This is a genomic window from Lysinibacillus sphaericus, assembly GCF_001629735.1.
In the GTDB taxonomy this organism is placed as follows: domain Bacteria; phylum Bacillota; class Bacilli; order Bacillales_A; family Planococcaceae; genus Lysinibacillus; species Lysinibacillus pinottii.
In genome coordinates this window covers 2,534,268-2,591,938 of sequence record NZ_CP015224.1, presented here as the reverse complement: position 1 = coordinate 2,591,938, position 57,671 = coordinate 2,534,268, and the positions used below count along the sequence as shown (strand labels likewise).

57 protein-coding genes, 1 tRNA gene, 3 pseudogenes, 1 riboswitch and 1 other annotated feature (2 of these 63 cut by a window edge) are annotated in these 57,671 nt (G+C 35.3%); of the genes and pseudogenes, 51 read left to right on the top strand and 10 right to left on the bottom strand.

Annotated elements, in window-relative coordinates:
• The 9 genes from A2J09_RS12675 to A2J09_RS12635 form a co-directional block, all read left to right on the top strand.
• Positions 1–692, top strand: the final stretch of a protein-coding gene (locus tag A2J09_RS12675) for an AMP-binding protein (protein ID WP_031419385.1). Its footprint begins 1,003 nt before the window's first position; only the last 692 of its 1,695 coding nucleotides appear in the window; its start codon lies beyond the left edge, outside the window; it ends in the stop codon at positions 690–692.
• Positions 693–840: 148 nt separating this feature from the next.
• On the top strand, positions 841–1,422 hold the full coding sequence (locus A2J09_RS12670) for a fatty acid metabolism transcriptional regulator FadR (protein WP_025114529.1): 582 nt from the start codon (positions 841–843) through the stop codon (positions 1,420–1,422).
• A 14-nt stretch (positions 1,423–1,436) separates the two neighbouring features.
• Complete coding sequence (locus A2J09_RS12665; protein WP_036162289.1) at positions 1,437–2,210, top strand: enoyl-CoA hydratase; 774 nt, start codon at positions 1,437–1,439, stop codon at positions 2,208–2,210.
• Positions 2,211–2,326: 116 nt separating this feature from the next.
• Positions 2,327–3,100 carry an electron transfer flavoprotein subunit beta/FixA family protein gene (locus A2J09_RS12660; protein WP_012295569.1) on the top strand — a complete coding sequence of 258 codons (774 nt, stop codon included), beginning with the start codon at positions 2,327–2,329 and terminating at the stop codon, positions 3,098–3,100.
• A gap of 37 nt (positions 3,101–3,137) precedes the next feature.
• Entirely contained in the window at positions 3,138–4,115 is a 978-nt protein-coding gene (locus A2J09_RS12655) for an electron transfer flavoprotein subunit alpha/FixB family protein (protein ID WP_012295568.1), read from the top strand.
• A gap of 149 nt (positions 4,116–4,264) precedes the next feature.
• Positions 4,265–4,497: a binding site (T-box leader), on the top strand.
• Positions 4,498–4,592: 95 nt separating this feature from the next.
• Complete coding sequence (locus tag A2J09_RS12650; RefSeq protein WP_036162896.1) at positions 4,593–5,909, top strand: amino acid permease; 1,317 nt, start codon at positions 4,593–4,595, stop codon at positions 5,907–5,909.
• A gap of 119 nt (positions 5,910–6,028) precedes the next feature.
• Positions 6,029–6,340, top strand: a complete 312-nt coding sequence (trxA, locus tag A2J09_RS12645) for a thioredoxin (protein ID WP_008179170.1) — start codon at positions 6,029–6,031, stop codon at positions 6,338–6,340.
• Positions 6,341–6,458: 118 nt separating this feature from the next.
• Positions 6,459–8,249, top strand: a complete 1,791-nt coding sequence (gene uvrC, locus A2J09_RS12640) for an excinuclease ABC subunit UvrC (RefSeq protein WP_012295566.1) — start codon at positions 6,459–6,461, stop codon at positions 8,247–8,249.
• Positions 8,250–8,344: 95 nt separating this feature from the next.
• Positions 8,345–8,523, top strand: a riboswitch (Lysine riboswitch).
• Between the two features lie 131 nt (positions 8,524–8,654).
• Positions 8,655–9,881, top strand: coding sequence for an aspartate kinase (locus A2J09_RS12635; protein WP_036162287.1), 1,227 nt, complete (start codon positions 8,655–8,657; stop codon positions 9,879–9,881).
• A 90-nt stretch (positions 9,882–9,971) separates the two neighbouring features.
• Here the strand turns inward: A2J09_RS12635 and A2J09_RS12630 are convergent, their stop codons facing one another.
• The gene (locus tag A2J09_RS12630) at positions 9,972–10,406 is read right to left on the bottom strand and encodes a YslB family protein (protein WP_012295564.1); all 435 of its coding nucleotides are present in this window, start codon (positions 10,404–10,406) and stop codon (positions 9,972–9,974) included.
• A gap of 272 nt (positions 10,407–10,678) precedes the next feature.
• Here A2J09_RS12630 and A2J09_RS12625 point away from each other — a divergent pair, with 272 nt between their 5' ends.
• The 13 genes from A2J09_RS12625 to A2J09_RS12570 all read left to right on the top strand — a co-directional run bounded on the left by A2J09_RS12625 (position 10,679) and on the right by A2J09_RS12570 (position 20,926).
• On the top strand, positions 10,679–11,287 hold the full coding sequence (locus tag A2J09_RS12625; protein ID WP_031419376.1) for a succinate dehydrogenase cytochrome b558 subunit: 609 nt from the start codon (positions 10,679–10,681) through the stop codon (positions 11,285–11,287).
• A 67-nt stretch (positions 11,288–11,354) separates the two neighbouring features.
• The gene (gene sdhA / locus A2J09_RS12620) at positions 11,355–13,109 is read left to right on the top strand and encodes a succinate dehydrogenase flavoprotein subunit (protein WP_012295562.1); all 1,755 of its coding nucleotides are present in this window, start codon (positions 11,355–11,357) and stop codon (positions 13,107–13,109) included.
• A gap of 5 nt (positions 13,110–13,114) precedes the next feature.
• On the top strand, positions 13,115–13,894 hold the full coding sequence (gene sdhB / locus A2J09_RS12615; RefSeq protein WP_012295561.1) for a succinate dehydrogenase iron-sulfur subunit: 780 nt from the start codon (positions 13,115–13,117) through the stop codon (positions 13,892–13,894).
• 253 nt (positions 13,895–14,147) lie between these two features.
• A complete protein-coding gene (locus A2J09_RS12610) occupies positions 14,148–14,612 on the top strand; it encodes an acyl-CoA thioesterase (RefSeq protein WP_031419375.1) in 465 nt (154 codons plus the stop codon).
• A 187-nt stretch (positions 14,613–14,799) separates the two neighbouring features.
• The gene (locus tag A2J09_RS12605; protein WP_004226437.1) at positions 14,800–15,021 is read left to right on the top strand and encodes a helix-turn-helix domain-containing protein; all 222 of its coding nucleotides are present in this window, start codon (positions 14,800–14,802) and stop codon (positions 15,019–15,021) included.
• A 74-nt stretch (positions 15,022–15,095) separates the two neighbouring features.
• A complete protein-coding gene (locus tag A2J09_RS12600; protein WP_025114538.1) occupies positions 15,096–15,548 on the top strand; it encodes a MarR family winged helix-turn-helix transcriptional regulator in 453 nt (150 codons plus the stop codon).
• Between the two features lie 10 nt (positions 15,549–15,558).
• Positions 15,559–16,356, top strand: a complete 798-nt coding sequence (gene racE, locus A2J09_RS12595) for a glutamate racemase (RefSeq protein ID WP_012295558.1) — start codon at positions 15,559–15,561, stop codon at positions 16,354–16,356.
• A gap of 131 nt (positions 16,357–16,487) precedes the next feature.
• The gene (gene rph, locus A2J09_RS12590; protein WP_031419371.1) at positions 16,488–17,234 is read left to right on the top strand and encodes a ribonuclease PH; all 747 of its coding nucleotides are present in this window, start codon (positions 16,488–16,490) and stop codon (positions 17,232–17,234) included.
• 1 nt (position 17,235) lies between these two features.
• Positions 17,236–17,829, top strand: coding sequence for an XTP/dITP diphosphatase (locus A2J09_RS12585; RefSeq protein WP_012295556.1), 594 nt, complete (start codon positions 17,236–17,238; stop codon positions 17,827–17,829).
• Between the two features lie 12 nt (positions 17,830–17,841).
• Positions 17,842–18,345 carry a metallophosphoesterase gene (locus A2J09_RS12580; RefSeq protein WP_012295555.1) on the top strand — a complete coding sequence of 168 codons (504 nt, stop codon included), beginning with the start codon at positions 17,842–17,844 and terminating at the stop codon, positions 18,343–18,345.
• Positions 18,346–18,469: 124 nt separating this feature from the next.
• Positions 18,470–19,930: a protein adenylyltransferase SelO gene (locus A2J09_RS12575; protein ID WP_036162893.1), complete on the top strand. Its 1,461-nt coding sequence runs from the start codon at positions 18,470–18,472 to the stop codon at positions 19,928–19,930.
• A 109-nt stretch (positions 19,931–20,039) separates the two neighbouring features.
• On the top strand, positions 20,040–20,204 hold the full coding sequence (locus A2J09_RS23095) for a DUF2639 domain-containing protein (RefSeq protein ID WP_080695228.1): 165 nt from the start codon (positions 20,040–20,042) through the stop codon (positions 20,202–20,204).
• A gap of 59 nt (positions 20,205–20,263) precedes the next feature.
• Positions 20,264–20,926, top strand: coding sequence for a YqjF family protein (locus tag A2J09_RS12570; protein WP_036162285.1), 663 nt, complete (start codon positions 20,264–20,266; stop codon positions 20,924–20,926).
• A gap of 24 nt (positions 20,927–20,950) precedes the next feature.
• Here A2J09_RS12570 and A2J09_RS12565 read toward each other — a convergent pair whose 3' ends face one another.
• Together A2J09_RS12565 and A2J09_RS12560 are read right to left on the bottom strand one after the other, a co-directional pair.
• Positions 20,951–21,619: a hypothetical protein gene (locus A2J09_RS12565; protein ID WP_227256901.1), complete on the bottom strand. Its 669-nt coding sequence runs from the start codon at positions 21,617–21,619 to the stop codon at positions 20,951–20,953.
• Positions 21,620–21,693: 74 nt separating this feature from the next.
• Positions 21,694–22,440, bottom strand: coding sequence for an SDR family NAD(P)-dependent oxidoreductase (locus tag A2J09_RS12560; RefSeq protein WP_012295550.1), 747 nt, complete (start codon positions 22,438–22,440; stop codon positions 21,694–21,696).
• Positions 22,441–22,663: 223 nt separating this feature from the next.
• Between A2J09_RS12560 and A2J09_RS12555 the strand changes: the two genes are divergently transcribed.
• Positions 22,664–22,737: transfer RNA gene (locus tag A2J09_RS12555), tRNA-Arg, on the top strand.
• A 1,277-nt stretch (positions 22,738–24,014) separates the two neighbouring features.
• Positions 24,015–25,820, top strand: coding sequence for a group II intron reverse transcriptase/maturase (gene ltrA / locus A2J09_RS12550; RefSeq protein WP_012291752.1), 1,806 nt, complete (start codon positions 24,015–24,017; stop codon positions 25,818–25,820).
• Positions 25,821–25,971: 151 nt separating this feature from the next.
• Here the strand turns inward: ltrA and A2J09_RS23470 are convergent.
• A pseudogene (locus A2J09_RS23470) lies at positions 25,972–26,073 on the bottom strand (IS3 family transposase); the annotation flags it as partial.
• 212 nt (positions 26,074–26,285) lie between these two features.
• On the opposite strand from A2J09_RS23470, the pseudogene A2J09_RS12545 reads away from it, so the two are divergent.
• Positions 26,286–26,732: pseudogene (locus tag A2J09_RS12545) on the top strand (N-acetylmuramoyl-L-alanine amidase); the annotation flags it as partial.
• Positions 26,733–27,122: 390 nt separating this feature from the next.
• Positions 27,123–27,803, top strand: coding sequence for a hypothetical protein (locus tag A2J09_RS12540; protein ID WP_031419361.1), 681 nt, complete (start codon positions 27,123–27,125; stop codon positions 27,801–27,803).
• A 473-nt stretch (positions 27,804–28,276) separates the two neighbouring features.
• Here A2J09_RS12540 and A2J09_RS12530 read toward each other — a convergent pair.
• Positions 28,277–28,552 (bottom strand): annotated as a pseudogene (locus A2J09_RS12530) (transposase); the annotation flags it as partial.
• Between the two features lie 1,031 nt (positions 28,553–29,583).
• Complete coding sequence (locus A2J09_RS12525) at positions 29,584–29,874, bottom strand: hypothetical protein (RefSeq protein WP_031419357.1); 291 nt, start codon at positions 29,872–29,874, stop codon at positions 29,584–29,586.
• A 1,808-nt stretch (positions 29,875–31,682) separates the two neighbouring features.
• Here A2J09_RS12525 and A2J09_RS12515 point away from each other — a divergent pair.
• The 4 genes from A2J09_RS12515 to A2J09_RS12500 all read left to right on the top strand — a co-directional run bounded on the left by A2J09_RS12515 (position 31,683) and on the right by A2J09_RS12500 (position 34,644).
• Positions 31,683–32,081: a hypothetical protein gene (locus A2J09_RS12515; protein WP_012295541.1), complete on the top strand. Its 399-nt coding sequence runs from the start codon at positions 31,683–31,685 to the stop codon at positions 32,079–32,081.
• Positions 32,082–32,387: 306 nt separating this feature from the next.
• Positions 32,388–33,074, top strand: a complete 687-nt coding sequence (locus A2J09_RS12510; RefSeq protein WP_012295540.1) for a DUF421 domain-containing protein — start codon at positions 32,388–32,390, stop codon at positions 33,072–33,074.
• Between the two features lie 315 nt (positions 33,075–33,389).
• Positions 33,390–34,004 carry a hypothetical protein gene (locus A2J09_RS12505; protein WP_031419351.1) on the top strand — a complete coding sequence of 205 codons (615 nt, stop codon included), beginning with the start codon at positions 33,390–33,392 and terminating at the stop codon, positions 34,002–34,004.
• Positions 34,005–34,038: 34 nt separating this feature from the next.
• Positions 34,039–34,644 (top strand): hypothetical protein, encoded by a 606-nt coding sequence (locus tag A2J09_RS12500; protein ID WP_012295536.1) that lies wholly within the window; start codon positions 34,039–34,041, stop codon positions 34,642–34,644.
• Positions 34,645–34,786: 142 nt separating this feature from the next.
• On the opposite strand, the gene A2J09_RS12495 is transcribed toward A2J09_RS12500, so the two are convergent.
• The 3 genes from A2J09_RS12495 to A2J09_RS12485 form a co-directional block, all read right to left on the bottom strand.
• The gene (locus A2J09_RS12495) at positions 34,787–35,320 is read right to left on the bottom strand and encodes a hypothetical protein (RefSeq protein ID WP_036162279.1); all 534 of its coding nucleotides are present in this window, start codon (positions 35,318–35,320) and stop codon (positions 34,787–34,789) included.
• A 120-nt stretch (positions 35,321–35,440) separates the two neighbouring features.
• Positions 35,441–35,806 carry a hypothetical protein gene (locus tag A2J09_RS12490; protein ID WP_063389788.1) on the bottom strand — a complete coding sequence of 122 codons (366 nt, stop codon included), beginning with the start codon at positions 35,804–35,806 and terminating at the stop codon, positions 35,441–35,443.
• A gap of 17 nt (positions 35,807–35,823) precedes the next feature.
• Entirely contained in the window at positions 35,824–36,330 is a 507-nt protein-coding gene (locus A2J09_RS12485) for a hypothetical protein (protein WP_230591289.1), read from the bottom strand.
• Positions 36,331–37,521: 1,191 nt separating this feature from the next.
• Here A2J09_RS12485 and A2J09_RS23080 point away from each other — a divergent pair.
• The 19 genes from A2J09_RS23080 to A2J09_RS12405 all read left to right on the top strand — a co-directional run bounded on the left by A2J09_RS23080 (position 37,522) and on the right by A2J09_RS12405 (position 56,209).
• Positions 37,522–37,680: a thiazolylpeptide-type bacteriocin gene (locus A2J09_RS23080; RefSeq protein ID WP_080695225.1), complete on the top strand. Its 159-nt coding sequence runs from the start codon at positions 37,522–37,524 to the stop codon at positions 37,678–37,680.
• Between the two features lie 72 nt (positions 37,681–37,752).
• Entirely contained in the window at positions 37,753–37,926 is a 174-nt protein-coding gene (locus tag A2J09_RS23075) for a thiazolylpeptide-type bacteriocin (RefSeq protein WP_012295531.1), read from the top strand.
• 77 nt (positions 37,927–38,003) lie between these two features.
• Complete coding sequence (locus A2J09_RS23070) at positions 38,004–38,177, top strand: thiazolylpeptide-type bacteriocin (protein ID WP_012295530.1); 174 nt, start codon at positions 38,004–38,006, stop codon at positions 38,175–38,177.
• Positions 38,178–38,300: 123 nt separating this feature from the next.
• On the top strand, positions 38,301–39,338 hold the full coding sequence (locus A2J09_RS12475; RefSeq protein WP_012295529.1) for a hypothetical protein: 1,038 nt from the start codon (positions 38,301–38,303) through the stop codon (positions 39,336–39,338).
• Positions 39,307–41,784: a lanthionine biosynthesis protein gene (locus tag A2J09_RS12470; RefSeq protein ID WP_036162274.1), complete on the top strand. Its 2,478-nt coding sequence runs from the start codon at positions 39,307–39,309 to the stop codon at positions 41,782–41,784. Before A2J09_RS12475 ends, A2J09_RS12470 begins: the two co-directional genes overlap by 32 nt.
• 11 nt (positions 41,785–41,795) lie before the next feature.
• The gene (locus A2J09_RS12465; protein WP_012295527.1) at positions 41,796–42,521 is read left to right on the top strand and encodes an ABC transporter ATP-binding protein; all 726 of its coding nucleotides are present in this window, start codon (positions 41,796–41,798) and stop codon (positions 42,519–42,521) included.
• A 12-nt stretch (positions 42,522–42,533) separates the two neighbouring features.
• Positions 42,534–43,274 (top strand): ABC transporter permease, encoded by a 741-nt coding sequence (locus A2J09_RS12460; protein ID WP_012295526.1) that lies wholly within the window; start codon positions 42,534–42,536, stop codon positions 43,272–43,274.
• Positions 43,275–43,279: 5 nt separating this feature from the next.
• Positions 43,280–44,704, top strand: coding sequence for a hypothetical protein (locus A2J09_RS12455; protein WP_012295525.1), 1,425 nt, complete (start codon positions 43,280–43,282; stop codon positions 44,702–44,704).
• Complete coding sequence (locus tag A2J09_RS12450) at positions 44,704–46,377, top strand: YcaO-like family protein (protein ID WP_012295524.1); 1,674 nt, start codon at positions 44,704–44,706, stop codon at positions 46,375–46,377. Before A2J09_RS12455 ends, A2J09_RS12450 begins: the two co-directional genes overlap by 1 nt.
• A gap of 20 nt (positions 46,378–46,397) precedes the next feature.
• Positions 46,398–47,564 (top strand): hypothetical protein, encoded by a 1,167-nt coding sequence (locus tag A2J09_RS12445; protein WP_012295523.1) that lies wholly within the window; start codon positions 46,398–46,400, stop codon positions 47,562–47,564.
• Between the two features lie 11 nt (positions 47,565–47,575).
• Positions 47,576–48,409 carry a thiopeptide-type bacteriocin biosynthesis protein gene (locus A2J09_RS12440; RefSeq protein ID WP_012295522.1) on the top strand — a complete coding sequence of 278 codons (834 nt, stop codon included), beginning with the start codon at positions 47,576–47,578 and terminating at the stop codon, positions 48,407–48,409.
• A 24-nt stretch (positions 48,410–48,433) separates the two neighbouring features.
• A complete protein-coding gene (locus tag A2J09_RS12435; RefSeq protein ID WP_227256817.1) occupies positions 48,434–49,165 on the top strand; it encodes a SagB/ThcOx family dehydrogenase in 732 nt (243 codons plus the stop codon).
• 19 nt (positions 49,166–49,184) lie between these two features.
• On the top strand, positions 49,185–50,027 hold the full coding sequence (locus A2J09_RS12430; protein ID WP_012295520.1) for a hypothetical protein: 843 nt from the start codon (positions 49,185–49,187) through the stop codon (positions 50,025–50,027).
• Between the two features lie 157 nt (positions 50,028–50,184).
• Entirely contained in the window at positions 50,185–50,775 is a 591-nt protein-coding gene (locus A2J09_RS12425; RefSeq protein ID WP_012295519.1) for an accessory gene regulator AgrB, read from the top strand.
• Positions 50,776–50,790: 15 nt separating this feature from the next.
• A complete protein-coding gene (locus tag A2J09_RS23065; RefSeq protein WP_012295518.1) occupies positions 50,791–50,922 on the top strand; it encodes a cyclic lactone autoinducer peptide in 132 nt (43 codons plus the stop codon).
• A gap of 109 nt (positions 50,923–51,031) precedes the next feature.
• On the top strand, positions 51,032–52,333 hold the full coding sequence (locus tag A2J09_RS12420; RefSeq protein ID WP_036162271.1) for a sensor histidine kinase: 1,302 nt from the start codon (positions 51,032–51,034) through the stop codon (positions 52,331–52,333).
• Between the two features lie 9 nt (positions 52,334–52,342).
• A complete protein-coding gene (locus tag A2J09_RS12415; RefSeq protein ID WP_031419338.1) occupies positions 52,343–53,086 on the top strand; it encodes a LytR/AlgR family response regulator transcription factor in 744 nt (247 codons plus the stop codon).
• A gap of 336 nt (positions 53,087–53,422) precedes the next feature.
• Complete coding sequence (locus A2J09_RS12410; RefSeq protein ID WP_036162269.1) at positions 53,423–55,375, top strand: lipoteichoic acid synthase; 1,953 nt, start codon at positions 53,423–53,425, stop codon at positions 55,373–55,375.
• A 318-nt stretch (positions 55,376–55,693) separates the two neighbouring features.
• The gene (locus tag A2J09_RS12405) at positions 55,694–56,209 is read left to right on the top strand and encodes a DinB family protein (protein ID WP_036162267.1); all 516 of its coding nucleotides are present in this window, start codon (positions 55,694–55,696) and stop codon (positions 56,207–56,209) included.
• A 156-nt stretch (positions 56,210–56,365) separates the two neighbouring features.
• Here the strand turns inward: A2J09_RS12405 and A2J09_RS12400 are convergent, their stop codons facing one another.
• Positions 56,366–56,830, bottom strand: a complete 465-nt coding sequence (locus A2J09_RS12400; protein ID WP_012295513.1) for a DinB family protein — start codon at positions 56,828–56,830, stop codon at positions 56,366–56,368.
• Between the two features lie 190 nt (positions 56,831–57,020).
• Between A2J09_RS12400 and A2J09_RS12395 the strand changes: the two genes are divergently transcribed.
• Positions 57,021–57,449: an NUDIX hydrolase gene (locus A2J09_RS12395; protein ID WP_012295512.1), complete on the top strand. Its 429-nt coding sequence runs from the start codon at positions 57,021–57,023 to the stop codon at positions 57,447–57,449.
• Between the two features lie 68 nt (positions 57,450–57,517).
• Positions 57,518–57,671: the start of a hypothetical protein gene (locus A2J09_RS12390; RefSeq protein WP_012295511.1), read on the top strand. The gene runs 164 nt beyond the window's last position; the window shows 154 of its 318 coding nt (coding positions 1–154); the start codon lies at positions 57,518–57,520; its stop codon lies beyond the right edge, outside the window.

Below are 57,671 nucleotides of genomic sequence, written 5' to 3'. Positions count from 1 at the left end.
CTTTGCCAATTGAAGTGCAAGAGAAATTTGAAGAGGTAACAGGTGGAAAATTAGTAGAAGGTTATGGATTAACTGAAACATCGCCAGTGACACATGCTACTCCCATTTGGGGCAAGCGGGTGATTGGCTCGATTGGATTACCTTGGCCTAATACAGAAGCAGTTATTTTGCGGACAGGGGATACTGAAGAATTGCCAGTTGGAGAAGTTGGTGAAATTGCAGTAAAAGGGCCACAAGTGATGAAGGGCTATTGGAATCGTCCAGAGGATACTGCCGCTACATTTGCAGATGACTGGTTTTTAACAGGAGATCTTGGCTATATGGATGAGCAAGGCTTTTTCTATGTAGTGGATCGTAAAAAAGATTTGATCATTGCTGGAGGCTTTAACATCTATCCTCGAGAGGTTGAGGAAGTGCTATACGAACGAGAGGAAATCCAAGAATGCGTTGTAGCAGGTATACCTGACCCTTATCGAGGAGAAACGGTAAAAGCTTATATTGTTTTAAAAGAAGGGTATTCGATTACAGAAGACGAATTAAATAAATATTGCCGTCAGCATCTAGCGGCATTTAAAGTTCCACGGTATTATGAATTTAAACAGGAGTTGCCAAAAACAGCCGTAGGTAAAATTTTGCGTCGTACATTAGTGGAAGAAGAAAAAACGAAAATGGCGAATAAAGAAGCGAAATAAATACGTGTTAAAGTATTGACAAGCAATGGTGTAAAATATAATATGAAAATATGAATGAATGACCATTCATATTTTCATATTTTTTTAGGTTCTCACGTCATACGTGATTATGTTGACGTGCGCATGTTTTTTAGGTGGTGATATAAAAGTGAAACGAGATAAGCCAAAATATAAGCAAATTATTGATGCAGCTGTCATCGTTATTGCGGAGAATGGGTATCACCAAGCGCAAGTATCGAAAATCGCCAAACAGGCTGGGGTGGCCGATGGAACTATCTATTTATATTTTAAAAATAAAGAAGATATATTAATTTCTGTCTTTAATGAAAAAATGGCTGTTTTTGTAGAGTCATTACAAGATATAATAGAAAATGGGAATACGTCTAAAGACAAACTTTCCCGAATGATTGAAAATCATTTTAATGTTCTAGCGACAGATCGATACCTAGCAACCGTCACGCAATTAGAGCTTCGCCAATCAAACAAAGACTTACGACTAAAAATTAATTCGGTATTACGTGAGTATTTACATTTACTTGATCAAATTTTAATCGAAGGTATGCTTTCAGGTGAGTTCAATCAAACGATGGATGTACGCTTGGCACGTCAAATGGTTTTTGGAACAATCGATGAAACTATTACGTCGTGGGTTATGAATGACTATCGATATGATTTGATGGAACAGGTTCCGAAGGTTCAGGCATTAATCCTGAACGCCATAAAAGGTTAAAAGGATGTGGAGAAATGGAATTTCTAAGTTGGAAAGTGGAAGATGGGGTAGCAAATATTACAATTGCACGTCCGCCAGCAAATGCGTTATCACGCGGTATTATTGCAGAAGTAAATTCTGTGCTAGATGCTGTAGAACATGATGATGCTGTAAGAGTCCTTGTACTTCATGGTGAAGGCCGTTTCTTCTCTGCAGGTGCAGATATTAAAGAATTTAATGGGGTAGAATCTGGAGAAGAGTTCACGAAGCTAGCTAGCAATGGACAGCAAGTATTTGAGCGTGTGGAATCGTTCCCTAAGCCAGTTATCGCAGCTATTCATGGTGCAGCATTAGGCGGTGGGCTTGAGCTAGCAATGAGCTGTCATATGCGCTTTGTTACGGAATCAGCGAAACTAGGTTTACCAGAGTTACAATTAGGTCTTATTCCTGGCTTTGGCGGTACACAGCGATTACCACGTTATGTTGGTGTAGCAAAGGCTGCTGAAATGATGTTTACGAGCGAACCGATTTCTGGTACAGAAGCTGTGCAATGGGGCTTAGCAAACCGTGCATTCTCAGAAGAGACACTTTTAGAGGAAACGCTAAAAATTGCAAAGAATATTGCAAAGAAGAGTCCAATTGCTTTGAAGGCAGCTATTCAAACATTGCAATATGCAAAGCATGCTTCATTTTATGAAGGTATTGATGCGGAAGCAAAATCCTTTGGTACAGTGTTCGTCACAGAAGATGCAAAAGAAGGAATTCAAGCATTCATTGAAAAGCGTGAGCCTATGTTTACTGGCAAATAATTTTCCCATATGTCGATAGCAACAAACAAGTATGTTATCGATGTTATTGAAACTAAATATATATAATATTTATAAGTTTACTTAGAATTATAAAACGTTCCAGGAGGTATGGATATATGAATATTTTTGCATTAATTAAACGTACGTTTGATACAGAAGAAAAAATCGTTGTGTCGGGTGGTAAAATCCAAGAGGACGGCGCAGAATTCATCATTAACCCTTACGATGAATATGCCATCGAAGAAGCAATCCAAGTGCGTGACGCTGCAGGTGGAAAAGTGACAGTAGTGACAATTGGCGGCGAGGATGCTGAGAAGCAATTACGTACAGCTTTAGCAATGGGCGCAGATGAGGCAGTGCTCATCAATACGGAAGATGATTTAGACGAATTAGACCAAAATGCTGCTGCTTATTTATTAGCAGAATACTTAAAAGATAAAGATGCTGATTTAATTTTAACAGGAAATGTTGCGATTGATGGTGGTTCAGGTCAAGTGGGTCCACGTGTTGCAGACTTACTAGATATTAATTATGTAACAACGATTACAAAACTTGAAATTGATGGAACTTCTGCGAAAATTGTTCGTGATATAGAAGGGGATTCAGAAGTAATTGAAACTTCTTTACCACTGTTAGTAACAGCTCAACAAGGTTTAAATGAGCCACGTTATCCATCCCTACCAGGTATTATGAAAGCGAAGAAGAAACCGCTTGCAGAACTTGAGTTAGATGATTTAGATATCGATGAAGACGATGTAGAAGTGAAGATTGAAACGATTGATATCTTCTTACCAGCTCAAAAAGCAGCAGGCCGTGTGCTTGAAGGCGACCTTTCTGTACAAGTAAAAGAACTGGTAAATCTACTTCATACGGAAGCAAAAGTAGTTTAAAAAATCGAATCTTAAAGGGTAACGGAGGGAATATGCTATGTCAAAAAAAGTATTAGTATTAAGTGAAGTTCGTGAAGGAAGCTTACGTAATGTTTCTTTCGAAGCAATTGCAGCTGCAAAACAAATTGCTGATGGTGGCGAGGTTGTAGGGGTACTTTTAGGGGATGCTGTAGCAAATTTAACAGGTCCATTATTTGAATATGGTGCTGATCGTGTTGTAACGGTGGAACACCCACATTTAAAACAATATACATCTGATGGCTATAGTCAAGCACTACTAGCTATTATTGAGCAAGAAAAGCCAGCTGGCATTGTCTTTGGCCATACGGCAAATGGAAAAGATTTATCGCCAAAAATCGCAAGTAAATTACAGGCAGGTCTTGTATCTGATGTTACTACAATTGAAGGCGCAGGCGATGATGTTGTATTCATTCGACCAATCTACTCTGGTAAAGCTTTTGAAAAGGTGAAGGTAAAAGACGGTATTGTATTAGTATCTATTCGTCCAAATAACATTGCACCTTTAGAAAAAGTTGATGGTAAAACAGGAGATGTTTCGGCAGTTACTGTAGATATTACAAACCTTCGCACAATTATTAAAGAGGTTGTTCGTAAATCTTCAGAAGGTGTTGACTTATCAGAGGCAAAAGTTGTTGTTGCTGGTGGTCGCGGTGTGAAATCTGAAGAAGGATTTGAGCCACTGAAAGAGCTTGCTGACTTATTAGGCGGTGCGGTTGGAGCATCTCGTGGTGCATGTGATGCTGAGTATTGTGACTATTCACTTCAAATTGGTCAAACTGGTAAGGTTGTAACTCCAGACCTTTATATTGCAGCTGGTATTTCAGGGGCAATTCAGCATTTAGCAGGAATGTCAAATTCTAAAGTAATTGTTGCTATTAATAAAGATCCTGAAGCAAATATTTTCAAAGTAGCAGACTATGGAATTGTTGGAGATTTATTTGAAGTAGTTCCGTTATTAATTGAGGAATTTAAGGCTCTAAAAGTGAATGCATAAACGTTATTGCAGGGAGGGATGATCCTTCCTGCTTTTTTAATTTTCTAAGAAAGTAGCTGCTATTTGAAAATTATTGCAAAATAAAATATTGACATAATTAACAGATACGATTATAGTGTTGAATATCATTAAATATTCAAATAATGTTTTTAAACGCAAAGATTAGGAGTAGTAAAAGCTCATTATTCGGTAAAGAGAGCTGCGGGTTGGTGCAACGCAGACCAATAAGACTTTGAACTTGCCTAGGAGTGGTAAGATAAATAGAATTGTCTGATTATTCTATTTGTTTGACGATTGACCTTCGTTACAAGGTTTTAAGTTGGGTTCATAAAGAACCAATTAGAGTGGTACCGCGGTTTGCTTATGGCATATCGTCTCTTCTTTCATTTGATGATGAAGGAACAGACGGTATGCCTTTTTTGATTTTTAGGAGGTAAGAAAGTGGAAAAGAACAATCAACAACAATTAAAAAGAACAATGACCTCGCGTCACATTACGATGATGGCATTAGGTGGTGCCATTGGCGCAGGATTATTTAAAGGAAGTAGTGCAGCCATTGATATGGCAGGTCCATCGGTGCTTATAGCCTATTTATTAGGGGGCATTATTTTATTATTTGTTATGCAAGGTCTCGCAGAAATGGCAGTCCGCAATAAGGAAGCAAGAACGTTTAGAGATTTAGTCGAATCCGTTTTAGGCAAATATCCTGCTTATTTTTTAGACTGGATTTATTGGAAGATGTGGGTATTAAATATTGCAGCAGAATCTGTTGTCGCCGCTATTTTTATACAATATTGGTTGCCTGAATACCCAATTTGGATATTGGCGTTATCTGTTTCGGTGCTAGTGTCAGCTATTAATCTGTTATCCGTGAAGATTTTTGCTGAAACGGAATACTGGCTAGCATTGATTAAAATTACGGTTATTATTGTATTTATTATTGCAGGACTCATTTTATTGCTTGTCTCATTTGGTCAACATAGTGCTGTAGGTTTTTCTAACTTAACCTCGCACGGCGGTTTTTTCCCAAATGGATCAATGGGATTAATTGCAGCTATGCTTGTGGTGATCTATTCCTATGGTGGAACTGAAATCATTGGGATTACATTAGCTGAAACAAAAAATCCTGAAAAGGTAGTACCAAAAGCTGTGCGCAGTACATTAGTACGGATTGTTACTTTCTATTTACTGCCATTCTTTATTATCGTTAGTTTGATTCCTTGGAATGAAGTGAATGGAGTACCAGAAAGTCCATTTGTAATGGTATTTAAAATGATCGGAATTCCTGGTGCGGATCATATAATGAATGCTGTAGTGTTACTTGCTATTATTTCTTCTATGAATTCGGGCCTTTATGGTTCGTCACGTGTACTTTATACACAAGCAGTAGACGGGCGTGTTCCTAAAATTTTTGCTCAATTATCCAAAAGAAATGTTCCCGTATATGCGATTTTGATGTGTACATTAGCGTTATATTTAGGTGTCATCGTTTCGTTATATGCTGGAAGCAAGACATTTGATTTTCTGATGGGATCACTTGGATATACTGTGCTATTTATTTGGTTAATTATTGCCATAGCTCATCTGAAATCAAGAAAAAAACAATCAGCAAACTCAAGTGTGTATGAAGTGAAATGGTACCCTTATACTACATGGATTGCGATTATTGCACTGAGTACGATCTTAATTGGTATTATTTTTACCACTTCAATAATCGTGACGGGTATTACATTAGCCATCTACATTTTTATTACGTTAACTTATTTATGGAAAGGCCGTTATCAACAAAATTAATCGGTACGTTTAATTTTCGACAAGGATTTTCATAAAAAATACATTACAGGCAGATTGTTCGCTCAAGTGAATTTATCCATGCTATACTACAATCATAGTAAGTTTAAGGAGGATTTCAAATGGCAATTGTACATGCAACAGATGCTACGTTCCAAAGTGATATTAAAGAAGGGTTAGTATTAGTGGACTTTTGGGCTGCTTGGTGCGGACCTTGTAAAATGATCGGGCCAGTTCTTGAGGAAATGGATGCTGCAGGTAGCGCGGCTAAAATTGTAAAAGTTGACGTAGATAATAACCAAGGTACTGCAGCTGAGTATCAAATCATGTCAATCCCATCATTATTATTATTTAAAGATGGAGAATTAGTTGACAAAACTGTAGGCTTCCAACCAAAAGAAGCTTTAGAAGCATTTATCGCAAAACATGCGTAATGAATGAAGTTCACAAAAGCCGGACCATCAATTGATGTGTTCGGCTTTTTTTCGTTATATACTATAGAAAGATAAAATGATTTATTGAGGGGAATTTTAAGTAGGAGGCAGGTAGGTAATGAACGATTTAATTAAGCGTAAACTGGATATTCTACCAGATCAGCCTGGCTGCTATTTGATGAAGGATCGACAGGGGACCATTATATATGTCGGGAAAGCGAAGGTACTGAAAAATCGTGTCCGTTCATACTTTACAGGAACACATGAAGGTAAAACGCAAAGACTTGTAAGCGAAATAGAAGATTTTGAGTATATCGTGACATCATCAAATATAGAAGCACTTATTTTAGAGCTGAATCTCATTAAACTGCATGACCCAAAATACAATGTCATGTTGACCGATGATAAGACGTATCCGTATTTAAAAATTACGAATGAAAAACATCCTCGTCTAATTACGACACGTAAAGTAAAAAAGGACAAAGCTAAATATTTTGGACCGTATCCTAATGCCTATGCGGCAAGTGAAACAAAGAAGCTGTTGGATCGCTTATATCCACTACGAAAATGTGTGCAACTACCTTCAAAAGTTTGTTTGTATTATCATATGGGCCAATGTATAGCACCATGTGTGAAAGAAATTGAAGGTCACGTTTATCAGGAAATGATTGAGGATATGACGAAGTTTCTTAACGGTGGAGTTGAGGCAGTCAAAAAGGAGCTTGAAGTAAAAATGCTTGCGGCTGCTGAAAACTTGGAGTTTGAACGAGCTAAGGAGTTTCGTGATCAAATTGCTCATATAGATACGGTTATGCAAAAGCAAAAAATAGTATCAAGTGATACGACCAACCGCGATGTCTTTGGCTATGCTGTGGAAAAAGGATGGATGTGTGTACAGGTTTTCTTCGTTCGCCAAGGGAAGCTGATCGAACGGGATGTTTCTATTTTCCCCATCTATCAAGATCCAGAGGAAGAGTTCCTAACCTTTGTAGGACGGTTTTATGAAAAACCAGAACATATTAAGCCAAAAGAAGTCTTTATTCCACAAGCAATTGATGGTGCGATTTTAACGGAATTATTAGGCATTAAAGTTCTTACACCAAAAAGAGGTCAAAAGAAGGAGTTGGTGGATTTAGCGACGAAAAATGCTGAAATTGCAGTTGCCGCTAAATTCCAGCTTATCGAACGGCAGGAAGAACGTACTATTGGTGCATGTGAGGCACTAGGCGATGCAATGGGTATAACGACACCATTACGAATTGAAGCTTTTGATAATAGTCATATGCATGGAACGGACGCAGTATCTGCAATGGTTGTTTTCATTGATGGCAAGCCTGCCAAAAAGGAATATCGCAAATATAAAACTCGGACAGCAGCTAAGCATGATGATTATGGTGCTATGCAAGAGGTCATTCGCCGGCGCTATATTCGTGTTTTGAAGGAAGGTCTTCCACTACCAGACTTAGTGCTAATAGATGGTGGTAAAGGTCAAATGGAAGTAGCACGAGAAGTATTAGAGGATGAGCTAGGACTTGTTATACCTATTGCTGGTTTAGCAAAGGATGACAAGCATAATACATCGCAACTATTGTTTGGTGATCCGCCCGAGGTCATTGCCTTAAAACGTACAAGTGACGGTTTTTATTTATTACAACGAATTCAAGATGAAGTCCACCGTTTTGCGATTACCTTTTTACGTCAACAGCATGAAAAGCATGCTATCCAATCTGTGCTGGATCAAATTGAGGGTGTCGGTCCAAAACGAAAACAGCAGCTACTTAAACACTTTGGGTCCGTTAAGAAAATACGTGAGGCTAGTGAGCTGGCTTTACAGGAAGCCGGGATGCCAGCTAATTTAGCAAGTCATATTTATGCCTATTTTCAGCAGGAGTCATTGTCAAAGGAATAGACATATGCTAAGGTTATAAATAACATTGTTGTCCAATGTTAACAGCCCACTTGTTTTAATGAGGGCGAACATAAATTTAATACATTCACTTTTAAGGTGATGATAGAGGTGCAAGATTCAAAAGTAGCGCAATAGAGGATGAACAAATCCTAAGACATTGCGTGAAAGGGGAGCTTGCCGAAGTACAGTAATGTTGTTTCCACTGTTGTACTGGTTTTGCATTTAAGAAATGTAAGACTGTCGATTCTACAAGTTTCGGAGAGCTATCACACATGCGCAAGTTTCATTTATTGTACATGTTAGAGGCAGCTTTCACGTTTTGTGAAGGCTGCCTTTTAGTTTTCTAGAGGCTGTTTTACACCTTATATTAGGTGAATTACCAGACTGGAAAGGAGAACAAAAGAAATGTCTAGAATAGTGATGAAATTTGGAGGGGCTGCATTAGCATCACCCGAACAAATTCAAGAGGCTGTACGAAAAGCGATTGCTGAAAAAGATAGAGGTTTCGATGTGGTAGTAGTAGTAGCTGCAATGAGACAAACGATACAAGACGTGAAAATGAGCGTACTTCATTTCACAGATGATGTGTCAAAACGTGAATTAGATGCAGTTGTGTCTTCATGCTCTCAGCTATCAAGCTCAGTCTTTGCCATTGCGTTACAAGGAGCTGGCTATAATGCGGTGTCATTAACAGGCTGGCAGGCTGGTATTTACACGGATCATATGTATAGTCATGCACGGATAGATCATATCGATGTTAGTCGTATCGAAGAACATTTAATGCAAGAACAAATCGTCGTTATTGCTGGAGATCAAGGCATTGACAATGACCACAATATAACAACGCTTGGGAAAGGTGGGACCGAAACGACAGCCGTCGCACTTGCTGTTGCATTAGATGCCGAGCGGACAGACATATACACGAATGTTGACGGTGTGTATACAGCAGATCCACGCTTTGTTGTACAGGCACAAAAACTACAGGAAATTTCCTATGATGAAATGTTAGAGATAGCTCATTTAGGATCACAGGTCATACATCCACGTGCAGTTGAGTTAGCTAAAAAGTTTCAAATACCAGTTATCATACGCTCTAGTTTAGTGGAGTCAGTAGGTACTTTATTGAAGGAGGAAGTAGAGATGGAGAAAAATTTAATAGTTCGTGGTGTTGCCTTTGAATCAGATGTTATTCGTTTAACAATTGGCTATGATGCATATTCGGGTGCTTCATTAGCGGATATATTTTCAACTCTTGCTGAAAATCGCATCAACGTGGATATTATTGTTCAAGCCATTATTGATGGATTAAAACCAACTGTGTCCTTTTCAATTTTGAAAGAAGAATTTGCGGAAGCATTACGTGTTTTAGAGGACAGTAAAGTATCGCTTGGCTTTAGCTTTGCTGATTTCGAAATTGGATTAGCAAAAGTTTCTATTGTTGGCTCTGGTATGGTTTCTAATCCCGGTGTCGCTGCCCGTATGTTCGACCGGTTACGTCGTGAAAATATCCCTGTGAAGATGGTCAGCACCTCGGAAATTAAAGTGTCTGTTGTAGTTCCGCAGGATGAAATGATTCGTGCGGCAAATGCATTACATGATGAATTTAATTTAGAGCAGGCTCTTTACATATAATAATAGAAGAAACAGCATTTTCTGTCATTGTCCGAAATAAAAGGAAGGATTGTCATCCCGTTTATTGATTGGGGAGACAATCCTTTTTTGTTACTCTGTTGGGATCGTATGCATGATCCGTTCCTTTACGTCCCATTTGACTGTAAACATAACGTAATGTTGCTTTTCACGTTTTTCATCATAGCATTCTGTTAAATAGCCTTTAGCTAGCTGAATTTGTTCAGCTATAAATCCTGCCTCAAGTCTAAAGCTACGTTGTTTGATTTGTAATATTTCAGGGTCGTTTGTCAACTGGAAAATGCGTCCGTCTTTCGATTCTTTCATGAGCTCTAATGTACCCCAACAGGCATCTGCGAAAAATGCGATAAGTTCGTCTTGACTTTTACATGGAAACTTACGCGCAAGCTCTTTGCCTGCCCAATAAAGGACATCATTCTCATGTTTACCGAGTATAGAAGATAGAATATGATCGCGAATGATCTCATAACCAAAGGAAGAGATTGTAGGAGATGGAGTGTTTAACATTGTTATCCTTCTTTCTTAGAATTTTCTTAAAATTTAACGTTAATAAAGTAATGGTAGATTTTTCGAGAAAAAACGACGCATTATGCACTAGATTAGTTCTTTAATAAGCTCTATGAAAAACTTCGAGTTGCCTTGACGCTCGTAGCTCTTGAGAGTACAATAAACATGTCATAATATTGTACCATGATGAAATACACAGTCAATGAAGTATCATTTACAAAATGATGACTTCTTTTGTTGTGCTATTTTAAGTACTAAGGGGGGTAACAGTCTTGTCGAAAGATCGAGAGTTTTTATGGCGTCGCTTACATTCTCTACTTGGGATCATTCCAGTAGGTCTGTTTTTAACGATGCACCTGTTCATTAACTTTACAGCAACAGGCGGGGCAGATAGTTATAACGATGCTACCGCAGTAATGGAGAAGATTCCATTCCTTATCCTAGTTGAATGGATTGTCATCTATATTCCATTGATGTTCCATGCATTTTATGGAGTGTTCATTGCATTCACTGCTACACCAAACACAGGACGTTTCAGCACATACCGTAACTGGATGTTCTCATTACAACGTTTCACAGGTGTATTCCTAGTGATTTTCATTGCATGGCATATTTTCCAAACTCGTATTCAAAAAGCACTTGGCACACACGTTGATTACGACATGATGGCGAATATCGTTGCTAATCCATTCATGCTTGGATTCTACATTGTTGGTATTTTATCAGCAACTTTCCACTTATCTAACGGTTTATGGGCATTCCTAGTAAGCTGGGGTATTACACAATCTCCACAGGCTCAAAAGATTGCTACTTACGTAACAAACATCATTTTCGTAATTCTAAGTGTAGTTGGTATTGCTGCTATTTTAGCTTTTGTATAATTCCATAGAAAGCTACGATAGAGCAAATGCAATCAATGCAATTTTTTAAGAGGAGTGAGAAATAATCATGGCGAAAAGCAAAATAATTGTTGTCGGCGGTGGTCTTGCCGGTCTGATGGCAACGATTAAAGCAGCTGAAGTTGGTACTGAAGTTGATTTATTCTCATTAGTTCCTGTAAAACGCTCACACTCTGTTTGTGCGCAGGGCGGAATTAATGGTGCGGTAAATACTAAAGGTGAAGGGGATTCTCCATGGATCCACTTTGATGATACAGTATATGGTGGTGACTTCTTAGCGAACCAACCACCAGTTAAGGGTATGTGTGATGCAGCCCCTGGGATTATCCATTTAATGGACCGTATGGGTGTTATGTTCAACCGTACACCAGAAGGATTATTAGATTTCCGTCGTTTTGGTGGTACTTTAATGCACCGTACAGCTTTCTCTGGTGCAACAACTGGTCAACAATTACTATATGCGCTTGATGAGCAAGTTCGTTCTCATGAAGTAGCTGGTTTAGTAAATAAATATGAGCACTGGGAATTCCTTGGTGTTATTATCGATGAAGACGGCGTGTGCCGTGGTATCGTAGCGCAAGATATGCGTACAGAAGAAATTAAATCGTTCCGTGCAGACGCTGTTATTATGGCGACTGGTGGCCCTGGTATTATTTTCGGTAAAACAACAAACTCTGTTATTAACACAGGTTCTGCTGCTTCTATCGTTTACCAACAAGGTGCTTCATATGCGAATGGTGAGTTCATCCAAATTCACCCAACAGCGATTCCTGGAGATGACAAAAACCGTCTAATGTCAGAATCAGCTCGTGGTGAAGGTGGTCGTATTTGGACTTATAAAGACGGTAAACCTTGGTACTTCTTAGAAGAGAAATACCCAGCTTATGGTAACTTAGTACCACGTGATATTGCAACACGTGAAATTTTCGACGTTTGTGTAAACCAAAAACTTGGTATCAATGGCGAAAACATGGTATACCTAGATCTTTCACATAAAGATCCACATGAGTTAGACGTTAAACTTGGTGGTATCATTGAAATCTACGAAAAATTCGTAGGAGATGACCCACGTAAATTACCTATGAAGATTTTCCCAGCAGTTCACTATTCAATGGGTGGATTATGGGTTGACTACAACCAAATGACTGAAATTCCTGGTCTATTTGCAGCAGGTGAGTGTGATTACTCTCAACACGGTGCCAACCGTCTTGGTGCTAACTCATTATTATCTGCTATCTATGGTGGTATGGTTGCAGGACCAAACGCAGTAGATTATGTAAAACATCTTAAAAAGCATGCAGAAGATATTCCACAAGAGATTTACGATGCTCGCGTAACAGAAGAACAAGCGAAATGGGATGCTATCATGAAAATGGAAGGCACAGAAAACGCTTACTTACTGCATAAAGAGCTTGGTGAAATGATGACTGCTACAATGACTGTAGTACGTTACAATGATCAGCTTGAAGATACATTGAAAAAACTTGATGACCTTACTGAGCGTTGGAACAACATCAACATTAACGATACGCAAAAATGGAGTAATCAAGGCGCACACTTTACACGTCAGCTTAAAAATATGTTAGTGCTTGCGAAAGTAATGACAAAAGGCGCATTATTACGTAATGAATCTCGTGGTGCGCACTATAAACCTGATTTCCCTAATCGTGATGACGAGCAATTCTTGAAAACAACAATGGCGAAGTTTGACCCAACTACTGGTAATCCAATCATCACGTACCAAGAAGTCGACGTTTCTTTAATCCCACCACGTAAACGCGACTACTCTGCGAAAGGAGACTAAAAGTTATGCAAATCGCAGCTAATACTGGAAGAATGGTTAAAGTAGAAATCTTACGTCAAGATACACAGGGCGGCAATAGCTACTGGCAAAAATTCCAAGTGCCTTACCGTCATGGTATGAACGTAATTTCTATTTTAATGGAAATTCAAAAAAATCCTGTTACTGAAAATGGTGAAAATACATCACCAGTTTCATGGGATATGAACTGTTTAGAAGAAGTATGTGGTGCATGTTCAATGGTTATTAATGGCCGTCCACGTCAATCATGTTCAACACTTGTTGACCAATTGACTGAGCCTATTAAATTGGAGCCAATGAAAACATTCCCTGTTATTCGTGACTTACAGGTTGACCGTGAACGTATGTTCAACGCGCTTAAAAAAGTGAAAGCATGGGTACCAATCGATGGTACGTATGATTTAGGTGAAGGTCCTCGTATGCCAGAAGGTAAACGTCAATGGGCTTATGAATTATCTAAATGTATGACTTGTGGTGTATGTATGGAAGCATGTCCAAACGTGTCTGAAAAAGCTTCATTCATCGGGCCAGCTCCATTATCACAAGTACGTCTTTTCAACACTCACCCAACTGGTGCAATGATTAAAGACGAACGTTTAAATGCTATTATGGGCGATGGTGGTCTAGCGAACTGTGGTAACTCTCAAAACTGTGTTGCTGCATGTCCAAAAGGTATTCCTTTAACAACATCAATCGCTTCATTAAACCGTGCTACTACAGTGCAAATGTTCCGTAACTTCTTCGGTTCTGACCACTACGTAGATTAATATCGGACAAGCTGAACTCCCTTACACTTAGTGTGAGGGAGTTTTTTTATAGTGATATAAACATAGTTAACATGTTTCAAGAAAAAACCATACTATTTAAAGAAAAAGGGATTTTAGTAATAAAATAAGGGGAATTCGGTTTTTCCTATGATAATATAGTGTTTTCTTATATAATGAATAAGTATTCATTGCTGATTGACAGTCTAAACTGACTGAAAAGGATGGTAAATAAATGATAGGGGATGGCGTTATTATGAAAGCAAGCTATATTGGAAATTTACAAGAGTGGGAAAAGGGGTTTTCCTTTTATAGTGAGGCACGTGTACGATTCTCAGAAACAGATATGTATGGGCATATGAACAATACTGTAAGCTTTACTTATTTTGAACAGGCGAGAATTGATTATTTTCGACATATAGGTATTTTAATGCCATCAGTAGCTGATGAGAATGTGAGGAGTATACCGATTGTAGCTGATTTACAATGTGATTATGTAAAGCAGGTTTTCTTTGATGACCTACTAAGAATTTATACAAAGGTAGCGAAAGTTGGAAGTTCATCAATGGACCTTCATTATCTAGCAAAAAATCAAAAGGACGAAGTTTGCTTCACAGGTCGTGGGACAATTGTGCAAATGGACCCTCGAACAGGCAAGAGTGTACCGATTTCTAAAGAAGAAAGAGCGCACTTGATTGATTTGGGAATTATACCCAATTAGTGAGTTGCGTTACAACATAAAAAATTATGAACATAGTAGGAATATTGTTTTACATAAAATTGTTGAAAATGTCGAAGCAATTTCCGAAATTTTTAAGGAAACATGTAATAATCATGCAAATAGCCGTCACCGCTTCAAGCCCCTTAACATAAGTTACAATACGTGCGGGGGAGGAGGGTGTAACTGAATGAATGGCTCTCATCATCGTTCTCTATTGACAAACCGAGAACGTGAAATATTTGCGCTTTTATTAGCTGAAAAAACAACGAGAGATATTGCAGAGCAGCTTGGTATTAGTGAAAAAACAGTGCGAAATCACATTTCCAATACAATTCAAAAGCTAGGTGTAACGAATCGATCTCAGGCGTTAATTGAGCTGTTACGCTTAGAAGAATTTAAATTAGACTAATGGACACTTGCTATTTCGTGAAAAAAACGACAAAATAGAACTATTCAACGTATCTTTAGGAGTGAAATAGTTATATGTCGGATGAAGTAACAAAACACTCACCTGAAACCGTTGCAACGGTTGAAAAGGAATTACGCTATATAGCGGCCATCGTGAAGCAAAAGGGAAGAGAAATTGTTTCCGACTATGCGATTACGCCGCCACAATTTGTTGCGTTACAGTGGTTAGAAGAGCTTGGTGATATTACAATTGGCGAATTATCAAACCGTTTATATTTAGCTTTTAGCACGACAACAGATTTAGTGGACCGGATGGAGAAAAATGAATTAGTCAAGCGTATGCGTGATGAAAATGACCGCCGTGTCGTTGTTGTTCATCTTCTCGAAAAGGGCGAACGTATTATTCAAGAGGTTATAGAAAAAAGACAGCAATATTTGCAAGAGATGCTTGTTGGTTTTAATGAGCAAGAAGTCGCGCAATTATCAAGCTACCTAGAAAAACTACATGTACACATGAAACAGGATTGAGGCGGAAAGTATGAATGCCCCGATAGGCGTTATTGATTCAGGAGTAGGCGGGTTAACCGTAGCAAAAGAAATTATAAAGCGATTGCCAAACGAAACGATTTATTATATTGGCGATACAGCAAGATGTCCATATGGTCCAAGAAGCCGTCAGGAAGTACGGAACTTCACTTGGCAAATGGCGAAAGCGCTAGAAAAAATGAATATTAAGATGCTCGTTATTGCTTGTAATACAGCGACTGCAGTAGCACTCGAAAGTTTACAAAGAAATATGCCTTTTCCGGTACTAGGCGTTATAAATGCTGGCGCACGTGCAGCTGTAAAGAAAACGAAGCGACATGAAGTCGTTGTGCTTGCAACAGAAGGAACAATAAAAAGTGGTGCATATGAAGAGGCCTTACTGTCACTTAATACGTCAACACATATTATTCCACTAGCCTGTCCAACCTTCGTTCCACTTGTAGAAAGTGGCGAATATAAAGGTGAATTTGCAACGAAGTTAATAGCAGAAGGCTTAAAGCCGTTGAAAAATCAACAATTTGACACGGTTATTTTAGGGTGTACACATTACCCTATTTTACAAAAACAAATTGAAGCTGTCGTAGGAGAAGAAGTGAATGTTTTATCTTCTGCGGAGGAAACAGCAAAGGATGCTCAAGAAATGCTAGCTTATAATGGCACTTTAGCAAATGCAAATACAGTGCCTGCTCATAAATTTTTTGCAACTGGTTCTGTTCCAATTTTCCGTTCAATCGCTGAAAATTGGTTGGAGCAAGGTACTCTCGACATAAGACGCATTACATTAAAATAAAAAATCAGCTTAGCAATGGGCTAGGCTGATTTTTGCCGTTTTCAGCATTTTACATAAACGTTGAGTACTTTTTTGAAGAAATAAATTATGATAAGATGAGGGCGCGAAAGTTTTTAGGAGGAACAATAAATATGACAAGATTTGATGGAAGAATGGCAGATGAACTGCGATCTGTAAAAATGGATAGTGAATACCTAATACACCCAGAAGGCTCGGTTTTAATTCAAGTAGGAAATACAAAAGTAATTTGTACAGCAACAATTGAAGATAAAGTTCCTGGCTTTTTACGTGGGCAAGGGAAAGGCTGGATCACAGCAGAATATTCGATGCTACCTCGTGCAACCGCTCAACGTACACCACGTGAATCATCTCGTGGGAAGGTTAATGGACGGACGATGGAAATTCAACGATTAATTGGGCGTGCATTACGTGCTGTGGTCGATTTAGAGGCACTAGGAGAGCGTACAGTATGGATCGATTGTGATGTGATTCAAGCAGATGGTGGCACTCGTACAGCCTCCATTACGGGAGCATTTGTAGCAATGACACAGGCAATTGCTAAATTTGCAGAGGAAAAGCCGTTCGTTAAGTTCCCTGTAACAGATTTTTTAGCCGCAACTAGTGTAGGGATTGTAGAAGAGCAAGGTGCCGTTTTAGATTTAAATTATGTAGAAGATGTGGCTGCTGCTGTTGATATGAATATTGTTATGACAGGTGCAGGTCGCTTTGTAGAATTACAAGGCACTGGCGAGGAAGCAACATTCTCTCGGGAAGAATTGAATGAATTATTAGCTTTAGGTGAAAAAGGCATCCAGCAATTAGTTGAGCTCCAAAAAACAGCGCTTGCTGAACAAGCAAACATGGTCGGAGGGAAATAATATGAAACAGGTAGTCATTGCAACCAAAAATAAAGGGAAAGCAAAAGATTTCGAAGCATTATTTGGCCCACTGGGTTATGAAGTTGTCACAATGTTTGAAGTAGCACCAGATATGGAAATAGAGGAAACAGGTACAACATTTGAAGAAAATGCAATCTTAAAGGCAGAAGCCTTAGCGAAAAATCTTGGCACCATTGTTATTGCTGACGATAGTGGTTTAGCAGTGGATGCATTAAATGGTGAGCCAGGGGTCTACTCTGCGCGTTACGCTGGTGATCATGATGATGAGGCTAATATGGTGAAGCTGTTAGAAAATCTACAAGGTGTTGAAGATGACAAACGTACAGCTCGATTCTGCTGCTGTATTGCCATTGCAGGTCCAGATTTTAACACGACAACAGTATTTGGCACATGCGAGGGCGTCATTGCACATGAAAAACGTGGCACGAATGGGTTTGGCTATGATCCCATTTTCTTTGTCCCAAGTCTAAATCGTATGATGGCTGAGCTTACGCCAGAAGAAAAGGGCGCCATTTCTCACCGAGGTAATGCTATTCGTAAGCTGAAGGAGCAATTGCCGAATCTTATGAAATAAGAGGTGGTATACATGGAAATACTAATCATGAGCGATACACATGGCGACAGTCATGTGATCGACAAGGTCAGAAATTTTTATCCTGAAATAGATGTTCGGATACATTGTGGAGATAGTGAGCTTCCTTATGTGCATGATGCATTAAAGGGAATGAAAAAAGTACGAGGGAACTGTGATCGGGAGGAAGCTTTTCCTGAGGAAGAATTTTTTACGATCGAGGATGTAAAAATTTTGGTGACTCATGGCCATTTATTTAATGTAAAAAGTTCCATGTTGTCATTAGCCTATCGTGCAAAAGAATTGAATGCCCAAATTGTTTGTTTTGGGCACTCTCATATTCTCGGTGCTGAAATGTTGGATAATATTTTATTTATCAATCCAGGAAGCCTACTAAAGCCTCGGGGTCGCAAAGAAAAAAGCTTTGCTATGCTAAAAATAGAAGATTCGACTTTTACAGTGGAATTTTGGACGGATGATCAGCAGTGTATGTCACGTCATACTTTCCAACGAAATTAATACGACCTAAAAATCCGCCTTACTCTTAAAGTAAGCGGATTTTTAGGTTGGATGGTAAAATTGACTAGGAATGAATGATGTTGAAATAGAAAAAATAAAAGGAAAAGGTAACAAAGGAGAAAATATGGAAAAGACAATTGGCTGGAATTTAGACAATAGTTATGTACAATTACCAAGTATTTTTTATTCCGAAATGACATTAAACCCCGTTCCTTCACCTAAATTAGTCCTGTTAAATGAAACGGTTGTTGCGTCATTGGGATTAAATAGTCAAGCTTTAAAAAACGAAGAGGGCATAGCTGTATTAGCGGGTAATAAAGCACCTAGTGGTAGTAATCCTATTGCGCAAGCGTATGCAGGTCACCAGTTTGGGCATTTTAATATGTTAGGCGATGGAAGGGCCCTTTTATATGGTGAACAAATAACACCCTCAAACGAACGCATGGATATCGCGTTAAAAGGATCTGGAAGAACACCTTATTCCCGTGGTGGGGATGGAAGAGCCGCATTAGGACCTATGCTTAGGGAGTACATTATTAGTGAAGCGATGTTTGGGTTGGGGATTCCTACTTCTCGAAGTTTAGCGGTAGTGAGCACAGGTGATACGATTATCCGTGAAACTGACCTACCTGGTGCTATCCTTACGAGAATTGCCAGCAGTCATTTACGAGTAGGGACCTTTCAATATGCTGCACAATGGGGAACAGACGAGGAGCTCCAGACCTTAGCAGATTATACATTAGAACGACATTTCCCCAATTATCTTGGGGACACAAATCCCTATCTTTATTTACTACAGGAAGTCATAAAAAAACAAGCATCCCTTATAGCAAAGTGGCAGTTAGTGGGCTTTATTCATGGGGTCATGAACACAGATAACATGACCATTAGTGGGGAAACCATTGATTATGGACCATGTGCGTTTATGGATGCCTACGACCCAGCAACCGTGTTCAGTTCCATTGACCGACAAGGACGTTATGCATATGGTAACCAGCCAAGCATGGGGGGCTGGAACTTAACACGGTTGGCAGAGGCGTTACTTCCTTTAATTCATGAAAATCAAGAGCAGGCCATTGAACTTGCTCAAGCTGCCCTAGAACAATACCCTCAGTTGTACGTTCAAAACTGGCTAAAAGGAATGCGAGCAAAATTAGGATTATTTGATGAAGAGCAAGACGATATGAAGCTTATAGAAGAACTTCTGCAGCTTATGCAACAAGACAAAGCAGACTATACAAATACGTTTATCGCCCTAAGTTTTGACCATATCGACAAAACCTCATTATGGCGGACTTCAGCATTTAAAGAGTGGCATCAAAAATGGCTCGCACGATTAGCGAGACAGCCACAAACAAAAGACATGTCCCAACAATTGATGCGCCAGCATAATCCTGCTGTTATTGCACGTAATCATAGGGTAGAGGAGGCATTGGAAGCGGCTGTAGAGAGGGAAGACTTTAGTGTGATGAATAAATTAGTAACAGCCCTGTCCCAGCCCTTTGCCCACACAAATGAACAACAGGAATATGCTTCATTACCAGAGACGTCTAGTCAACCATACCGTACTTTTTGCGGCACATAAGAAGACAACGAGAGGGAATGCTCCTCTCGTTTTTTTATTATGCCATGACACCATACCCAAACCAGGCGCATACCCTATGTATGAATAAAGGTAAAGGGGAATGGATTCGATGCACAAATATTCAAAAGGTTGGTTTGTAAAAGAGTTACGAGCATATGGCATTCTAGTACATCCACAACTTAAAAGTCATTTAGGTTTATTTAAAGAATCTGAATTACGAAATCTATATTATCGCTATGTAGAAATAGAAACGACAGAGCAGGAACAAAAATAGCCTTTATGGTTTGAATAACTCCTTTCTAGGAAAAAATGAGGGTAGAAAGGAGTTTTACTATGTGGATGATAGCACAGACATGGCAGGATGTACTATTTTTACATTGGCCGGTATCACCCCTAGAATTAGAAAAGCATTTACCTCCAGAAGTAGAGCTAGATTTATTTGCACATGATGCCTGGGTGAGTGCGGTTCTTTTTAAAGTGCATGGGCATCGCTTGCGATTTCTGCCACCTATTCCGGGCTTGAATACCTCCTTACAATTGAACGTACGAACATATATTGAGTATGAGGGCAAGAAAGGCATCTATTTTTTTCATTTAGATGTGACCAATTTTATCTTCTCAAAAATAACAGCATTGGGCAGTTTACCATATCGATACTCAAAAATTATAGGAACGCAAAGGAACAATGACAATACCTATACCAGCTATTACAAAACGTTGGACGAAAGATTAAGGGTGTCCTATACAATAGGGGATAACACTCAAACTAATTTTGATCAATGGCTAGTCGAACGTTATCATTCATGGGTAAAATGGAACCATACATTATTTCGTATTGATATTCAACATACACCGTGGGATTTACAACAGGCTGATGTGAAAATTCAAAGTAATACGTTAGCTTCTTTTATGAAGGGAACCTTTCAGGGAATTCAACCCATTGCGCATTATGCAAAGAAAAAGGAGACAACGATTTTTCTTCCAGTGATTGAATGATAAAAAATATTGTAAGTGAGAGCATTAAAAGAGATAACAAAATTGCATGACGATAGCGCCCGCTATCATATCTGACATGGCAAGCGCCTCTGCCTCTATTTCATCAAATATGTCCACGTCGGCTTGATAATTTTTTTGAATCATGGTCACAGCTTCGTTTTTTGTTAAAGACAAATGCATATAAAACATCTTTTGTACGGCCTCCATACTTAAGTATGGATTAATCGTATGCAAAAATTGTGCAATATCGTCTGCATTACGATACCAATCTCTCTCTTTTGCCTCAGCCGTGGCAGTATCCCCTTTAGTCGCAGCAGTCACTAACTGAGCAGCAATAACAAGATGCTCTTTAATTAAAGCCGCATAACGATCTGCTATAGAGTCGCCATAAAAAGGGCGAAGGCAATTGCCCAAATCAGTCGCATTTCTTAACAAACGCTGCTGCACAAAAGGTAAATCTGGCAAATTGAAAACGATGCTAATAATCGTCATCCGTGTCCAATTCACATGCTCCATCCATAGTAATTGATTCATCGCCATATAATCTGCCTCAGTTTTACTAATGCAGTGTCGATGATCAGTTGAACGTAAAAAATGACGAATCGGTGCTGTATATTGTGTAGAGGGTGATTGGTACAACTGGCTTAATGAAAACCTACTTGAATAAGGGTACAAAACCTCGCTCCTTTTCATTTGTTCTCCTACATTAGCATACTCCTAAGCAGCTCTCTGTATGAAAGCAATGAAGGCAAAGGGAAGGTATGACATTAATCCTCGTACATCATTTTCTTTGTCATCCCACCGTCGACTGTTAAATTAATACCTGTAACGAAATCATTCAGCGGATTTGTTAAATAGAGACATGCTTGAGCAATATCCTCCGGTACACCCACTCTCCCTGACAAATGCTGCGCATGATCTATCGGACGAAGCTCCTCATAATTGCCAGTCTCAATCCACCCGGGCGAAATACAATTTACAGTGATCTGATCAGGACCAAACGATCGTGCTAAAGCATGAGTTAATGCCACAATCCCTCCTTTTGTAGCAGCATAGGCTTCAGTAAAAGGCTCAGACATCTCAGCCCGTGTAGACGCTAGAGATACAATCGAGCCACCTTTGACATTGTGCCTCATCACCTTCGCAGCCTCTCTTGCACAGAAAAAGGCACTCGTTAAATTCGTTTGCAAAAGATCATTCCATGCCTCCAACGTAATATCATAAGGAGATGTATGTTGTAACTTTCCAGCATTATTAATTAATATATGAATCGACCCATACTGTTCGACTGCTTGTTTCATTAATGAAACAATATCCTGTTCCTTCGCCACATCCGTATGAACAAAGATGACAGAGAAGCCCTGCTCGAGCAACTCTCTCTCTAATTGCTCACCTAAGCCCTTATTGATATCAGCAATCACCACATTCGCACCCTGTCGTGCATATGCTAGCACAATCCCCTTACCAATCCCTTGTGCACCACCAGTAACAACTACAACAGAATCCTTAAACATCTATATACCTCCTATTGATTTCTAGCCAATATTCTAACAAAAATTTTTATGTTCTTGCTATCGATAAGGCAAAGACGTGGTATAATCTATATGGCGAAAACATATGATAAAACATAGATGAGGGAAACCTTGCCTACATAGTAAAATTATTGTTGACATTACGCCATAAAATACATATAATAAATATTGTCCTTCCTATGGAATACATAAGAAACGACATCATGTCTCAGTAGCTCAGCAGGATAGAGCAACGGCCTTCTAAGCCGTCGGTCGGGGGTTCGAATCCCTCCTGGGACGTCAATAACAAATCAATGGTTAATTTTTAACCAAATTGAAAAGCGCTTGAAACCTTACGAACACTGGGTTTTGAGCGTTTTTTGTTTATATTGATATTTTTAAGAATCGCATTGAATGACATATAAAAAATAAATTAGGTAAACAAAATGTAAACATGGTGAACAAAGAAATTAAGATGAATAAACATTAATCGCTATTTCTTCATCCCGTTCTTCCATTTCCTTTAATACATGCGAATAGTGATCAAGGGTTGTTTGAATATCTGAATGTCCTAATCATTTAGAAACAGAATGATTATTAGCTCCTTTATAGATTAAGGCACTGGCATGCGTGTGTCGTAAACCATGAATGGAGATATGTTCGATTCCTAATGCATCTAATGTTTTTCATAATAATTTATTAGCTCCTTCATTTTTTACTGTTTTTATGGAAGATTGTCTATAGAAAACCAAGTTGTTTTCATTTTCAGGTACCGCCAATATTAGTTTCTTAAATTCATTCATAACTTTCTTATTTATAGATGTTTTTCTTTCGGATTGTTCATTTTTTAATGACATGGATGATTGAAAGAAAATGTTCAGTGTGCGAAACGTTTCCCTATAAATGTATATACATGAAATGGGAGGGCTGTCACTACAGTCACAACTGATTAACCAAAATTCGGAATGAAAGCCGTCATGTTGAGCTGAAACGAATTATCTGATACTCCTACATGCATGAAATGGTAATAGACAAGACATGTATGAAGCTAGGTGAAGTCGGCTGAAAAGTACCTAAGTCGCTAAGAAAGGATATGGTTCTCGATAGGTCGGGATGCTACAAAATGTCTATGGTGAGAATGCCCTTCAGGGCTGACAAACTTGCGAATGTAAGGGTCTAGACAATTACTATGATTGAAAAACATAGTCTGGTTTATTCAGAGTTAAACACCGAAAAGTAAGATTGCTGAATATGAACTTCGGGATATTCGACAAGGAGAATATAGTTTAACAGGCTTATAGCAAGCACCTAAGGATATATATGGAAAGCTAGGTTAATCGGAACGTTGTAAGCAAGGAACATCCATTTAACGACTATTATCGGGATGGTGGACATAAGGTATATGCCGAAATTTCTTTATCCTTGTGAAAGTAGGGGTACAGTACCAATGAAGCGAGTAACGACCGCAGAGGGATAACCCCAAGTCTTGTTCTTTGAAAACTAAATCAACTAAATGAAACTCACAAGGTCGAGTAAGATGATGGGACTTTTCTTATGAAAGGGGTAACACACCATCGGTGAGTACAACACTACGACATGCAGAATATTATGATATGCAAAGTATATTTGACGACCTTTACGAAAGAAGTAAGAATAATGCAACTAAAGGTTTAAATTTATACGAACATATCATATCTAAAAATAATATTCTACTAGCTTATCGGAATATTAAGGCTAACACAGGTTCAAAAACTGCTGGTACAGATGGTATCACCATAGAGCAATATAAAATAGAAGATGTAGAAACATTTGTGGACGAAATAAGAGCAACATTAAAGAACTACAAACCTCAAACGGTCAGAAGGGTAGAGATACCAAAACCAAATGGGAAAACTAGACCACTAGGGATTCCGACCATGAGAGATAGACTTATACAACAAATGTTTAAACAAATACTAGAACCAATCTGTGAAGCTAGATTTTACAACCATTCATATGGTTTTAGACCAAATAGGTCAACTCATCATGCAATGGGGAGATGCCAATTCCTTGCTAATATTGCATTAAATCAACATGTAGTAGACATAGATATACAAGGCTTCTTTGATAATGTCAGTCACTCAAAACTGCTGAAACAAATGTACAGTATAGGAATTTGTGACAAAAGGGTATTAAGTGTAGTATCAAAAATGCTAAAAGCCCCTATAAAAGGTATAGGTATCCCAACCAAAGGAACTCCGCAAGGAGGGATTCTCTCACCTCTTCTATCCAATATTGTATTGAACGATTTGGATTGGTGGATAAGCAATCAATGGGAAAACATGAAAACTAAATTCAACTATAAAGAAAGAAAAAACAAAGTTTTAATGATAAAGAGAACAACCACCTTAAAGGAAATGTATATCGTGAGATATGCAGATGACTTTAAGATATTTACAAAGTCCCATAAAAACGCCATTAAACTTTATCACGCAGTTAAGGGCTACCTCAAGAATCACTTAAATCTTGACATATCTAACGAAAAATCGAAGATTACAAACTTGCGTAAAAGAGCATCCGAATTTCTCGGATTCTCACTCAAAGTAATCAAAAAAGGAAAGAGATATGTAGCCAATACACACGTTATGGATGATAAAGTGAAAACAATTCTGCAAAAAGCCAGAAAGTTAATTCATGAAATCAAAAAAAATCCGACAGCTAAAATGGCTATGAATTATAACGCATATGTTCTTGGAATCAAAAACTACTACAAGATAGCAACGCATGTGAACACTGACTTCTCTGAAATAGCCTATCGGCTTTCTCGAACTTTATACAATCGACTCAAATCTATTGGGAATTACGGGATACCTATTAAACCCTCAGAAACATATAAAAGGTTTAACAAAAATAATTTCAAGACATTTGAAATAGAAAATATTCACCTTTTCCCCATAGCGGATATAAAAACTGTGAACAGTACAAATTTTAGTCAAGATTTATGCAACTATACGAAAGAAGGAAGACTAAAGCTACATAAACAGCTAAAGAACGATGTAGCTATTGAAATAAACAGACTATTAAAAACAATCTCCTATAACGATAACCTTGAGTACGCTGATAATCGAATTTCAAGATACTCCATGCAATCAGGGAAATGTGCGATAACAGGAGACTTCTTAGTAGCAGAAGAAGTCCATTGTCATCACAGAATCCCTCGCTATATGGGAGGTTCAGATGAATTCAAGAATCTCGTAATAGTGCATAGTAATGTTCACAAATTAATCCATGCTACAGAAACAGAAACGATTGAACGATATAAGAGCCTTCTCCAATTGGATGGTAAACAATTGGAGAAATTAAACCAATTTCGTAAGAAATGTAATTTAGTTGCTTTAGTCTAAAAGGATAAGATGGAACGCCTAATGCGGTGAAAGCTGCACGTTGGGTGTGGAGCAGGGGAAAAGATGGAGATAACTTCAAAGTTTTACCTATTGCTATAAAAAAGCCAATTGGCTTATTTTGATCTGACCCAAAAAAGTTAGACATATTTAGTTAAGCAACTGCTAAGACCTGAGTTCGGTACTCCACCGGGCTTAGGTCTTTTAATTTTTCTTTCATTCGTTTGTGATTGTAGTAGTGAATATAGTCGTTGAGTTCCTGGTATCGTACACGGCACAGTGGATCAAGTAGATACAACTACAATATTTAATCAATATCAAGCTTGGTTCAATCAAACTACAAATAGCGTAGCGCAGTTATAGTAAACGGTAAAAGTGCATCATGTGTTTTAACAATTAACAGTCTTAATGATATTAATTATGCAACTGGCATCATGAGTGGAGTCGTTAATCAAAATTTAAACAGTTGATAAAGAGCTAATTCAAGCAATACCTTTCAACCGTGGTGCGTGGCATTATGGAGATGGTGTAGGCGACAAAGATCGAAACGCACTAAAGAAAGGTAATCGCCTTTCAATTGGTATCGAAATTTGTTACAGCAAAAGTGGTGGTGTGCGTTATGGAGTTGCAGAAGAAAACGCTGTTCAATACATTGCAAAGCTGTTAAAACAGTTCTTCCTGAAACGCATAGAGGAAGCAATGAAACCAAATGAATCAGAACAACATACAGAAAAGGATGATGATACGATGAAATTCACAAGTACAACCGCAAAAGCTGCAGTACATGATTATATTCAACAAGCAGTCGATAAAGGATTGATTAATGAATCTTGGTTGGAGAAATTCGATAATGGAACTATGACTAGTGGTGATTTTGAAGGATTGAAGATTATCATTGCACAACGTAGCGCTTAACAGCACATACCCGTTATCTTAATTGGTAATGGGCTTTTTTATTAGTTAAATATGTAAATTATGTGAACAAGGATTAAATGATTTTTAATCACAAAATATACATTTAAATCACTTTATTCATATTTTTTACAAATACCATTACTATTATAGTATAAAAAATGTGAAGTGCGCCATAAAAAAATACATTGAGTGGCGTGATTTGGCGTGAATTAAAGAAAAATGGTTAATAAATGGCGGTGTAACGCTAAAAAAATGGCGTGAACTCACTGTTGAAATTGTATTATACTGGATGTTAAGGTAATAAATGAACTCGAGGGAAAGTTAAGATGCTATAGTAAACAATAAAAAATATTATATTTAAATTTAATTTAAAATATGGGAGAGATTTTAATGTTTTATAAAAAATTTGTAGCTACAACTGCTTTGACTGCAGCAATAGTTAGTGTTAGCACTGCCCCTGCTTTTGCAGAAGAGATGATAAATACAGGTACAGAAAATTTAGTATACGATGCTAATAAGAATTTAACATCTGAAGAAATTTATGATAGATTTGAACAATTAAACTCTACATATGAATTATATGAACCATTCTCTATGGAAGATACTGAATTTGTTCAAAACTATGCTAATAATAAAGTTGAGCAAACTAGTCAAACAGGTGATATACAACCTTATGGGATGGGTATTTTTAAAAGCTCATATACAGAGAAATTTGATAAAACTGGCGGATTTGGTAAAATAAAATTTTCGGGAAGTATTACTTCTAATATCAACCTTTTAAGCCATAGCTATGGTGGAAGAATAATTGTCGATTTCAATTCCGGACATGATACTTCTAAAGCTGAACTTTCGGTAACTAATTCTGCTTATGGAGTTGTTGGAGGTAATGGATTAGGTGTAGTTTATGATGGTTCGATAGATAGTACAAAAACAAAGGATTTTTCTAAGGCTTTTTCTCTTAATGATATGAAAGATTATGCTGCTGTAGGCGTTGTATATACATATACTAATGCTAAAATTCGCATTACAACAACGTCTGGTTCAACTTATTCAGTACGAGCATTCGAATAGGAATAAGAGGGTGATTAAAGTTATTGAGAAAAGATCTAATGCAATGAAAATATTCTTAGAATTAATAAGAATCCTTTTTATTTTTATAGTTTTTGGTTTTCTTATGTGGGGAGTAGTAAAGCTCATTTATTCCACTTTACAAACAAATATTGATAATGATATTGGCTGGTTTCCAGGGATAGCAATATACATAATATTGTTCGTTCTATATCGTAATAAGTTACAATTCTCAGGCTTTTATGAAGGTCCCAATCAAAAAAAACTATCAAAAAAAATAACTTTAACTTTAATTTCATGCTCAATATTACTATTAATAGTACCAACCATCATAAAATAACGAGAGATTTAGTTCCAAAACTGTTGGATTTATTATTGAAATTAATTTTAACAAAACTCCCCAAACCCAAAAAAGATCAGGAACTATTTTTGAACTGCACCCCGTCAAGTAGACAGTGGAAATAATAAAAAATGTATTAAGCGGCTTGAGTCCTGAATTCTAACGGACTCAAGTCGCTTAATCTTTTCTGATAACGATAGTAATTATAAAAATGAATATAATCATCAATCGCTAGTTTTAACTCTTCATATGAATCGTACTTATGTAAATAATATTTCTCACACTTCAATGTGCCCCAAAATGATTCAATTGGTCCGTTATCAATACATCGACCAATACGGGACATACTCTGTGTCATATTGGCAGTTTCCACAATTCGCTTAAATTCCTTTGATGTATATTGAAAACCTTTCACACAATTCATTGATAGAATAGTGACCTTCTTCGAACAATTGAAGGATATATAGTTTCAACTCGAGTGGATGTTTGCTTCGCCCCATAAAAAATACTCCCCTTAGATAAACAGATTTTATTTTTTCATCTGTCTACCTAATAGGGAGCATATCAAAGAGAGTACCTGGTCTTTATTAATTTACTCACTTTTAATTTCTGTTCACGAGCCCCAATGATCTCTTTTAATTCAGCCAAGTCATTAAATCACAGTACTTATTAATATTCGTCTTAGCAGAACTCTTCGCTGATTGTTTCCTTGTTTTATCTCTTTATTTTTCTCGATAAGCCTGTGTAGGTCGTTTTTGTGCTTCAGATGTTTTGTTATCAGGCACCATTATTCTCTCCTTTTCATATACAACGATGTTTACAATGATTAATATTAACATTTGTCATGCCAATACTAAACAATAGTTCTGTTCAAATATTATTTGGCAGAGGAGATATAGGTGTTTGTATAGGGTGTAGTGAAGAAAGAGATTCTGGTGTTATTCAATTCACTAAAATTAACCCTGTGCCTATCGGAACAGAATTGCCATTTGATACACCATTAAGCCTAAATGATGCACCTGTAACACTTGCTTTTAATAACATGGAGAGTTTAGATGTAGTAATTAATTAATTATTAAAATATAGAAATATTATGTCTAGTGAAGAAGAGTATGTATGGACAGCAGATGGAAAAATTGTAGATAAAGATAAATTATCAGTGAACGAATCTAAATGATTACCAAGAGTATCCTTAAGGGATTTCTAGTTTTCGCACTAAATGATCGTTGGGAACTAATTGATCAATCATTAACATTTCTAATTGTTCTCGTTCATTGGTTTGATTCTTGTCATTATCGTTTATCACCTCAAAAATTTACTTTTCAACACGCTATGTAGACGGGTTACTTTATGTATAAGTTGATTGAAACAAAGGGCGGCGACTCCTGCGTTATTGTAAAAGAAAAAAGACTGTAGGCAAACTCTCAAATTTTTTGAGTTTGTCTACAGTCTGAGTTTTGCTTTTTTTAATCGATTAACATTAAAAGCTATGTCAATAATCAAAATTATATAAAGTACAATAGAACCATTTAAAGTTATTGAAGGTAGAGGTAATATTACATCATTAACCAATATTAACCAAATAGTTGTTGATATTAAAACAATTGAATCCAATAAAATAACCATTAAACGTTTGTGTTCTTTAAAAATAAAATTAAATACAATTAACCTTACTAAAATTGGTGTGGTTAAGAAGTAAAACGAATAAATCTGAGTAATTTGTTCTGGGCTCATATTATCCCTCCCTTAAATGTAAAAATTTGAAAATAAAATTAAGTATACAGTATAATAAAGTTGAGCAAAAGGGAATATATGTTCTTGTAGAGGTGTAATCTTTGAGATGAGTAAAAAGGCAACTAGTATATGCATAGTATTTATATATAAGAATGAAATGGAAAAACTATAAATATTATAAAAATATTGATAATCAAATTTTATTTGCTTTAGTTGTAATTAACTATAAATCAAATAATTAAAATTCGTGGGTGCTTTTTATTTAGATAGAGATAACATTAATTAGAGGGAGAAAAAATGAATAATTTTAGAGGGGTAATATTAGAAGGCTATTCGAATGCTGGAAAAAATCAGTTTTAAAAGCGTTGAAACAATTTCACGCAAGTGATGATGCTGAACGTAGTGTCATAGTTCTCAGTGAGCATTATTCGCAAGTATTACACAAAGTAAATGGTGAATTAAAGTCGTTAAGTCGAGAGGAACACTTACAAGTCTTAAGGGAAAGAGTCACGATGTTGAAAATGTTAAATAATTGGTCAAGAGAAATTGGACAAACCCAACGTTCAAAAGGCTTATTCTTTATTTTAGAAAGGTTTCATTTCTCCCACCCAATAAGCCTTTATTACTTCTAATTTCAACTCATTTGAATACGTATTATTTTTTCTCGACATCGAAAATTCCCATTGCGTATAATGTTATCTACAGCGTACTTTAGTTTTTTTAACATTGTCTACCTAAAGGTGATCATATCACCTAAAAAAATCAGGGATTTTAATTTTAATTTTTATTAGGATATACATTTTTAAGCAAATACTTAAATCCAATATAAAGTACAATAGTTCCAACTATTTTTAATGTAATGTTTTTGATTAATTCTGCATTCATAGTAATACTCCAAAACGAAGCACCTAAAATAACAATTAAAATACTAATAATGATTTTCATAAGTCTAAAAGTCACTAAAAAACCGCCTTTCTAAAATATTTACATTTTCAAAATATCCATTCATTCATTCTATTCTGCACAAGAAGCAAATGCTGATACTTTGACTTTGCCTAACAATCAATATCAAGTTACTGTAGAAGGAGTAACTTATGATGTAAGCATAAATATCGCAGGTAATTTTAAAATGATTACAGTAACTGATGGTCATACAACAGATACTGCGATACATGTCATTAACTATTACTTATGTAAATGGTGAGAAAATTTCAAATGATTTTGTTAATTTTATCGAAAGTGTAGAAGTAACTGACGATGAAGAAACTGTTTCTTTGAAGTTAAAGATAGGCTATCGACTGTTTCCAATAATCAAGGTGGTGGTGTAGGTGTCTCATGGATTTATGAGTATACAAATCCCGGTTCTTTTAATTTAACAAGTATTACTACTTCTGTTGTTATAGGAATTCTAGCCACAATTGCTACAGCACTAATAGCTACAATGACAAACAACGAGAAGAAAACTATATATTGTATTGAAGAAGATATTGGCAACCAGACTAAAACTGGTCACTAGTATACAAAAACTATAAATTACTTTTTATGAATACAGCACATATAAAGGGGTATATAACTTCTACAACAATATACCATTAATTTAATAATTTGATAAAATTAAAAAAATTCTTGAATCTACATTTCTCACAATTAACAGAACACTGTTAAGTTCAAACTACACTTATTAGTTGTAATAAGTGTAGTTTTTTATTTACATTTTAATGTAATTTTTTTTGAGATTCTTTTTAGTCGAATCCACATGTAGTTGAATATGTAACTTTTGGTAGACAATTGGTGTCTATATAAAAGAGGTGGGTGGATTGAAAATAAAAAAATTATTCTATGGTTTGGTCGCATTAGCTTTATTCATGGTTACAGGATGCAATATTCAAGGGGGAACTACAACCGTATCAATTGACAGGATAAATGCCGAAGAAGTTTTAACATTAGATTCTGATGCTGATATTTTTCAGTATGATGGAGTTATCTACAAAGCTAATATTGATTGGGTTGAAGAATTGTCTTTAACAAAGGATGTTCAAATCGGTGAAATAAAAACAAAAAATGATGCTAATACAGATTTTAGAGATGGGATGTCGAATAAACTTCCTGTTGGTACAAAGATTTTTTCCACCAAAGAACGAGGAGAGATTTTAATTGTAGAATCTAAAGGAGAAATCAAAAAATATCTTGCAATTGTTGAAGGGTAAACAAAATAACTTGTTCAACAAACGTGGTGCTTTAATTGAATAGCTAGAATGATGTATCCATCTCATACGAGGTGGTTTTTTTTTATTTATACAGTGCAAAACTTAAAAGTTTTGATTCTTATAAAAAATAGGCGGGAGGAATATTCGTGTTAGATATCACTACTAGGAGGCAAAACGATTACCCTTAGACCATATTCTAAAAAACTTTCCTTGTTAATTCCTTTGCCATTTTATCTTTGTTGAGCCTAGGCTATTTGTGTAATTTCTTAAATACTTGACCATTCTATTATAGACAGGGGTGAAACAATGAACGATGTAAGCTACTTACAGATAGCGAGTGAAACAGTTATTACTTTTTTTGTCCTTCTAGCTCTTACACGTCTTTTAGGAAAAAAACAATTAAGTCATTTAACTTTTTTTAACTATGTAACAGGAATAACAATAGGATCAATGGCTGCAAATATGGTTGTTCTTAGTACAAAAGATTACACAAAGGATTTACTCAGCCTAGTAATTTGGTGTTCACTTACTATAATAGTCAGTTATATAAGTCTTAAGTCTGGAAAAATTAGAGTGATCTTTGATGGTCAACCTACCATTATTATAAAACATGGAAAGATAGACAGAAAAGCATTAAAAAGAACAGGTGTTAATATCGATGACCTGACGATGTTGATTAGGCAATATCAAATCTTTTCAATAGCAGAAATAGATTTCGCCATTCTAGAACCAAATGGTAGACTTAGTATTCTCAAAAAACCTGAATATCAAGGAACACAAAAAAGCGACTTACAAATATATCCTTCGCCGCCGACTTATTTACCTATTGAAATAATTGCTGATGGAAAATTATTACCGAAAAATTTATTGGAGGTTGGTAAAAGTAGAGATTGGTTAGAAAACGAATTAAGCAGGGCAAATATAAAAGAGGTCAAAGAAGTGTTTTATGCTGAAATTCAATCTGATGGAAGTTTATTTATACAAAAATTCTAAACAAAAGTAACCAGGCGCTCAATTAAAAATGAGTATCTGGTCACTTTTTTGTTTTTATTGCTGTTTGTTAATGATACCTAAACGCTGAAGTATTTTAATGCTGCATGGATCGGAAGGGTTAGGAATTCCTTCTCAATCTTCGTCCATTCCATATAAGAAACCTGCTAATAAATACTTAGCCATACAGATACAGCTTCCTCCATTTCGGAACGGGTGTTTTTTATTGTAAAGCGTAAAATATGTAGAAATATGAAAATAGTAATAGATATTCCTTCATTATCCATGTATATTTGTGGAGAAGGGAGATTAAAAAAAATGAAAAAATTTCTTATTTTACCACTTACATTGCTATTAAGTATTTTGTTAATAGCTTGTAATCAGGATGATGATAGTGGGAAGAAAACAGATGGTGCTGATAAAGCATCCGAAGAACCATTAAAAGTTGATAAAGGTCTTATAAATGTTGAAGTCACAATACCAGCTACATTATACAAGGGGCAAGACATAGATTCTATTATTTCTGAGGCGAAAAATAGTGGCATTAAGGAAGTTATTAAGAATGAAGACGGATCTTTAACTTATAAAATGTCTAAATCTGAGCACAAAAAGATGATGAAGGAATTAAAAGAAAGAATTGTAAAAAGTGTAGAAGAACTTAAAACAAGCGAAGATTTTGTTTCCATAAATGATGTAACTTATAATAAATCTTTTTCTGAGTTTACACTGACAGTAAATAAAGAAAAGTTTGAAGGTAGTTTCGATGCAATTGCATCTTTTGGACTAGCTTTAGCAGGCATGTACTACCAGCTATTTAACGGTGCAGACATTGAAGATTATAAAGTCACAGTAAATTTAAAAGATGAAACAAATGGAGAGATATTTGACACGATGGTTTATCCAGATTCCTTAAATGAAAATAACAATAAGTAAGTTGAAGAGCACCTATAATATAGGAGGGGTTTTCATGAAAAAATTAGCATTATTATTATGGGTGTCTATGTTATTGGTGGCTTGTGGTCAAAGCGATAAAAATAACAATTCAGATAGTAATCCAAAAGAATCTGTTGGAAAAAATGCAGAAGAAGAAGTATCCGAAAATAATAAAGAAAATGAAACAGAGGTAGAGGAAGTTCTGACGATTACTAAAGGAAACGCATTGATAGTTGATAATTACGCAGAAATCACTATTAACAACAATGTTTTCGGTAAACAAATTTCACCGCCAAATCCAAATTCTATGTATACATATTACAAAAATGAAGAGGAGGGTGAAGTGTACTTAGATACTATTATTTCGGTAAAAAGTTTACTAACAACAGGTCAATCATCTGATGAATTTTTAAATGTGAAAATTATTTATGATGGAAAATATGAATATACAACTTTCTCAACAATAGAAGATCGAGGTGGAGCGGATTTCACGTTTACCAATATTACATCGATCGAGCCTTTGAAAACGGGTACTCTACATTTTATAGCTTCTGTACCAGAACAAGTGGAGAAGGATGGGAAACCATTAAAAGCAATCATTACAGTAAAAGGGAAAAAGTATGAACAAATAATTAGGTAAATAGAAATTATACTGTTCTTTTTTATTTCAATAGCCAAGAGAGTAAAAGTACTCCTCACTTTTAGTAGAACAAGGTTTACTACAACCAAACTATTCAAAGCGAGGAGCACTATCTGTTGAAATTATTAGTAGTAATTTCCCCTTACCAAACAAATCCGACTGGCCAATATGGCATTTTATAGAGGCCGGAAATATCATGCCTTTCCGCCATTTCTTCCATTTTGTCCATTGTATAAGCATAGGTATCTTCGTTTATTTTCTCGACCGACTCTGGAATACGGATATAGCCTGATAGCAATTCACCGATATGGTAAGCATGTTGAAAAACAGCTGCTTCTCCAACAGGTTTGTAATGAGGTATAAAATGAGGTATAACGATGGTGTGATCCAAGTTCACATCTTGTAGGGCACCAACGTTCATTGAAAAACCAACACCTGAATGATAAAAACCAACGACTTGAAAATCCATTACTTCAGAAATTAATTCCAAGGAAAATATATCGCCAATTTTATAAATATCCTTATACGCATTCCCCAACACAACACTAATAGGTTTGTTGGGTGCCTCAAGCGAAAAATCAGACTTTTGAAGGTTTCTGCCTTCTTCAATACTATTATCGAAGTGATTAAAAGTGCCTTCACCTAATAAAATTGTTTTTAATGGGGTTGTCAACACTTCATTACCTTCCTGATCAAGCGAAACAACATTCACTGGGTTTGAAATAATTTTATCGTTGCCAGCGGCTTGATACTCTTCATATCCTTCTACAAAACTTGTTTCGCCTTCATAATGTCCTCAATAAACTAAGGGGTATTCATTCACAAGAATATAATCAAAAGCTGTTTTTATTTCGTTATACATAGCCTTTACTTCTTCAATTGGCACAGATTTGATGCCATCTGAAAGTTCTTCAAAAGCAAAAACGGTTTTATAGTACGGTTCAAATTCAGGTATATCGGAGACGTAATTAATATAATCCTCGTAATCATCAAACGACTCAGGCTTAGGTGTCGTCGTTTGTGATTTTTCTGGTTCAACTGTGTTGGTTTGAGGTTGTTGTACATCTGCTATACTTACTTCATCTGTTGCGCTACATGCAGTTAAAACGACGAGGAATAGAATTTCGACAATTGTATAAATAGGTCTTATCAAGCGTAGCAATAAGTTTTTTCTCTTCATTACCAATTATAGAAAATACGAGGTGTCGCATCTGGAACTAGGCCTGTAGCTAGATAAGAAGTTGCATTGGCTCTAATCCCACTATTCAAATGGTTATAACCAGTAGTGTTAAGTCGACCATTGGACCAAACTTCTGCACGTGCAGTAAATCGTGGCGCAGTGGCATCTACCCAGCCAGATGCAAAATGGTCACCGCCATGCCCATGTGAAGAATCCACATACAACCGAACATCACTACCTGTAACTTTATAAGAATTTCTAGAGATACTCATAGTGTTGTTGTCTCGTGACGCACTATCACTTCCACCGCCAGCGGACTTATCCATTACCAACACTTTCCCATCCATAGTAATTGATTCTGGCAATTCTACCGTAGTATTTGACTCTGGCAATTCTGTGGCAAAGGCAGAAATGCTTGAAAAAATAATTCCAGAAACCACCATGATAGGGGTCATCTTGCTTATAAATTTTTTCTTTTTCATACGAATCATCCTTTCTTTTTTCACACTTTGACCTTTCACTTATAAAACCTAATCTGTAAAACCTACAAACTTTTAAAACTATAAAACCTAAATGAATAATAATGTATATGGTAATATAAGAAAATTTAATATAATGATGTAAATTTATTTATACACCTAACCTGAAGATTGGCAGGAGTTACGGAGGTTTTAGCAATGGCAGTTTGGAGATAAGGTGGGGCGGTCAGTTTATCTAAGTGGATTAATAGGAGCCCGTGATAATTGCTAAGTATTTTATATATAGCTACACAAACTAAAAACATATTAAGTATTGGCTAATGAACAACAAAAGATCAGCTACTCTATTAATAGTGAGGCTGATCCTTTTATGTTGACGAATAGTTAAATTCATTTTAAAAAATTTTTTATGGTCCACAAATTGAGAAACAATTGTGCTCCTTGAAATTTTCATTCACCCAATAATCAATTTTATTGAAAAGTCGTAAGAATTGGATATCCGCTGTATTATTTAGTGAACATGCATTGAAAGCGATTTGATTCCATTGTTCTTGATTAACGCAGTTGGGACCAAAGTAATTGAAAGCAGGTAATACATCTTCTATAAATAAATGTAAAAAATCAAAGGCTTCTGTTGTTAGATAAATAGAAGTATCATGCCAATGTTTATTTTTAAAAGGACCTTGCATAAATTCAAAAACATCATGCCTTCCCTGTAAATTTTCTAAAGTATTTATTTTCAGTATATATTCCTCCAATGTAAGGTTAAGTTATTTTAGGGTAGAAAGTGAATTTAAAAGATTTGCATCTCTAAAAATTACTCTTTTTGCCAATTTCTTTTCGTGTTGTTAAGGGATTTGTATTACTTACAAAAATAAATAAATGTCAATGTTGAGTCAAGATAATCTTATTGTTGAATTTTTATTTTTACTTATTCTAACATTACACGATTGTCCCGTTCATCCCTTAATTAAATGAAAAAGACCCGCTTAAGAATAGTGCTTAAGCGGTTTTTTTTATAAAAAACAATCAGGTTTACGTTGGTATGAATCAGCAGATACACCCCATTTTATTGACAGTTAAGATGGAAATTAGAACACCTATTTTAGTTAACTAGGACACCTAAGTATAGAGGAGCGGTTTGTATGAAAAGAATGAATAACTGTAGATTTCTCGAGTTATAGTGTGTATGTAAATAAATGAAAGGAGAAAAGAAAAATGGAAAAAGAACGGAATGCAAATGAATTCGATTTAGAAGTAGAATTATTAGATTTGGATGAAGTGTCAGCGATTCCAGAAACAACAGCAAGCAGTGGCTCGACAAGCTGTTCGGCATCATCGACATGTGGCTCAACATCATGCTGCGGTTCTTGTTAAATCATTTAGAGGAATTGGTGTAAGTTTTTATTGTAGTAGCCAAATAATCACTATTTATAGGAGGAACTAAAGATGAAAAAAGAGATGAATACTCAAACAGTAAATGCAAAAGAATTTGATTTAGAAGTAGAATTATTAGATTTGGATGAAGTGTCAGCGATCCCAGAAACTACAGCTAGCAGTGGCTCAACAAGTTGTTCAGCATCATCAACATGCGGTTCAACATCATGCTGTGGTTCTTGTTAATAAATTGTTTGGAAGATGTAGAGTCGGTTTCGAAAATAGTATAAACAACTAATTACTATTTATGGGAGGAACTAAGGATGAAAAAAGAGATGCATACTCAGGAAGTAAATACAAATGAATTCGATTTAGAAGTGGAATTACTAGATTTAGACGAGGTGTCAGCAATTCCGGAAACAACAGCAAGCAGTGGCTCGACAAGCTGTTCAGCATCATCAACATGTGGCTCAACGTCATGCTGTGGTTCTTGTTAATGACTTGAAAAATAATGGAGCGGTTGAAACAAACTATTGTGACAACCGCCCGATTATCTTCTATCTAAGAGTTGTATTTGGAGAATCCAACAGGGTAAAAAAAATACATAAGGGTGTGTTGCAATGTATCAAACCTGTATTTATAACTATGACAGTTCATTAGAACAATCATTGCTATTACTTATTGATGATATGTGGAATACAAATCAATATTTTGTGTCAAAGGGGTGGGAGGGTGGACCTCATATTCAGTTAGTTACAAAAAATAAAATATCGCAATCTGAATATAAAACTCTGAAAAAGAGAGTGCACCAGCTAATCGAAGAGAGACCATTGGATAAATCCTATATGGATCAAGTGAAGAAAAAATATGAACAAAGTTCCCTATTGATTTCTAATTTGGAAAATAAGAAAAGTGAACGTGCAATTCGAGAACACGGAGAAATAGACATACATCCTTATTTTTTGGAATTTCATAATGAACGATTAACTAATTTATATATGAACGAACGATTCAGACATTACCAATTGCTACTGGATACTAGAAAATATATAGAAGCGCAGAATATTAGGCTAGATGAGCTGTTTCCACTTATTTTTTCAAGAATTTCAGATATCTATCATGAAAAAAATAATAATAAAGGTTACTTTTCATTTGTCTCGCATGTTCATGGCTTCTTTGAGCTTTCTGCCAAGCAAGAGAAACCCTACAACGAAAATTTATTTGAGACACTTTATGTAGAAAGGCAATTAGGTTTTGAAATTGCAGAGAAAGCACATTCTCAGCTAATTAATAGATGGTATAAATATTTTTCAGAGTTTTATGGATGTTGTTTAAGTCAGGTGGACGAATTATTAGACGATCATTATAAAGCTGAATTGGCTCGTACTATAGAGGAATTAGAAAAAAATTTTAAAAATGATTTTCATAGGAATTTTGTTGCCTATTCAAAGAAAAATAACTTTATGGAAAAACCTGAAGCAACGGCCTATAGATTTACAGTAAATCTGCTGTATTTACTATTACCTTACTTTAATATAAGTGCCTTGAAGAAGCAAAAGTATATTTATATGGCTTACAGAGTAGTGGAAAGTAAAAAAGGGATGACTTGGAGGGAGGAGTTAGGACTTGACTATAACAGTTACTCAAAATCCATTTAGTATTTATCGGGGAACCAATACCTCTGATTATTGGTACTTTGAAATGCGAGAAAAAGCGAAGGAAATTCAGTCTGCTAAAGACGAGATTGACAATGTTCATGAACAAATTGAAAGAGAGAAAGAAATTGTAGTCAGTCAAATTGAAGAAGAGTTCTCTCTACAAAAGGATCCTAAGCTATTGAATCTGAAACGGGATGTTCATAATTTACGTAGCATTCGTTTAAGAAAATACTCAGGGCCAATTTTGTTGAAGCAACTAGTAGACCTTTTAGATCAATTAGAGTTGTACCAAGAAGCACTGCATCGACGTTATGAGGAAGCCGTATTGAAATCGAGGGAGATTCTTCAAAGAGAAATAGCGGATGAACAACTGCAAAAGACCGTTTTATTTTTTAATCAAACTATTTATAAGAACATTGAAAAGTATTTATCCAAACCGGTACAAACACATAATAAAAAAGAAAAAAAGTTGGACAATTTTATTATCAACTTATTAATGCGCAGCTCTATGAAAACTAGTCCGTTTTCTTACCTTACCCAAACGGGCTCTTCTGGTAATCGATTTTTAATAAAAAAGAAGGCAAACATCGAATTAAATCATGCTCTACTTTTTAGAATATTTTTGGAAGCTATTCGTACCGACGAGGAATCATTAGAAAAAATCCCTGTCCATGTTTCTAAATTTGGGCAAAGGAATTCTAAGATTTTCTTTGTCACGCAAGAGAATGTTCCACAATCTAAGAAAATATATGAAACAAGAGATAAGCTGGTTGAAATGGGGATTGCGGAAGAAGTAATTCAATTTCTAAAGAAAAAACAAGGGCAAACTATATTTTATAAAGAATTTGCTCAATTTCTAAGGGAAAAAGAACTTTATTCGGGGCATGAGTTGGATGTATTTAAAAAACTTGTTTCCACAAAAATAGTAGTACAAAAAATTTCAGTAAATGCTAAAAGAAATCTTGTAAAAGAAATGATTTCCTTTTTAAACGAACATGGTATTTGCGAAGAGCTATCACGCCAGCTTCAATTAATGAATGAAATGCAAAAGGAGTTTGAGCAGGCAGATACAAATGAGCGGTTAGTTCTTTGGAGAAAGATTGAGGATATGATTAAAAGTTTGAGTGAAACCATTCCGAATTTTGGTACGGAAATTCTATATGAAGATATCTTGTTTGATGCTCAGAGCAATAAGAGCAGTCTCAAAGATATTGAAAATAAGTTTTCTAATCGTTTTTTTGAAGAAATTACGGCATTTTTACTGTTATTTGATGTGAATATTCGTGTGCAATACGAAGTGGCAGCGCTATATAAAAAATTATATGGCCATTCGGAAATCAGTTTGTCTGACAGCAATTTATTAAACAATGTATTCTTCGAAAAATTGAGATACTTCTTCCCTTATTTCCAGGACATGGATTACCGATATGATGAAGCGATTGCACCTGAAGTAAAGATTTTGGATGATCTTAGAGATGAATTTAAGGCATTCTTTTCTCAATACTTAGATGAAAATCAAGCAGGAGAAATAGACTTTCAGGAACTAATACAGCCTTTTTCTAAAAAAATTCCTAAATATATTAAATACGGCAATGAATTTAGTATGACCTTTTTTTATCAGCTTTTTCAGGAGAAAGTAATTTTAAACGATATTTATGATGGTCAGGAGAAATTTTTATCTAGATTTAAAGACTTCTTCGAGGACTTAAATAGAGATACACAGTATCAAGAATATATAGGGAAAAATTATTATGACAAAAATTATTACGAAGTAACAGAGCTGTTTGGATTTAATGGCGGCATTCATGATAGAAATTATAGTCAAAAATTAAATCTGGAATTTGGATATCAGAGATTCCATGATGTTGGGCATCCTCATATATCAGATTTTTCGGTTAAATATGATGAGAAAAAGAAAAAATTGATAGTGCTTGACCATCAGAAGAATGAAGCGAGAGTAGCCTATAAATCATCATTAGTTCCAGTGTTTCTCCCGGGAGTTTTATCTGTATTGCTACTTTTGTTTCAAAGCGGAAGAATCAACTTTGATATAAATTACTTTTTGAAAAAAAGAAGTGATATGCCAAGAATTATTTTTGAAAATATTGTGATGTATAGAAAGAAGTGGACTATCAAACACGAAGATTTAAAGTGTATCAGTAAAGAAGCCGCAGATGAAGTAGAGCTATATTCATGCATTAATAACTATTTTAAAGATCGGCATTTACCTGAAACTTTCTTTTTAAAGAAATATCGTATGGGTGAAGAAATTTCTGCGATGAAGCCATTGTTTATTGATATTACAGTACCAATACTATTCAAACATTTTATGAATGAAATTACCAATGAAGAAAGTCAAGATCCTACGTTCTTTATCGAAGAGGTGTTACCTGAATTTAAGAATGACCTTAGGGAATATGTTGTGGAATATACGATTGACAATTAGGAGGGTGAACAATGCAGAATTTTAATGTAAAGGTAGAAAAACTAACAAAGAACTATGGAAAAAAAGCTGTTCTGAAAGGAATAGATTTTATTGCTGAAAAAGGTGAAATTATTGGTGTTATTGGAAAAAATGGTGCGGGGAAATCGACATTCTTAGAAATTTTAATGACCATTAAGGACTTCAATGATGGGAAGGTTGTTGTCTTTGGTAATAATTTAAAGGAAATTGATCAAGCCCAGCTCGGAAAAATTAAAAGCAATATATCCGCGGTTCTGCAACCTACACAGTTTTATAAAAAATTAAAAGTAAAAGAATTACTAGATCTTTTTAGATCCTATTATGGTAGCAAAGTAGATCTGAATGAAATTATTGAAGAGTTTGAATTGCAGGAGCATCTCAATACATTCTTTGATAATTTATCTGGGGGCTGGAAGCAAAAGGTTAGCCTAGCAATTGCTTTTTCTTCTAAACCGCGTTTGATTATTTTGGATGAACCGACTACTGGCCTGGATCCTCATATGCGAAATATATTATGGGAAAGCATCACAGGATATATTAAAAAAAATGATAGTACAGTGATTTTATCGACGCATTATATGGACGAAATCGAACTCTATTGTGATAAAGTTCTTTTCATTAATGACGGTGTAACCGAAGTATTTGATACGCCAGAAAATATACTAAAATCCGGTCATAAATCTATTAATAGCTTCTATCTTGATAAAATTGCCAAATAAGGGGGAGTAAATATGTTATTAACACAAATTAAATATGACTTAAAAATGTTCTTTAGAGAGTTATTTTATTTAGTCTTCACGGTTGTTGTACCGCCTGTCACATATATTTTAATGGGACAAATGTTTAGTAATGCAACCTATAGCGGAGGGATGAACTATGTTCAAATGTATACACCTTCGTTTATTGTCCTGATTAGTTTTTCAGTCGTATTTTTTGCCTTTGGTTTTGATCAGGTAATGAATCGTGCAGCTGGAATTGAAAAAAGACTTTTCATTACGCCCATCACTGATAAAATTCTTCTCATGTCCAGCATTGCTAAGTCATTCATTATTGCTACTGCAGGATTTTTCTTAATAACTTTAATCGGCTTACTTGTTTATGATTTGCAGCTTTCCATTGTTAATTTCTTGGTTTCATATTTAAGCTTATTACTCATTAATGCGGTGATGCTGGTTTATTCTCACGCAATTTATTCAAACTTTAAGGAAGTTAAAACAGCACTTATTTTGTCTATTGTGTTATTCCAAATTGTTATGTTCACTGGTGGCTTCTCTGTTCCAGTGGAAAGTCTCCCGAATTTTGTGAAGTATGTATCTTATGTGAATCCGTTCTATCATTTAAATAATATTTATATTTCAATTTGGAATGAGACATTTGAATTCAATCAAGATATGTTGATTTCAATCGGGTACACGTCAGCTCTTCTGATTATTTCATTAGTTGTCATTAAGTTCAACAATAAGAAGGAGTGAGTAATATGCTAATAAAGGCTCGAAGAAATATTCGTTATCATTATAATGAACCAGACTTATTTATATATGGGCCAAACGAACTAATAAAATTAAAACTAAGTGTTTCAGAATATGAAGATATCACTTCCTTGATTAGTAATGCCTATCAGGGAAGTGAAGAAACAGCACTTTTTGAAGAGTTTAGCCGCTACACAAAACTTATTCAATTTCTTATAAAAAAACATGTTTTTTATTTAATTGATCCGAAGGTCTATGATCTTCACAAAAGCAGCCTCTATTTACCATGGGTAGAAGAGCAATGTCTATCAGTAGAAAAAGGTTTGAGAGACATTGAGAAAATTTATGTAAAAATTCCCACATCCTATTTTGGTGCAATTTGTCTCAGTGAATTATTGGCAGAAAATCATATTCAACATGAAATTGTAGAAGTTGAGAATATAGAAGTTTTTGCAGACGGGAAAACCGTTGTAAATTATTATATTGGGAAAAAAGAAGAGAGAATATGGATTACCACAAGAAAGCATACAAATTTTGAGTCCGTATCCGCTGAGGATATTTCAGAGAAACTTCTTGCAGGCTTCCTTTATTATGGCGTCATTATATCTATTGTTGCGGAAAGTGCCCCGGTATTCAATATTAATTCTCTTATGGAAGTTGAGAGGAAATTGGCGTTTGACGGAATTAAAAAGGTGGATTATCAAATTTCAGGACGAGCGCCTCAAGATGCTATCAAGAATTATAATTCACTTGAAAATTTTGTGAAAAAATATGATTCAAAGATAGTATCTTTTAATAAAAATAAAGAGTATTTTACTTACAACCAATCACCGTTGCAGATTATTACCGTGCAAACAGAAGACAAAGAAAATTATTACTTTGCAGATATTTCTTATGAAAGACTCGCACAGTTTCTCTCAGAGGCAGCATTTATCGAAATATTAAAAAATAGCTATTCAAAAGATCTTCTATTGAAACAACAGGAAAAAGTTATCTATAGTACCCAACATAATAAAGCAGGGAAACTGTCCAGATTATATCTGAATGAGCTGGAAGAATCAGAGCTTATTATTAATTTAATGAATCAAGAAAAGCTATCTACTCATTTCTACCTTCAGGCATGTATTAGTGGGGGGTATTACTTGTATGCTGTAAATCATAATTCAGAAGCATTCATTTTTCAGCTACCCGTAAGAACAGCAGCCCAGTTGATAACAGTTTTACTGACTTGGATTAGTATGCATATGAATGCTGTATCCATTAAAGAATCATTCTTCCAATCCATAGACGTAAATGAGCTCCACCTAAAAGAAGGCAGCTCTTTCAATTGGGACATATCTCATCAACAAAATCTAGTAAGTGGACAGCAGACAACTGTGGGGAAAATTCTCAATGATCATGGTTTTGAATATGAACTTTTGGAGGTGGAGTGATGACCATACTAACAAACGTTGCTACGATTATTACAAACCAAAAGTATATTTTTGTACATTCATCCAAGAATGATTCATTCTTTTGCCTAAACTGCTTTAAGGAGCGAACAAAAGAACTGAAAAGCTACCAACAATATTTTGGTTGGCAAGAAGATGAGCCTAGCCACTTAGAAGCAGAAATAATTGCTACTCTCTTGCAAAAGCTTCAAACAAGTAATGAACCGTACCTCTATGAAATAAATCGAGATACATTGGAAATTCAAGCGAAAGCAACTTTCAAGCGAGGAGATTGTCACTGTAATGAAGATACTGCTCCACATAAACTTCAGGAATTGGATACGATGTTCGACGCAAAGGATAATCGGCAATTGAGCTTTGAACAGGTAAGAGAGAAGATTGAAAGAAACAAAAAACTAATCTATGCGCATCCATCGTCGATCGTGAATGCATTGGCTCGTTCTGGAGATTCTTATGGTACACCAATGGTTCAGACAGAAGTATTGTACAAGGGGATTTCAATGCTTTCCTATGGTCGGACAGGGACGTATGAGAAGTCAAAATATATTTCTATTTTGGAATCGTTAGAGCGCTATGCTACAGCGTTTCCTTATAAAAAGCAAAAAAGGTCAATGCGAGAAAAGGATTCAGAAGTGATCGACCTAACGCTAAGTGAAGTAATGGCGCAATGCAATTATGGCAATCCAGAAAATTATTCAGAAGATCAGCCACTGAATTATGAGAAAGTTTGGGCATTGCATAGTGAAAAAGATGTTTTAATTCCCGAGCAGCTAATTTATTATAACTCTCATGTTGTTTCTGATGAAAAAAGATTTATTTATGAAAGTTCTAATGGCAGTGCTCTCGGTTCAACAGAAGCAGAAGCTAGCCTTCATGCGATGCTAGAACTGATAGAACGAGATGCCTTTTTAGCTACTTGGTATGGACAAATTCCACCTGTCAGAATTGATGAATCAAGCATTCATTCTAAAAAAATCCAAGCTTATTTGGAATCCCTAAAGCAAAAAAATATTCGTGTACATTTGTTTGATATATCTATGGAAGTGAAAATTCCGACTATCTGGGTCCTATTAGAAAAAAAGGAGCCTAGGGAAAATGAAATGGCCTTTTACACAGCTGCGGCAGCTTCCTTTGATTTGGAAGAGTCAATAGAACGAGCATTAATTGAAGCTACAACAGCGATTACTGTATTTACAAATGTATTTAATAACGAGGATTATCAGACAAGAAAGAGACAATTATTGATGAATCCTCAATCGGTTCACAAGTTGGAAGACCACTTGCTGCTTTACTCAAATAAGGAGATGAAGTATGCATTTTCGTTTGCATTAAATACAGAGATGGTGTCTTCCTATGAGCAATTGGAAACAGGATATACAGCATATCAAGGGAAATTTTCCGAGGTTGTTCGAACGCTTGAGAAGCAATTGGTCGATATTTCTGGTAAAGCGTATCGGGCTACGATGGAAAACCCGAATTTATTTTCTGCAGGATTTGTTAATGTGAAATATGTAGTGCCTGGCATGCTGACAATGACTTTTGGGCATCAAAATAGACGAGTTGTCAGTCAGCGAATTGAAAAGGCTATTCAATATAAGAAGAAAGGGAAGCTAGATAAAAACTGGATAGAGAAAACACCACATCCATTTCCATAATTGAACGGGAGGGAATAAGGATGATTGATCAACAATATTTAGATCGATTCGGAGAGAATCGTTATAAGCAAACATTGTCTGTTGCACAAGTGGATGATGAACCGCTATTTAAAAATCATTTAGATGTGATTGACATGAAATTTTTGAAGGAGCTTGGTAAAAGTGATGGCTGGAGTTCCATTATTTACGATCTCTATTATTATTTAGAAATGATTCAGCGGATAGATTTTTTCAGCAAATACTATTTCCATTCTTTTTCTCCAAAAGCTAGAAATATAGATAGTCTCAAATTGGTATTCGTTCATAAAACGCATATGTTTGTATACAAAGCATTAACAGACAAAATTTATGTATATAACCAAGAGTATTTTAAAGGGTTGAATGCTGAAAGAGATTATCTAGTAATCGTAAATGACAATCGTCAGCTCCAAAAATTCTATGGTGAATTTTCTTTGATGCTAGGTTTATTGAATACGGGTCATTATCTTTATAATCTTGACTATGTTTTAAAGGGCCATCGAATTCGTCACCGAAAACTAACAACAGCTTCACTTGAAAAGGATCGTGATTTTGTAACAATTCCGCTTGTACTGGAAATAGCTTTAGACCAAGAATATCATTTGAGTACAGTAGATATAAAAGAGCAACCGGAAACCGAATTTTTCAGGAGAAGAGTATCGGAGCAAAATATTAAAGGCGATTCAGTAGTAAAAAAGTTAATGTTAGCTACTACACATCATCAATTCCTAAAGGAATTCCTAGTAGCAGCACAGGACTATCCTGAAATAGGTTTGTGGACCTTTATAGATAATATTGCTGATCTCAAAAGTGGATTTTATCGGATTGGAGAAACATGTGAATTTATTCAACCGAAAGAAAAACTTATGTATAAGAAGATGTTGCAAGAATATCAAGATTTCACTAATTTGGAAGGCATGTATTATTGGATATTTTTTACCTTTGAGAAAACAAGACAAGATTATGATGACATTTTTTTAAGGATTGGTCATTTTGCACAACATTTATCTATTATTGCTGCGAAGTATGGAATGGCTGCTCGAGGGATTAAAAATTACAATGACAAAATAATAAAAGAGAAATTCAATTTAGAGAACAATGTACAGCTTGGCTACTCATTAAATCTTTTTAAGAGCTGGAATACAAGTCACAGTATATTTTTAAAATAAAGGAGAGCCTTATGTGGATATCTAAACATTTATTCATTCATGATTATGTGTTAATTGAAGAGTTTTTAAAAGAGTATTTGTTGCCATTTTTAGAAAGAGAAAAGGTTCGATATTTTTTCATTCGTTATTGGGATGGTGGTCCCCACATCCGTTTGAGATACCAAACTGCACAAGATATAGCAGAGAAAGTTGATAAAGATTTGGAGCAAATATTAGAGAGCTTTCACCAAAAACATAAGAGCCATTCATTTCAAGCTATTTCCTATGATGAGGCGATTGTTCAGACAGAAGGTATTGTACCAACTGCTCCATATCCGAATTTTTCAATTCAGACGATTGAGTATGTACCAGAGCTAAACCGTTATGGGGGAGAGACAGCAATGGCGCTATCCGAAGAACTATTTGTCCACTCGTCAAAATTTGCTGGACAAATAATTCAAAACCTTAATCGAACTCAGCGTTATGTGTTAGCGATTGATCTCATGTACAACTGTACAAAAATTGCTCAAGAATTAGGGTATATCGAGAAGCATGAGACAATGTTTCATGCATATCGTGAAATATGGACGCAATTTTCTCAGAATAAGGCCCCGGAGCATATATTCAAAGTGATTAACAACAGAATCGATCAATTGAAAAATGGCGAGCTTGCAATTGAATTCTATCAACCATATCTTAAGGTGTTCAAATCTTTGCTTGCTCAAATAAAGTTATGTCAAACAACAATGGAGCCAAAGTACGCCTTTTATATTGTCATTTCTCATCTCCATATGTTGAATAATCGATTAGGAGTATCTCCGGAATATGAATTCATTTTTTCAGATGCTTTTCTTAAAGCTGGATGATTTCTTAAAAAGGAGGACATTAATTTGTGGAATTTTAAAGGTGAGAGGAATATAGAGAAAAAATTCATGGATTATCATATGATGTCAATCAATGAACCTGAATTTACCAATACTCAAGTATATGCTCATAGACCGAGGGAATTACAGGCAAATGGACATTATCCGTTAATAGATTTAGAGTATACGATTGACGAAAATAATATATTTGAAAAAATTTTAGGGACAAGATATACGGCAAGGGAACCATTCAAAGCGAATGTCAAAGTCAATAAAAAGTTAATGGCGCAATTTACTCAATTGGCTATGATTGGTGGTGAAAAAGAAAATCGTACATACCCTTCTGGGGGGGCACAGTACTATGTTAACATTTATTTTTTATTCAATGAGCAATTGGTTGACATGGATTTGATAGAGCAGGGAAATATTATGCTACTGAATAGTGATACTCAAAAGCTATTAGTTAAACAGTACGTGTCGTGGGATGAAATTAGTAAAGCGTTTATCCAAAAGTATTTGGCTAATACCGCTCAGTTTGCTGTTGCTTTGAGCTGTGATATGTCTGGAATCTCTGGAAAGTATACAGATATCTCCTATAAGCTAGTTCAACAGGAGGCTGGACATATTGGACAAAATATCCAATTAGTAGCGAATTACCTTGGATTGGAAAGTGTTCCCCTGGGTGGTTTTTATGATATTGAGCTATCAAAACTTTTGAGTGATCATCAAACATCCTTGTATGCATTTCTGATAGGATAGAAAGGAGCTGAGGTAGAATATGTATTGCTTAAAATTAAAATATCAAGTAAAAAAAATGAACGATTTCTTTATGATTCAGGATTGTATAACATTAGAAACAGTCATGGCCTTTAAAGTCAAAGATATTGAGTTTAATAAATTAAAAGAGATTATCTATCATGGAATAGATGAAACAACAGACTCTTCGGAGAATAAGCTTGGAAAACAGCTTTTGGAAAAGGACCCTACATTGTTTATCTCCTATGAAAAACAAAAATCCAGAGATCTTTTGAATCTAGTTAGGAGCTATACAGAATTTTTTACACCTTATTTCATTTCCACGGAAGCAATTGTTGAATACTTGATTTTTGCAGAAAAAATTATTGATACAGGGAAAATCTTTAACATTCAAGTCCTATTAGAAGATAAATTCCCAAATGTTCAAGAGTTTCTGGAAAAATCGCCGTTTGTACAAACTGTCTATGATGATAAGCCTCAGGACAATATTGATCTCCTAATTGGAACACAAAAGAAAATCGCAGAAATGAATCCAGTGGAGTCTTTTTCAAAGTATGTACTGGCATTGAGTTGTCAGGAAAAAAGTTTGGAGATTGGTCCATTAATTAATACAACAAAGTTCGAAATTCCAAAATTTTCAATAGAAGGCGAGCAGAATGCAGCCATAATGCATCATGAAGAGTTATTGATATGTTTCTTCCTAGAAAGAATTCTATTTATTCAGTTATTTAATTTGTATAATAAAATGCGGCAAAATGAATTTTTCCCAACAAGAAACAAAGTCTGTATCAATCGTATGAATCTTCAAGGATACAGTGAAGCGGTTACGCTTTATCCCAAATATTTTGTAGAGTTTGTCGTATGATAAATTTCATGATTGTAAGGAAAATACTCGTAACTGTGTATTTTCCTCTTTTTTTTTTGCATATAAGTAATCAGAGTAGTAAGTTACTAAACATTTGAAAAAATGCTAGATAACAAAGCTATACTTTTATTGTAAAGACAAACAAGGAGGGGGAAAAATGGAAATACTGCTAAAAGGATTTAGGGAAGACGTGTTGGCAGAATATATGGTTAGGAAATTAAAAGCAAGACAAGATTTAACCAGAATTCAAGAACTGAAGTGTAAATTGGGTATTGAAGTCTGCCTCATTAATCTCGGGAAGGCCATTCCTGTTTATTTAACTGCATTTCTACTTCATTCAGTTTGGCTAACATTTATCTTTCACAGTGCTTATTTATTAGTACGGCTCTATGCTAGAGGTATTCATGCTAAAAAAAGCAGTACCTGCACGTTGATAAGCATTTTCCTTTTTGGAATACTACCGATCATCATACGAGATATTTCAATTTCAGAATCGATTTTCTGGATTGGCATTCTAGCTGTATATATCTGTCTTTATAAATATGCCCCTCAAGATACAGAAAAGAACCGTGTTAATGATAAAGCGTTGAGAGTAAAACTGAGAAATAGAGCCATTATTGGCTATTCGATTTGTGTAGCAGTAATGATTAGTACAAGCTCAGAAATAGTAATCAATCAAGTATTTTTTGGAAGTCTACTAGCTGTATTTTGTATTCTTCCGTTGACATATAAATTATTGAAAAAATAAGGGAGGAAGAAGAAAATGAAAAAAATCCAACATATGTTTGCAGAAGGTCTAACAAAGCTGTTTGTTGTAGTAGGAGGGTTGAGTGTTCATAATTTCTGTGTATTGTATTCCTTTGAACCAACAATTCCAGAAGAATTGAAGAAGTAATTTATGTGTGAAATGATAGATTTTCACTAAAAATTCTAAATTTTGCTAATTCCATTATCTATAGTATAATATTCATAATAGATGACTAAAGAGAGATGAGGATTAGTGAGTGATTCTATTAGCTATTGTTCAAGTTGCCATTCAGTGTATTTTAGTAGCTTTTGTCATAGGTAAACCTTTTTTTCGAAAGGAAACTATTTTTGCAGTCATATTGTTTAGTCTAATAATGGGTTGGCTATATCCATACCTGGATATTTTTGGTTCGCTCTTAATATTTGCGTTTGTTCTTGGTATGTTTAAGTATACATATCTAAAGTGGATACCTGCATTGTACTACGCATCAACAATAATGATTGGTATGATCCTCATTGATCATATAACTACTTTCATTTTGGGAAAAGTTTTAGATATTGATACAATCTCCTCAGAAACAAACGAACTCATTTTTTCAGCGGTATTACTTCATCAATTTATTACCCTCATCATTGGTATTATATTTATAAAGTTTTGGAAAAAAATAACTTTTAGAATTTTTGAAAAGGATGCAGAAGATAGGATTACAAAACGTATTTTAGCTTTCTTGGGTCTTTTTACGTATACAATTTATTTTACAATGATTGTTTATGTACGATTAACAGGAAATCAAAAAACGCTAGTATTGATGAATACGCTATACTTATTTATCTATTTCGTCATTTTTGCTGTTAGCTTGTCGTTCCTAGTATACACCTTCAGAAAGCAGCTAGAGATGAGGGAGAAGGAAATTGAGCTGAACAGTATACAAATGTACACGGAACAGCTAGAAAAAAACTATTATGAAATGCGAACTTTTCGCCATGATTACATCAATATCCTATCTTCTATGTCCGAATATATTAATAATCGTGATATGGATGCTTTAGAAAGCTATTTTAATGACAATATTATGCGTGTCAGTCAAGAGATTCGTGATAATGATTTTAAAATGAGGGGTTTGTCTGAAATTAAAATTCCAGAAGTAAAAGGTTTGGTTTCCTCCAAACTGATTACAGCACAAGAAAAGGGGATAGATGTGGTTTTTGAATGCCCTAACGAAATACATTATTTGAATATGGATAGTGTACTGTTGTGTCGCTGTATTGGAATTATTTTAGACAATGCCATTGAAGCAGCAGAAGAGATAGAGAAGGGTATGATACGAGTGGGGTTTGTAGAGCTCGAACAATCCGTGTCCTTTGTAGTTTGGAATACGTTTAGAGATACCGGTCATAAGCTTTTTCAATATTTCGAAGAAGGTTTCTCGACAAAAGGAGAAAATCGCGGATTGGGGCTGAACAGTCTGAAGAAGATGGTTGATCAAGAAAATATGACACAGTTGGATACAGTAATAGAGGATGGTTTTTTTAAACAGGAAATTGTAATTTTAAAGTGAGGGATTGAGATGATTGATGTTTTTATCTGCGAAGATCAAAAGGAACAAAGAGAAAGAATAGCCAGATATGTGTCAAATTATATAATGATTGAAAATCTGGATATGCAGCTGGTACTAACAACCGCAGATCCAGAAGAGATATTACACTATATTAATGAGAGTCAACGATCTGGTTTATATTTTCTTGATATCGACCTAAATCATGAGATGAATGGTATCACACTTGGCGCAGAAATCAGAAAAATTGATCCTATAGGTGATATTGTTTTTATCACAACACACTCAGAGCTTACTTATTTAAATTTCATTTATAAAGTAGCAGCGATGGATTTTATTATTAAGGATGATGTTGATTCTATACAGAGTAAAATTATAAGCTGTTTGAAGGTGACGAATGAAAGAAGGCAAGTGACGAACAAGGCATCCAATAAAAAATTCGTTCAAAGAATTGCTGATAAAATTATTAGTGTCAACTTTGATGAAATTATGTTTTTTGAGTCCTCTCCATTACATAAAGTTGTTTTACATTTGGATAATCGTCAAGTGGAGTTTTATGGGAAACTGAAAGACGTAGAAAAAGAGTATGAAGGGTTCATACGTTGCCATAATTCTTTTGTAGTTAATATCGACAATATTCAGGAAGTGGATTTTAAGAGGAAAGAAATATTAATGAAAAATGGAGAAATTTGTTATGGGTCAGCACGAATGATAAAGGCTGTACAGAAAAAATTAGAAATCAATGTTTTCGAATAAAGGTTGCTTGGCCCTCTCTTAATGTAAAATAGATGAACTTAAAGAAATTAAAAAAGATACAGTTATTATTTAAAATATCCGGTAAATGATAGTTAAAAAAACTAACATTTACTGGATATTTTTATGACAGCATTTGTGTTAATTAGTAATGATTATACGAATTGTCTATTGTGATACCTAACAACTTGACATAAGTCTAAATGGGGAGTACTATACATTGGTCGCGAAAAAAGCTATCGTGACCTAACATTATTTTAAATGCAACGTTAATACTTATAATCTCTAAGTTAATATACATCAAGATTCAATTCAATAAGTAAAAGGTAGGTGCAAGAAATGAGAAATCTAATAAGTAAAAAAGACGACCTATTGAACAACTTTTTTGGAATATATGTAGTAGCTGTTTTAATGTTATGGATTAAAACATATATATCGCAACAAACACAATTTGACTTAGGCGTAGAAGGAGTTATTCAACAATTTCTTTTACTATTAAATCCATTAGGCTCAGCAATGCTATTTCTAGGATTTTCATTTATCTTTAGAGGAAAACGAAAATATACATCACTCGTTGTAGTGTACATGCTGATGTCAATCCTTTTGTATGCTAATATTGTTTATTACCGATTTTTTAGTGATTTCATTACATTACCTACACTTTCTCAAACGCAGAACTTTGGTGATTTAGGTGGTAGTGTTCTTTCTTTATTAAAACCATATGATATCTTATTCTTTGTAGATGTATTCGTAATGTTTTATCTACGCTTCTCAAAAAGAATTCAAAAAGATACTACACGCTTTGGATATAAAAAAGCGATGACGGTCATTACATGTGCTTTAGCTATTTCAATTCTTAATTTAGGGCTAGCTGAGGCTAATCGTCCGCAGCTATTAACAAGAGGTTTTGATAGAAACTATATTGTGAAATATTTAGGGATGTATAACTATACGATTTATGATTCAGTCGAAACGATGAAAGCATCCTCACAAAGAGCTTTGGCGGATAGTAGTGATATTACAGAAGTGATTAACTATACTAAATCTAACTATGCAAAGCCAAATGCAAACTATTTTGGTAAAGCAAAAGGAATGAACGTTATTTATTTACATTTAGAATCATTCCAGAACTTTCTTATCGACTATAAATTAAACGGTGAAGAAGTTACACCATTTCTAAATTCATTAGCAAAAGATCAAAATACATTGTATTTTGATAATTTTTTCCATCAAACTGGGCAGGGTAAAACATCCGATGCAGAATTTATGCTAGAAAACTCTTTATTTGGGCTACCACAAGGTTCTGCTTATATTACAAAAGCACAAAATACGTACCAGGCAGCTCCTAGCATTTTAAAAGATTATGGTTATACATCGGCTGTATTCCATGGTAATAACGGAAGCTTCTGGAACAGAAATGTGATTTATAAATCCTTTGGCTTTGATAAATTCTATGATGCTAGTTATTATAATACGGGCACTTCAGGTGACATGGCTGAATATGGGTTATTGGATAAACCGTTCTTTGAACAATCGCAAAGTCTTTTAAGTTCTTTACCACAACCGTTTTATACAAAATTAATTACGGTTGGGAATCACTATCCATATAAAATGAATCAAGACCTAGTAACAATCGATAAAGCAAATACTGGAGATGCAAGTGTTGATAATTATTTCCAAACTGCTCGTTATGCGGATGAAGCAATCGAACAAGTTTTCCAACAATTAAAAGAATCTGGTTTATATGATCATTCGATGATTGTTCTTTATGGCGACCATTATGGTATTTCAGATAATCATAACGCTGCAATGAGCCAAGTAATTGGAAAAGATATTACACCATATGAAAGTGCTAATTTACAACGCGTTCCATTATTCATACATGTTCCAGGTATGGAGGGTGGAGCTAACCATACGTATGGTGGGCAAACAGACCTTCTTCCAACGCTATTACATTTACTTGGAATTGATTCGCAACAATTTGTTCAATTTGGCTCTGACCTATTGTCAGAAGAGCATCATGAAATTGTGCCTTTTAGAAATGGCGATTTTGTCAGCCCTAAAATCTATTCAATTAATGAAAAATTTTATGATAATGAAACAGGTTTACCACTAGATGATAGTCAATTAGAGTCTGCGAGAACAATTAAGAATGAAGTAGATCTTAAATTGCAACTATCTGATAAAGTCGTGAATGGCGACTTATTAAGATTTTATAAGCCAACAGGCTATACGCCAGTTGATCCTTCCCAATTTAATTACTCCAAAGAAGACGATGTAGAATCGCATTAATGGTTAGCCTTTGCTAGGCAGGTTAAGAAAATGAGTAAGGTATCTAGGAGAGTATATAAAGTACTCTAATGATATCTTACCGTTAGCTTGACCTGTTTTTTTATGTTTGGTGATTCAACACTAAGCAAACTATATCAGTTAAACCTTACAGCCATTACGGTTGTAAGGCTTTTTTTTGCAGAAAGGGGGCTGCAATTTTAATGAAACTAACGAGTATCAGCAGTAATAACCTAAAAAAATTCTGAGAAAATGGAGGGAAACTATCCATAAAGGAAGAAGTAGTAGAGGGCTATTATATTTTTTTAGAGGGGGATTATTTTGCAATTATTGTTTAAATATAATTGGATGGTAAGAGAAGATTGGTTTCGTTGGTGTGAAGAGTTGAGTCAAGAAGAACTTTTAGAAAATCGAACAGGTGGTATGGGAAATATACTACATACACTCTTCCATATAGTGGATGTAGAGTGGAGTTGGATACGCGTTTTACAAGGTAAAGAGGATTTTCAGGAGAATTTTGATGACTATAAAAGCCTTGAGAAAGTTCGAAAATTAACAGCTGAATTTCATTTAGAAGTAGAAAGTTTTGTAAACAAATGGGATGCTAGTATGGAAGAGCGTTTACTACATCTTCCATTAGAGGATGGAACAATTGAAACGCATACATGGGGTGAAATCATTCGTCATACCATTGCACATGAAATTCACCATATAGGACAATTATCAATTTGGTCTAGGGAAGTTGGGAGAAAGCCAGTTTCTGCAAACCTAATTAGACGAGGTCTTTCTTCAGCATTTGTGGATTCAGTAGATGCACTCCAAGCAGACTCAAAATAAAAAGTCACTCAGTTGAGTGACAATTTCAAGATAATCTTTGAATGGATGAATTTCTAACAAAGAAAAGCAGACGAACCTCGCTCATTTGGGTGAGGTTTTTATAGAGTTTCGAACTTTTTTACAGAATGGCTTAGGCCAAAATCATCCATCAAATGTCTATCTTTTCATCTTACGAATATATGCTAATTGTCCAATATGGTAGGCATTATGTGTTGTGGCATTGGAAATGATAGCCCACCATTCCGCCTTCACTGGGTAACCATTTACAACAGATAGAAGTTGCTCCTCCTCAAGAAGCTCCTGCCACTGAAGTAGCGTTTTTAATAATTTATCCTTTAGCTCCAAAAAAGTCACCTTATCTCTCAATAGAAAAGTATCATGATTGCTTTGGACTTGTGGACTAGCTTGAACATGATTTTCAATGTATCTGATTTGCCAAGTTTCATTCCAATAAATGAGATGTTGGACAATTTCAGCAATACTATGACTGGTATTATCGGGTTTCCAAAATGCTTCTTCCTCAGATAGTCCTTCAACTGCCTCATGAAATGAAATATACCAGCTACGATCATTTGCATTTGCTAGAAGTTGGTCCAATAAAATGGTCTTAGCATCCATCATTCACATTCCATCTCCTTCCTATCATGCTTCTTACTAGTTTATCATTTTAATGAATGGCAAGGAAATTGTGCCAGATGAAATATGTAAATACGAGCTAAATTTGTACAAAACATTCTTTATTATCGTGAGCGCATTGATATAATAAAAAATGCACCTGTCGCACAGCTTGAAATGGGATTGGAGGAATCAGATGAAGAAAGAGCAAATTATAGCAAAAGCTATTTGTATATTTAGGAAAGAAGATGCAATACTTGTCTCTGAAGGCTTTGATGAAGTAAAGGAGACATTTTATTATCGACCAATTGGTGGGAAAATTGAATATGGTGAGACGAGTTCAAAGGCAATAAGGCGAGAAATATTGGAGGAAATCGAGGCTAGTATTACTAACCTAAAGCATGTAGGTACAATTGAAAATATATTTACATACAATGGTGATAATGGACATGAAGTAGTGTTTGTTTATGAAGCGGATTTTATTGAAATGTCCTTTTATGAAAATGCTTCTTTTTTTGGGGAAGAAGATAATGGCACACGCTTCAAATTGCTTTGGAAGCCCATTAGTGACTTCTCAAATAATAAATTAGTATTAGTTCCAAATGGATTATTTAAATTGCTCTAGCTTTACATAATGACTTGTAAAATCTAATGTAATGATCTTATGATGGCTAAGTTTAGTGAGGTGAGGATATGAGTAAAACAAGACTTTTTGTGATGTTCGTCTTATTTGCTTTTGTAGCCTTATTTGTAGCAGGTGTTTATTCTCTTAATAATGTACAAGTTGAAAGCACCTATCTTCTTGACGAACAAAACATTATGGAAAAAAATGGTCAATACTATTTGT

Coding starts and splice junctions, on each gene's coding strand:
- A2J09_RS12665 (WP_036162289.1), top strand. CDS start 1,437: ATGGAATTTCTAAGTTGGAAAGTGGAAGATGGGGTAGCAAATATTACA.
- A2J09_RS12660 (WP_012295569.1), top strand. CDS start 2,327: ATGAATATTTTTGCATTAATTAAACGTACGTTTGATACAGAAGAAAAA.
- A2J09_RS12655 (WP_012295568.1), top strand. CDS start 3,138: ATGTCAAAAAAAGTATTAGTATTAAGTGAAGTTCGTGAAGGAAGCTTA.
- A2J09_RS12650 (WP_036162896.1), top strand. CDS start 4,593: ATGACCTCGCGTCACATTACGATGATGGCATTAGGTGGTGCCATTGGC.
- trxA (WP_008179170.1), top strand. CDS start 6,029: ATGGCAATTGTACATGCAACAGATGCTACGTTCCAAAGTGATATTAAA.
- uvrC (WP_012295566.1), top strand. CDS start 6,459: ATGAACGATTTAATTAAGCGTAAACTGGATATTCTACCAGATCAGCCT.
- A2J09_RS12635 (WP_036162287.1), top strand. CDS start 8,655: ATGTCTAGAATAGTGATGAAATTTGGAGGGGCTGCATTAGCATCACCC.
- A2J09_RS12630 (WP_012295564.1), bottom strand. CDS start 10,406: ATGTTAAACACTCCATCTCCTACAATCTCTTCCTTTGGTTATGAGATC.
- sdhA (WP_012295562.1), top strand. CDS start 11,355: ATGGCGAAAAGCAAAATAATTGTTGTCGGCGGTGGTCTTGCCGGTCTG.
- sdhB (WP_012295561.1), top strand. CDS start 13,115: ATGCAAATCGCAGCTAATACTGGAAGAATGGTTAAAGTAGAAATCTTA.
- A2J09_RS12610 (WP_031419375.1), top strand. CDS start 14,148: ATGAAAGCAAGCTATATTGGAAATTTACAAGAGTGGGAAAAGGGGTTT.
- A2J09_RS12605 (WP_004226437.1), top strand. CDS start 14,800: ATGAATGGCTCTCATCATCGTTCTCTATTGACAAACCGAGAACGTGAA.
- A2J09_RS12600 (WP_025114538.1), top strand. CDS start 15,096: ATGTCGGATGAAGTAACAAAACACTCACCTGAAACCGTTGCAACGGTT.
- racE (WP_012295558.1), top strand. CDS start 15,559: ATGAATGCCCCGATAGGCGTTATTGATTCAGGAGTAGGCGGGTTAACC.
- rph (WP_031419371.1), top strand. CDS start 16,488: ATGACAAGATTTGATGGAAGAATGGCAGATGAACTGCGATCTGTAAAA.
- A2J09_RS12585 (WP_012295556.1), top strand. CDS start 17,236: ATGAAACAGGTAGTCATTGCAACCAAAAATAAAGGGAAAGCAAAAGAT.
- A2J09_RS12580 (WP_012295555.1), top strand. CDS start 17,842: ATGGAAATACTAATCATGAGCGATACACATGGCGACAGTCATGTGATC.
- A2J09_RS12575 (WP_036162893.1), top strand. CDS start 18,470: ATGGAAAAGACAATTGGCTGGAATTTAGACAATAGTTATGTACAATTA.
- A2J09_RS23095 (WP_080695228.1), top strand. CDS start 20,040: ATGCACAAATATTCAAAAGGTTGGTTTGTAAAAGAGTTACGAGCATAT.
- A2J09_RS12570 (WP_036162285.1), top strand. CDS start 20,264: ATGTGGATGATAGCACAGACATGGCAGGATGTACTATTTTTACATTGG.
- A2J09_RS12565 (WP_227256901.1), bottom strand. CDS start 21,619: ATGAAAAGGAGCGAGGTTTTGTACCCTTATTCAAGTAGGTTTTCATTA.
- A2J09_RS12560 (WP_012295550.1), bottom strand. CDS start 22,440: ATGTTTAAGGATTCTGTTGTAGTTGTTACTGGTGGTGCACAAGGGATT.
- A2J09_RS12540 (WP_031419361.1), top strand. CDS start 27,123: ATGTTTTATAAAAAATTTGTAGCTACAACTGCTTTGACTGCAGCAATA.
- A2J09_RS12525 (WP_031419357.1), bottom strand. CDS start 29,874: ATGAGCCCAGAACAAATTACTCAGATTTATTCGTTTTACTTCTTAACC.
- A2J09_RS12510 (WP_012295540.1), top strand. CDS start 32,388: ATGAACGATGTAAGCTACTTACAGATAGCGAGTGAAACAGTTATTACT.
- A2J09_RS12505 (WP_031419351.1), top strand. CDS start 33,390: ATGAAAAAATTTCTTATTTTACCACTTACATTGCTATTAAGTATTTTG.
- A2J09_RS12500 (WP_012295536.1), top strand. CDS start 34,039: ATGAAAAAATTAGCATTATTATTATGGGTGTCTATGTTATTGGTGGCT.
- A2J09_RS23080 (WP_080695225.1), top strand. CDS start 37,522: ATGGAAAAAGAACGGAATGCAAATGAATTCGATTTAGAAGTAGAATTA.
- A2J09_RS23075 (WP_012295531.1), top strand. CDS start 37,753: ATGAAAAAAGAGATGAATACTCAAACAGTAAATGCAAAAGAATTTGAT.
- A2J09_RS23070 (WP_012295530.1), top strand. CDS start 38,004: ATGAAAAAAGAGATGCATACTCAGGAAGTAAATACAAATGAATTCGAT.
- A2J09_RS12475 (WP_012295529.1), top strand. CDS start 38,301: ATGTATCAAACCTGTATTTATAACTATGACAGTTCATTAGAACAATCA.
- A2J09_RS12465 (WP_012295527.1), top strand. CDS start 41,796: ATGCAGAATTTTAATGTAAAGGTAGAAAAACTAACAAAGAACTATGGA.
- A2J09_RS12460 (WP_012295526.1), top strand. CDS start 42,534: ATGTTATTAACACAAATTAAATATGACTTAAAAATGTTCTTTAGAGAG.
- A2J09_RS12455 (WP_012295525.1), top strand. CDS start 43,280: ATGCTAATAAAGGCTCGAAGAAATATTCGTTATCATTATAATGAACCA.
- A2J09_RS12450 (WP_012295524.1), top strand. CDS start 44,704: ATGACCATACTAACAAACGTTGCTACGATTATTACAAACCAAAAGTAT.
- A2J09_RS12445 (WP_012295523.1), top strand. CDS start 46,398: ATGATTGATCAACAATATTTAGATCGATTCGGAGAGAATCGTTATAAG.
- A2J09_RS12440 (WP_012295522.1), top strand. CDS start 47,576: ATGTGGATATCTAAACATTTATTCATTCATGATTATGTGTTAATTGAA.
- A2J09_RS12430 (WP_012295520.1), top strand. CDS start 49,185: ATGTATTGCTTAAAATTAAAATATCAAGTAAAAAAAATGAACGATTTC.
- A2J09_RS12425 (WP_012295519.1), top strand. CDS start 50,185: ATGGAAATACTGCTAAAAGGATTTAGGGAAGACGTGTTGGCAGAATAT.
- A2J09_RS23065 (WP_012295518.1), top strand. CDS start 50,791: ATGAAAAAAATCCAACATATGTTTGCAGAAGGTCTAACAAAGCTGTTT.
- A2J09_RS12415 (WP_031419338.1), top strand. CDS start 52,343: ATGATTGATGTTTTTATCTGCGAAGATCAAAAGGAACAAAGAGAAAGA.
- A2J09_RS12410 (WP_036162269.1), top strand. CDS start 53,423: ATGAGAAATCTAATAAGTAAAAAAGACGACCTATTGAACAACTTTTTT.
- A2J09_RS12400 (WP_012295513.1), bottom strand. CDS start 56,830: ATGATGGATGCTAAGACCATTTTATTGGACCAACTTCTAGCAAATGCA.
- A2J09_RS12395 (WP_012295512.1), top strand. CDS start 57,021: ATGAAGAAAGAGCAAATTATAGCAAAAGCTATTTGTATATTTAGGAAA.